The sequence below is a fragment of the Kitasatospora arboriphila genome (assembly GCF_039528095.1).
Taxonomy (GTDB): Bacteria; Actinomycetota; Actinomycetes; order Streptomycetales; family Streptomycetaceae; genus Kitasatospora; species Kitasatospora arboriphila.
The window spans coordinates 1-57,671 of the sequence record NZ_BAAALD010000047.1 but is presented as its reverse complement, the minus strand read 5'-3'; the positions used below and the strand labels follow the sequence as shown (position 1 = coordinate 57,671).

At 74.5% G+C, this 57,671-nt stretch carries 47 protein-coding genes and 1 tRNA gene (1 of these 48 running past the window's edge); 31 read left to right on the top strand and 17 right to left on the bottom strand.

Annotated elements, in window-relative coordinates:
* On the top strand, positions 1-244 hold the end of the coding sequence (gene moeZ, locus ABD353_RS23270) for an adenylyltransferase/sulfurtransferase MoeZ (protein WP_344625588.1). Its footprint begins 935 nt before the window's first position; 244 of the gene's 1,179 nt are visible here — the last part of the coding sequence; its start codon lies off the left edge, out of view; its stop codon occupies positions 242-244.
* 65 nt (positions 245-309) lie between these two features.
* Here moeZ and ABD353_RS23265 read toward each other — a convergent pair whose 3' ends face one another.
* Positions 310-2,973: a flippase-like domain-containing protein gene (locus ABD353_RS23265; protein WP_344625587.1), complete on the bottom strand. Its 2,664-nt coding sequence runs from the start codon at positions 2,971-2,973 to the stop codon at positions 310-312.
* A gap of 134 nt (positions 2,974-3,107) precedes the next feature.
* Here ABD353_RS23265 and ABD353_RS23260 point away from each other — a divergent pair, with 134 nt between their 5' ends.
* From ABD353_RS23260 to ABD353_RS23245, 4 genes are all read left to right on the top strand, one after another.
* Entirely contained in the window at positions 3,108-3,446 is a 339-nt protein-coding gene (locus tag ABD353_RS23260) for an MGMT family protein (protein WP_344625586.1), read from the top strand.
* A gap of 187 nt (positions 3,447-3,633) precedes the next feature.
* Positions 3,634-6,912, top strand: a complete 3,279-nt coding sequence (locus tag ABD353_RS23255) for an ATP-dependent helicase (protein ID WP_344625585.1) — start codon at positions 3,634-3,636, stop codon at positions 6,910-6,912.
* A gap of 102 nt (positions 6,913-7,014) precedes the next feature.
* Positions 7,015-10,221 carry an ATP-dependent helicase gene (locus ABD353_RS23250; RefSeq protein WP_344625584.1) on the top strand — a complete coding sequence of 1,069 codons (3,207 nt, stop codon included), beginning with the start codon at positions 7,015-7,017 and terminating at the stop codon, positions 10,219-10,221.
* A gap of 258 nt (positions 10,222-10,479) precedes the next feature.
* On the top strand, positions 10,480-11,613 hold the full coding sequence (locus ABD353_RS23245) for a PP2C family protein-serine/threonine phosphatase (RefSeq protein WP_344625583.1): 1,134 nt from the start codon (positions 10,480-10,482) through the stop codon (positions 11,611-11,613).
* A 38-nt stretch (positions 11,614-11,651) separates the two neighbouring features.
* Here ABD353_RS23245 and ABD353_RS23240 read toward each other — a convergent pair whose 3' ends face one another.
* Positions 11,652-12,623 carry an endonuclease/exonuclease/phosphatase family protein gene (locus ABD353_RS23240; protein ID WP_344625582.1) on the bottom strand — a complete coding sequence of 324 codons (972 nt, stop codon included), beginning with the start codon at positions 12,621-12,623 and terminating at the stop codon, positions 11,652-11,654.
* Between the two features lie 92 nt (positions 12,624-12,715).
* On the opposite strand from ABD353_RS23240, the gene ABD353_RS23235 reads away from it, so the two are divergent.
* The 6 genes from ABD353_RS23235 to ABD353_RS23210 all read left to right on the top strand — a co-directional run bounded on the left by ABD353_RS23235 (position 12,716) and on the right by ABD353_RS23210 (position 20,560).
* Positions 12,716-13,315 carry a PadR family transcriptional regulator gene (locus ABD353_RS23235; RefSeq protein ID WP_344625581.1) on the top strand — a complete coding sequence of 200 codons (600 nt, stop codon included), beginning with the start codon at positions 12,716-12,718 and terminating at the stop codon, positions 13,313-13,315.
* A gap of 21 nt (positions 13,316-13,336) precedes the next feature.
* Positions 13,337-14,104 carry an ABC transporter ATP-binding protein gene (locus tag ABD353_RS23230; protein ID WP_344625580.1) on the top strand — a complete coding sequence of 256 codons (768 nt, stop codon included), beginning with the start codon at positions 13,337-13,339 and terminating at the stop codon, positions 14,102-14,104.
* Positions 14,101-16,950, top strand: a complete 2,850-nt coding sequence (locus ABD353_RS23225; RefSeq protein ID WP_344625579.1) for an FtsX-like permease family protein — start codon at positions 14,101-14,103, stop codon at positions 16,948-16,950. The genes ABD353_RS23230 and ABD353_RS23225 overlap by 4 nt, the downstream gene beginning before the upstream one ends.
* Positions 16,951-17,067: 117 nt before the next feature.
* Positions 17,068-18,462 (top strand): dipeptidase, encoded by a 1,395-nt coding sequence (locus ABD353_RS23220; RefSeq protein ID WP_344625578.1) that lies wholly within the window; start codon positions 17,068-17,070, stop codon positions 18,460-18,462.
* A 51-nt stretch (positions 18,463-18,513) separates the two neighbouring features.
* A complete protein-coding gene (nudC, locus tag ABD353_RS23215; RefSeq protein ID WP_344625577.1) occupies positions 18,514-19,446 on the top strand; it encodes an NAD(+) diphosphatase in 933 nt (310 codons plus the stop codon).
* Between the two features lie 289 nt (positions 19,447-19,735).
* Positions 19,736-20,560 carry a GntR family transcriptional regulator gene (locus tag ABD353_RS23210; RefSeq protein WP_344625576.1) on the top strand — a complete coding sequence of 275 codons (825 nt, stop codon included), beginning with the start codon at positions 19,736-19,738 and terminating at the stop codon, positions 20,558-20,560.
* A gap of 137 nt (positions 20,561-20,697) precedes the next feature.
* On the opposite strand, the gene ABD353_RS23205 is transcribed toward ABD353_RS23210, so the two are convergent.
* Positions 20,698-20,955 (bottom strand): mycoredoxin, encoded by a 258-nt coding sequence (locus ABD353_RS23205; RefSeq protein WP_030274906.1) that lies wholly within the window; start codon positions 20,953-20,955, stop codon positions 20,698-20,700.
* Positions 20,956-21,217: 262 nt separating this feature from the next.
* On the opposite strand from ABD353_RS23205, the gene ABD353_RS23200 reads away from it, so the two are divergent.
* From ABD353_RS23200 to ABD353_RS23185, 4 genes are all read left to right on the top strand, one after another.
* A complete protein-coding gene (locus tag ABD353_RS23200) occupies positions 21,218-23,449 on the top strand; it encodes an ATP-dependent DNA helicase UvrD2 (protein ID WP_344625594.1) in 2,232 nt (743 codons plus the stop codon).
* A gap of 313 nt (positions 23,450-23,762) precedes the next feature.
* Positions 23,763-24,215 (top strand): hypothetical protein, encoded by a 453-nt coding sequence (locus tag ABD353_RS23195; protein WP_344625575.1) that lies wholly within the window; start codon positions 23,763-23,765, stop codon positions 24,213-24,215.
* 163 nt (positions 24,216-24,378) lie between these two features.
* Positions 24,379-24,747: a WhiB family transcriptional regulator gene (locus ABD353_RS23190; protein ID WP_411543716.1), complete on the top strand. Its 369-nt coding sequence runs from the start codon at positions 24,379-24,381 to the stop codon at positions 24,745-24,747.
* A complete protein-coding gene (locus tag ABD353_RS23185) occupies positions 24,744-25,154 on the top strand; it encodes a hypothetical protein (protein WP_344625574.1) in 411 nt (136 codons plus the stop codon). The genes ABD353_RS23190 and ABD353_RS23185 overlap by 4 nt, the downstream gene beginning before the upstream one ends.
* 161 nt (positions 25,155-25,315) lie before the next feature.
* On the opposite strand, the gene ABD353_RS23180 is transcribed toward ABD353_RS23185, so the two are convergent.
* A complete protein-coding gene (locus tag ABD353_RS23180; RefSeq protein ID WP_344625573.1) occupies positions 25,316-26,644 on the bottom strand; it encodes an ABC1 kinase family protein in 1,329 nt (442 codons plus the stop codon).
* A 484-nt stretch (positions 26,645-27,128) separates the two neighbouring features.
* Positions 27,129-28,448: a ThiF family adenylyltransferase gene (locus ABD353_RS23175; RefSeq protein WP_344625572.1), complete on the bottom strand. Its 1,320-nt coding sequence runs from the start codon at positions 28,446-28,448 to the stop codon at positions 27,129-27,131.
* 303 nt (positions 28,449-28,751) lie between these two features.
* Between ABD353_RS23175 and ABD353_RS23170 the strand changes: the two genes are divergently transcribed.
* The 4 genes from ABD353_RS23170 to ABD353_RS23155 all read left to right on the top strand — a co-directional run bounded on the left by ABD353_RS23170 (position 28,752) and on the right by ABD353_RS23155 (position 32,391).
* Positions 28,752-29,366, top strand: coding sequence for a M48 metallopeptidase family protein (locus tag ABD353_RS23170; protein ID WP_344625593.1), 615 nt, complete (start codon positions 28,752-28,754; stop codon positions 29,364-29,366).
* Positions 29,367-29,464: 98 nt separating this feature from the next.
* Positions 29,465-30,946, top strand: coding sequence for a TerD family protein (locus tag ABD353_RS23165; RefSeq protein WP_344625571.1), 1,482 nt, complete (start codon positions 29,465-29,467; stop codon positions 30,944-30,946).
* A 15-nt stretch (positions 30,947-30,961) separates the two neighbouring features.
* Positions 30,962-31,654 carry an AIM24 family protein gene (locus ABD353_RS23160; protein WP_344625570.1) on the top strand — a complete coding sequence of 231 codons (693 nt, stop codon included), beginning with the start codon at positions 30,962-30,964 and terminating at the stop codon, positions 31,652-31,654.
* Positions 31,655-31,677: 23 nt separating this feature from the next.
* Positions 31,678-32,391 carry an AIM24 family protein gene (locus tag ABD353_RS23155; RefSeq protein WP_344625569.1) on the top strand — a complete coding sequence of 238 codons (714 nt, stop codon included), beginning with the start codon at positions 31,678-31,680 and terminating at the stop codon, positions 32,389-32,391.
* A gap of 91 nt (positions 32,392-32,482) precedes the next feature.
* On the opposite strand, the gene ABD353_RS23150 is transcribed toward ABD353_RS23155, so the two are convergent.
* Together ABD353_RS23150 and ABD353_RS23145 are read right to left on the bottom strand one after the other, a co-directional pair.
* Positions 32,483-33,052: an NUDIX hydrolase gene (locus ABD353_RS23150; protein WP_344625568.1), complete on the bottom strand. Its 570-nt coding sequence runs from the start codon at positions 33,050-33,052 to the stop codon at positions 32,483-32,485.
* The gene (locus ABD353_RS23145; protein ID WP_344625567.1) at positions 33,049-34,557 is read right to left on the bottom strand and encodes a zinc-dependent metalloprotease; all 1,509 of its coding nucleotides are present in this window, start codon (positions 34,555-34,557) and stop codon (positions 33,049-33,051) included. The genes ABD353_RS23150 and ABD353_RS23145 overlap by 4 nt, the downstream gene beginning before the upstream one ends.
* 190 nt (positions 34,558-34,747) lie before the next feature.
* Here ABD353_RS23145 and ABD353_RS23140 point away from each other — a divergent pair, with 190 nt between their 5' ends.
* From ABD353_RS23140 to ABD353_RS23125, 4 genes are all read left to right on the top strand, one after another.
* The gene (locus tag ABD353_RS23140; protein WP_425555231.1) at positions 34,748-35,899 is read left to right on the top strand and encodes an NAD-dependent epimerase/dehydratase family protein; all 1,152 of its coding nucleotides are present in this window, start codon (positions 34,748-34,750) and stop codon (positions 35,897-35,899) included.
* Between the two features lie 112 nt (positions 35,900-36,011).
* Complete coding sequence (locus tag ABD353_RS23135) at positions 36,012-36,452, top strand: molybdenum cofactor biosynthesis protein MoaE (RefSeq protein WP_425555230.1); 441 nt, start codon at positions 36,012-36,014, stop codon at positions 36,450-36,452.
* 237 nt (positions 36,453-36,689) lie between these two features.
* Positions 36,690-36,872, top strand: a complete 183-nt coding sequence (locus ABD353_RS23130) for a hypothetical protein (RefSeq protein ID WP_030274884.1) — start codon at positions 36,690-36,692, stop codon at positions 36,870-36,872.
* A 50-nt stretch (positions 36,873-36,922) separates the two neighbouring features.
* Positions 36,923-38,050, top strand: coding sequence for a YlbL family protein (locus ABD353_RS23125; protein ID WP_344625565.1), 1,128 nt, complete (start codon positions 36,923-36,925; stop codon positions 38,048-38,050).
* Positions 38,051-38,101: 51 nt separating this feature from the next.
* Here ABD353_RS23125 and ABD353_RS23120 read toward each other — a convergent pair whose 3' ends face one another.
* Positions 38,102-38,662, bottom strand: a complete 561-nt coding sequence (locus ABD353_RS23120) for a PPA1309 family protein (protein ID WP_344625564.1) — start codon at positions 38,660-38,662, stop codon at positions 38,102-38,104.
* 177 nt (positions 38,663-38,839) lie between these two features.
* Between ABD353_RS23120 and ABD353_RS23115 the strand changes: the two genes are divergently transcribed.
* From ABD353_RS23115 to ABD353_RS23105, 3 genes are all read left to right on the top strand, one after another.
* A complete protein-coding gene (locus tag ABD353_RS23115; RefSeq protein ID WP_344625591.1) occupies positions 38,840-41,761 on the top strand; it encodes a UPF0182 family membrane protein in 2,922 nt (973 codons plus the stop codon).
* Positions 41,762-41,818: 57 nt separating this feature from the next.
* A tRNA-Met gene (locus ABD353_RS23110) sits at positions 41,819-41,892 on the top strand.
* A gap of 380 nt (positions 41,893-42,272) precedes the next feature.
* The gene (locus tag ABD353_RS23105; protein ID WP_344625563.1) at positions 42,273-44,198 is read left to right on the top strand and encodes a tetratricopeptide repeat protein; all 1,926 of its coding nucleotides are present in this window, start codon (positions 42,273-42,275) and stop codon (positions 44,196-44,198) included.
* Between the two features lie 25 nt (positions 44,199-44,223).
* On the opposite strand, the gene ABD353_RS23100 is transcribed toward ABD353_RS23105, so the two are convergent.
* On the bottom strand, positions 44,224-44,640 hold the full coding sequence (locus ABD353_RS23100) for a Fur family transcriptional regulator (protein WP_344625562.1): 417 nt from the start codon (positions 44,638-44,640) through the stop codon (positions 44,224-44,226).
* Positions 44,641-44,745: 105 nt separating this feature from the next.
* Here ABD353_RS23100 and ABD353_RS23095 point away from each other — a divergent pair, with 105 nt between their 5' ends.
* Entirely contained in the window at positions 44,746-46,224 is a 1,479-nt protein-coding gene (locus ABD353_RS23095; RefSeq protein ID WP_344625561.1) for a catalase, read from the top strand.
* A gap of 80 nt (positions 46,225-46,304) precedes the next feature.
* On the opposite strand, the gene ABD353_RS23090 is transcribed toward ABD353_RS23095, so the two are convergent.
* The 7 genes from ABD353_RS23090 to ABD353_RS23060 all read right to left on the bottom strand — a co-directional run bounded on the left by ABD353_RS23090 (position 46,305) and on the right by ABD353_RS23060 (position 53,327).
* Entirely contained in the window at positions 46,305-46,646 is a 342-nt protein-coding gene (locus tag ABD353_RS23090) for a DUF742 domain-containing protein (RefSeq protein WP_344625560.1), read from the bottom strand.
* Positions 46,643-48,532, bottom strand: coding sequence for a sensor histidine kinase (locus ABD353_RS23085; RefSeq protein ID WP_344625559.1), 1,890 nt, complete (start codon positions 48,530-48,532; stop codon positions 46,643-46,645). Before ABD353_RS23085 ends, ABD353_RS23090 begins: the two co-directional genes overlap by 4 nt.
* Positions 48,533-48,793: 261 nt before the next feature.
* On the bottom strand, positions 48,794-49,591 hold the full coding sequence (hisN, locus tag ABD353_RS23080; RefSeq protein ID WP_344625558.1) for a histidinol-phosphatase: 798 nt from the start codon (positions 49,589-49,591) through the stop codon (positions 48,794-48,796).
* Positions 49,592-49,662: 71 nt separating this feature from the next.
* Complete coding sequence (locus ABD353_RS23075) at positions 49,663-49,986, bottom strand: DMT family transporter (RefSeq protein WP_263103730.1); 324 nt, start codon at positions 49,984-49,986, stop codon at positions 49,663-49,665.
* Positions 49,987-50,100: 114 nt separating this feature from the next.
* The gene (gene rsgA / locus ABD353_RS23070; protein ID WP_344625557.1) at positions 50,101-51,156 is read right to left on the bottom strand and encodes a ribosome small subunit-dependent GTPase A; all 1,056 of its coding nucleotides are present in this window, start codon (positions 51,154-51,156) and stop codon (positions 50,101-50,103) included.
* Positions 51,157-51,171: 15 nt separating this feature from the next.
* Positions 51,172-52,491 (bottom strand): 3-phosphoshikimate 1-carboxyvinyltransferase, encoded by a 1,320-nt coding sequence (gene aroA / locus ABD353_RS23065; RefSeq protein ID WP_344625556.1) that lies wholly within the window; start codon positions 52,489-52,491, stop codon positions 51,172-51,174.
* A gap of 125 nt (positions 52,492-52,616) precedes the next feature.
* A complete protein-coding gene (locus ABD353_RS23060; RefSeq protein WP_344625555.1) occupies positions 52,617-53,327 on the bottom strand; it encodes a M50 family metallopeptidase in 711 nt (236 codons plus the stop codon).
* A gap of 192 nt (positions 53,328-53,519) precedes the next feature.
* On the opposite strand from ABD353_RS23060, the gene ABD353_RS23055 reads away from it, so the two are divergent.
* From ABD353_RS23055 to rsrA, 4 genes are all read left to right on the top strand, one after another.
* A complete protein-coding gene (locus ABD353_RS23055) occupies positions 53,520-54,269 on the top strand; it encodes an SOS response-associated peptidase (RefSeq protein WP_344625554.1) in 750 nt (249 codons plus the stop codon).
* 78 nt (positions 54,270-54,347) lie between these two features.
* Positions 54,348-54,989 (top strand): alpha/beta hydrolase family protein, encoded by a 642-nt coding sequence (locus ABD353_RS23050; RefSeq protein ID WP_344625553.1) that lies wholly within the window; start codon positions 54,348-54,350, stop codon positions 54,987-54,989.
* A gap of 237 nt (positions 54,990-55,226) precedes the next feature.
* Positions 55,227-55,958 (top strand): sigma-70 family RNA polymerase sigma factor, encoded by a 732-nt coding sequence (locus tag ABD353_RS23045; protein WP_317634021.1) that lies wholly within the window; start codon positions 55,227-55,229, stop codon positions 55,956-55,958.
* Entirely contained in the window at positions 55,955-56,287 is a 333-nt protein-coding gene (gene rsrA, locus ABD353_RS23040) for a mycothiol system anti-sigma-R factor (RefSeq protein ID WP_344625551.1), read from the top strand. Before ABD353_RS23045 ends, rsrA begins: the two co-directional genes overlap by 4 nt.
* Before the next feature lie 96 nt (positions 56,288-56,383).
* Here the strand turns inward: rsrA and ABD353_RS23035 are convergent, their stop codons facing one another.
* Positions 56,384-57,634, bottom strand: coding sequence for a carbohydrate-binding protein (locus tag ABD353_RS23035; RefSeq protein ID WP_344625590.1), 1,251 nt, complete (start codon positions 57,632-57,634; stop codon positions 56,384-56,386).
* Positions 57,635-57,671 lie beyond the last annotated feature (37 nt).

The following is a 57,671-nucleotide window of genomic DNA, read 5'->3' as shown; positions in this document are numbered from 1 at the left end:
CAACGAGTACGAGATCGTCAACATCCCCGGCGCGACGCTGATCCCCAAGGGCGAGTTCCTGATGGGCACCGCGCTGGAGCGGATGCCGCAGGACAAGAAGATCGTGCTGCACTGCAAGACGGGCGTCCGCTCGGCCGAGGTGCTGGCCGTCCTCAAGTCGGCGGGCTTCTCCGACGCCGTCCACCTGGGCGGCGGCGTGATCGGCTGGGTCAACCAGATCGAGCCCGAGAAGCCGGTCTACTAGTCCGGACCGACGGAAGGGCCCGCCCGGCAGCACGCCGGGCGGGCCCTTCCGCACGTCGGGGGCCGTTACAGCGCGCCCCTGCGCTGCAGCACGTTGTACGAGATCCAGCCCGGCAGCACCGGCAGCCAGAAGGTCAGCAGGCGGTACAGGAAGACCGCGGGGGTGGCGGCCGACGGCGGCACGTTGCCGACCGTCAGCGCACCGATCAGGGCGATCTCGACCGGGCCGATGCCGCCCGGGGTGGGGATCGCCGATCCGGCCGCGTTCGCGGTCAGGAAGACCACGGCGACCGCCGAGTAGCTCATCTCACCGCCGAAGGCCCGTACCGAGGCGTACAGGCAGGCGGTGAACGACAGGGTCAGCAGCAGGATGCCGCCGAAGCCGGTGATCAGCTTGGACGGCGTCTGCATCAGGTCGAGCATCCGCGGCACCACGCCGAAGAACAGCGAGCGGACCCGGGTCACCACGAAGCGGCGCAGCGGCGCCACGGCCGCCACCACCAGGGCGAGCACCGCCGCCGACAGCACGCCGATGATCACCGCCCGGGAGGCGCCGAGGTCGCCGTTCTTCTGCGTCCCGGTGATCAGGCCGAAGCTGAACAGCAGCAGCAGGTGCCCGCCGAGGCCGGCCAGCTGGGAGGCGCCGACGCTGGCGACCGCCTGCCCGGAGCGGATCCCGGCCTTCTGCAGGTAACGGGTGTTGAGCGCGATGCCGCCGATGGCGGCGGGCGCGACCAGCTTCACGAAGGAGCCGGCGAGCTGGGCGGCGACCGTCCGCCCGAAGGGCAGCCGCTCCGGGACGAAGCCGGTGAGGCTCATCGCCGCGGCGCCGTAGGTCGCGGCGGCGGCGGCCAGCGCGAGGGCGGCCCAGCCCCAGTCCATCTGGGAGAGCTTGAGCTGGCCCGGCTGGATCGTGGTCAGCGCCAGGTAGGCGGCGAAGGTCAGCGCGATGACCATGATCAGGGTCTTCGGCTTGAGCCGTTCCAGCCTGGCCGGGGCGAGCGGGGCCTCCGGGGCGATCTGCAGGATCTGCCGGCGGATCCGGCTGAGCAGGTCCTCGCCGGCCGCCGCGATGTCCTCCTCGGCCTGCTCCTGGGTGCGCTCGCCGGCGGCCACCTGCTCCAGGGCGAGCGCCTGCGCGGCGGCCTTGCGCTCCTTGGTCATCCGCTGCAGGTCGATCCGGGTCGAGCGGCTCAGTCCGACCGGCTGCAGCAGCGGCAGCGCGGAGGCGACCCGGTCCGCGCCGAGCACCCGGTTGGCGACGTCCACCGAGCGCTCCGGGCCGACCCGCAGCGCGAAGGTGGTGAGCAGCTGGGCGATGTCGATCCGCAGCGTCAGGTCGCCGGCCGCGATGTCGCCGCCGGAGAGGTTCACCAGGCAGCCGGTCTTCTCGTCGACGACCAGCAGGGACTCGCCGGTGAGGCGGCGGTGCGCGATCCGGCGCTCGTGGAGCGCGGCGACGGACTCCCAGAGCGAGGCCATCAGGTCGTCGGTGATCTCGTCGTCGGCGAGCTCGTCGAGGGTGCGGCCGGCCACGTTCTCGTAGACCAGGATCGCGGCGTCCGGGCCGAGCTCGGAGGTGGCGACCAGCTGCGGGGCACGGGCGCCCGAGGCGGCCGCCGCGTAGGCGATCAGCGCCTCCTGCTCCAGCGCCTGGCGCAGCGACTGCGGGCTGCGGCGCACCGCCACCGAACGCAGCCTTATCCGCCGCCACGCCCGGTAGAAGAAGCCGGAGGCCTGCTGCTCGCGGTCGATGATGTGGACGTCCAGCAGCGCGCCCTCGTACTGGGTGACCAGGTAGCGGCGGGTCTCGCCCGGGGCGTCGGGGGCGCGGTGCGCGCCGGACGGGGTGAAGCCGACCTTCCGCAGGCCGATCATCAGGTGCTTGCCGGTGGGCCGGATGTTCGGCGAACCGATCGCGTACAGCGTGCCGTACGCCACCGACCAGCCGATGAGCACGGTGAGCAGCAGCGACAGCGGGGTGGTGTAGCCGCTGATCAGCTCGGTGGCGCCGCTGAGGACGACCACCACCCACAGCGCCACCCGCCAGCGCGGCCGGCTCGACATGCCGACGGCCGTCATGTAGGCGATCACCGGCGCCAGGTAGCCGTGCACCGGGTCGGTGAGCGTCTCGGTGCCGCCGGGCGGCACCTGGGTCAGGGCGTCCCGGATCGCCTGCGGCGCGCCCGCCGCGACCCACCAGTCGATGCCCAGCGAGACGCCGTAGGCCAGCACCGAGGCGAGCACGCCGTCGGCGACCCGCAGGCCGTCCCGCTTGATCAGCCGCTCGACCGCGAAGGCCAGCGGCACCGCGAGCACCGCCACGCTGGAGCCCAGCGCCGCGACGGTCGACAGCATGCCGGGCACCTTGTCGGCGTTGGACGAGATGTCCGTCTCGATGCCGGTGGTGGTCGACACGGCGACCTGGGCGAGCACGAAGACCGCGATGATGCCGAGCACGCCGGCCATGAAGCGCAGCAGGTCGGACGGGCGGTGGGCGCGGGCGGCGAGCAGCGGCTCGTCGACGGCCAGGTGTTCGCCGGTCGGCTCCTCGGACGCGGTCGTCCCACCCCCCGTCCCGTGGCCGTCCTGCGCGTCGTCGTGCCCGTCCTTGCCCGGCGCCTGCCGCTGCGGCGAGACTGTCGGCGGTTCGGGTTCGGGCCCCGCAGACCGGTCGGTGGCGGACTCGTCGGAGCCCTTGTCCACGTTCACGTCTGCCGTCCCGGTCATCTGGTCTCGTCCTCGTATCCCCACGCACTGCCCCGAAGATGCTGCCATGCCGCGGCTCCTCGCGTGGGACAGGGGCCCGATCGGGCGCGGCGGATCGCCCGCAGGGGGCCCAGGAATCGACCGGATGGGGAGAAATGCCGCAGCAGTACGACACCACCTCCGACGACGGTGCGCTGCCGCCGTTCGCCGAGGCCGTGCTCGACCTCACCGAGCGCATCCCGCCCGGCCGGGTCATGACGTACGGGGACGTCGCCGAGTACCTCGGCCAGGGCGGCCCGCGCCAGGTGGGCCGGGTCATGTCACTGTACGGCGGCGGAGTGCCCTGGTGGCGGGTGATCCGGGCGGACGGCCGGCCGCTGCCCGGCCACGAGCACCGCGCCCTGCCCGAGTACCGGGCCGAGGGCACCCCGCTGCGCGAGGTCGGCGGCGAACCCCGGGTCGACCTGCGGCGTGCCCGCTGGGACGGCGGCTGACCCGCGCCGCCGGATCCGCCGAACCGGGTGCGCGGGCGGGGCATGTCGGTGCAGGATCGTAGGCTCGGTGGGGCCGCCCCCGTCCCCGACACCCCCCGCCGGCCCGACACCCGCACGGCCGCCGGCAGGACCGCCCGTCCGACCGGCCGCAGAACCGAAGCTCCGCCGCACGACCGCCTGGACCGCAGTGACCTCCCCTTTCCGCCTGGTGCGCAGCCCGCTCGCACAGCCCGCCCCGCCCGCCCTGGACGAGTTCCAGCGGGCGGTGGCCGAGCATGCCGGCGGGCCGCTGCTGGTCCTCGCCGGACCGGGCACCGGCAAGACCACCACCCTGGTCGAGGCGGTCGCCCGGCGGATCGCCGCCGGCACCGACCCCGACCGCATCCTCGTCCTCACCTTCAGCCGCAAGGCGGCCATGGAGCTCCGCGACCGGATGACCGCCCGGATCGGCGCCGCCGGAGCCGCCCCGCAGGCCACCACCTTCCACTCCTTCTGCTATGCCCTGCTCCGCGAGCACCAGGAGCAGGAGGACGCCGCCGAACCGCTGCGCCTGCTCTCCGGCCCCGAGCAGGACGTCATGGTCCGCGAACTGCTCGCCGGCGGCGCCGAGGACGCCCGCGACGGCACCGGCCGCATCTCCTGGCCGCTCGACCTGCGCGCCTGCCTCACCACCCGCGGCTTCGCCGACGAGGTCCGCGCCGTGCTCGCCCGCAGCCGCGAGCTCGGCCTCGGCGAGGACGAACTGGCCCGCTTCGCCGAGGGCGTCCAGCGGCCCGACTGGGCCGCCGCCGCCCACTTCCTCGCCGACTACCTCGACGTCCTCGACCTGCGCGGCGTCCTCGACTACGCCGAACTCGTCCACCGCGCCGTCCTGCTCGCCGAACGCCCCGAGGCCGCCGAGCAGCTCGCCGCCCGCTACGACGTCGTCTTCGTGGACGAGTACCAGGACACCGACCCCTCCCAGGTGCGGCTGCTGCGCCGGCTCGCCGGCGGCGGCCGCGACCTCGTCGCGGTCGGCGACCCCGACCAGTCGATCTACGCCTTCCGCGGCGCCGACATCAACGGCATCCTCGACTTCCCGGGGACCTTCCGGCAGGCCGACGGCCGGCCCGCCGAGGTCAAGGTGCTGCGGGTCTCCCGCCGCTCCGGCGCCGTCCTGCTCGCCGCCACCCGCGAACTCGCCCGCCGGATGCCGATGGGCCGGCTGCCCGCCGACAAACTCGCCCAGCACCGCGCCCTGCTGCCCTCCCGCGAGGGCGGCCGGGTCGAGGTCTACACCTACCCGACCCCGGGCGCCGAACTCGACTCCGTCGCCGACCTGCTGCGCCGCGCCCACCTGGAGGACGGCGTCCCCTGGGGCGAGATGGCCGTCCTGGTCCGGGCCGGCGCCCGCTCCATCCCCGGCGTCCGGCGCGCCCTCTCCGCCGCCGGCGTGCCCCTGGAGATCGACGGCGACGACCTGCCGCTGCGCGAGGAACCCGCCGTCGCCCCGCTGCTGCTCGCCCTGCGCACCTGCGCCGACCCCCTCGACCGGCTCACCCCCGACCTCGCCCACACCCTGCTCACCGGCCCGCTCGGCGGCCTCGACGGCTCCGACCTGCGCCGGCTCGGCCGCGCCCTGCGCGAGGAGGAACGCGCCGCCCTCCGCGACAGCGGCGAGCAGGCCGCCGTCCGCCCCGCCGAGGAACTCCTCCGCGAGGCCCTCGTCGAGCCCGAGCGGCTCGTCGCCATGGAGCCGGCCGCCGCCCGCCGCGCCCGCGACCTCGGCACCCTGCTGCGCAAGGTCCGCGAACTGCTCGCCGGCGGCGGCAGCGCCGAGGAGGCCCTCTGGCTGCTCTGGGACGGCAGCCGCCGCTGGCGCGAACGCCTGGAACGGGCCGCCCTGCGCGGCGGCGCCGCCGCCCGCAACGCCGACCGCGACCTCGACGCGATCTGCGCGCTCTTCGAGACCGCCGCCCGCGCCGAGGACCAGGCCGCCGGCCACCGCAGCGCCCCCGAGTTCCTGGCCGAACTGGAGGCCCAGGACATCGCCGCCGACACCCTCACCGTGCGCACCGTCCGCCCCGAGGCCGTCCGGCTGATGACCGCCCACCGCTCCAAGGGCCTGGAGTGGCGCCTCGTCGTCGTCGCCGGCGTCCAAGAGGGCCTGTGGCCCGACCTCCGCCGCCGCGGCTCCCTGCTGGAGGCCGACCGGATCGGCCGCGACGGCCTCGCCGAACCGCTCTCCCCGGCCGCCCTCCTCGGCGAGGAACGCCGCCTCTTCTACACCGCCGCCACCCGCGCCAAGGACCGGCTGATCGTCACCGCCGTCAAGGCCCCCGCCGAGGACGGCGACGAACCCTCCCGCTTCCTGCGCGAGCTCTACCGCGAGGAGCTCGACCCGCGCACCGGCAAGGTCCGCTCCCGCACCCCGCAGGTCACCGTCGCCGACATCACCCACCGCCCGCGCCGCCCGCTGGCCGTCGCCGCACTCGTCGCCGAACTCCGGGCCGTCACCGTCGACCCGGCCCGCCCGCCCGCGCTGCGCCGCGCCGCCGCCGAACGCCTAGCCCGGCTCGCCGAGGCCACCGACGAGGACGGCGCCCCGCTCGTCCCCGCCGCCCACCCCGACCGCTGGTGGGGCCTGCACGACCAGACCGCCGCCCCCGACCCGCTGCGCTCCCCGGACACCCCCGTCCGGCTCTCCGGCAGCGGCCTCGAACAACTCGACAGCTGCGCCCTCCAGTGGTTCCTCGACAAGGACGTCCGGGCCGCCGGCACCGCCAGCGCCGCCCAGGGCTTCGGCAACGTCCTGCACGCCCTCGCCGACGAGGTCGGCTCCGGCCGCACCCCCGCCGACCTCGCCGTCCTCATGGAACGCCTCGACACCGTCTGGGACGCCCTCGCCTTCGACGCCCCCTGGAAGTCCCACCAGGAGAAGACCGAGGCCCGGGCCGCCCTCGAACGCTTCCTGCACTGGCACGTCCTCGAACGCGGCCGCACCACCGTCGCCACCGAACACGGCTTCGACCTCACCCTCACCGTCGGCGGCGTCGCCGTCCGCATCCGCGGCTCCATGGACCGCATCGAGCAGGACGCCGGCGGCCGCGCCTACGTCGTCGACTTCAAGACCGGCAAGCAGATCCCCACCGAGAAGTCCCTCCCCGAGCACAAGCAGCTCGCCGTCTACCAGCTCGCCGTCCGCAACGGCGCCCTCGACGGGCTGCCCGGCGTCCCCGAGGGGATCGCCTCCGGCGGGGCCGAACTCGTCCACCTCCGCGAGCCCGGCAAGACCGACAAGGAAGCCCCCAAGGTCCAGCAGCAGGCCCCGCCCGACGGCGAACCCTGGATCGAGAACCTGCTCGCCGACGCCGCCGGCCGCGTCCTCGCCGAACGCTTCGTCCCCACCCAGGGGGACGGCTGCGGCCGCTGCGCCTTCCGCAGCAGCTGCTCCGCCCAACGCGACGGCCGCCAACTGATCGACTGAGCCGGGGGCGGAACTGCGCAGCCCCTGGTCGGGGTGACCACTCAGGGTGCTGCTCCCCGAGCGCCGGTACGGGATGTCGGCGGGGCCGGTTAGCGTTGGGGGGTGCGTTCCGTGCTCGACGACCCCGGCCAGTTGAAGGAACTGCTCGGCATTCCGTTCAACGCCGAGCAGATGCAGGCCATCGGTGCCCCGCTGGAGCCCGCCGTGATCGTGGCCGGCGCGGGCTCCGGCAAGACGACGGTGATGGCCGCCCGGGTGGTGTGGCTGGTCGGCTCGGGGGCGGTCGCGCCGGAGCAGGTGCTCGGCCTGACCTTCACCAACAAGGCGGCCGGTGAGCTCGCGGAGCGCGTCCGCACCGCCCTCCTCCGCGCCCGCGTCCTCGACCCGGACGACACCGAGTCCCTCGGCGAGCCGGAGATCTCGACGTACCACGCCTTCGCCGGCCGGCTGCTGAAGGAGCACGGCCTGCGCCTGGGCATAGAGCCGGACGTCCGGCTGCTCGCGGACGCGACCCGCTTCCAGCTGGCGGCCAAGGTGCTGCGTTCCGCCCGAGGCCCGTTCCCGGCGCTCACCGGCACCTTCTCGGCGCTGGTCGCCGACCTGATCGCGCTGGACTCCGAACTCGCCGAGCACCTGGTGCAGCCCGAGCGGCTGCGCGCCTGGGACGAGGAGCTGCTGGACGGCCTGGCGACGGCGAAGCTGACCAACGAGGACCTGCGGGCCGTCCCGAAGGCCGCCCGGGCCCGCCAGGAGCTGCTGCACCTGGTGGAGGACTACCGGCGCCGCAAGCGGGCCGGCGGCCTGATGGACTTCGGCGACCAGATAGCCGCCTCGGCCCGGCTGGCGCAGGAGCGCCCGGAGGTGGGCCGGCTGCTGCGCGAGCAGTACCGGGTGGTGCTGCTCGACGAGTACCAGGACACCTCGGTGGCGCAGCGGCTGATGCTGGCCGGCCTGTTCGGCGCGGACGGCGGCGGCAGCGGCCACCCGGTGACCGCGGTCGGCGACCCCTGCCAGGCGATCTACGGCTGGCGCGGCGCCTCGGTGGCCAACCTGGACGACTTCCCGGTGCACTTCCCGCGCGAGGACGGCACCGCCTCGGCCCGCTACGCGCTGAGCGAGAACCGCCGCAGCGGCGGCCGGCTGCTGGCCTTCGCCAACCACCTGGCGGCCGACCTGCGGGCCATGCACGAGGGCGTGGAGGCGCTGCGCCCGGCCCCGGGGGCTGAGGCGGACGGCTTCGTGCGCTGCGCGCTGCTGCCGACGCACGCCGAGGAGATCGACTGGCTGGCCGACCGGATCGCGCACCTGGTGCGCACCGGGACGGCGCCCGGCCGGATCGCGGTGCTCTGCCGGGGCGGTGCGGCCTTCCCCGACGTGCACGCGGCGCTGGTGGCCCGGGAGGTGCCGGTCGAGGTGGTGGGCCTCGGCGGGCTGCTGCAGCTGCCCGAGGTGGCGGACCTGGTGGCGGTCTGCGAGGTGCTGCAGGACCCGACGGCGAACGCCGCGCTGGTGCGGCTGCTGATCGGTCCGCGCTGGCGGATCGGCCCCCGCGACCTGGCGCTGCTGGGCCGCCGCGCCGCCGAGCTGGTGCGCACCGAGCGGCTGCAGGGCGATGCGCTGGCCGCGGCGGTGGCGGGCACCGACCCGACCGAGGTGGTGTCGCTGGCCGACGCGCTGGAGACCTTCCTGGAGGCGGAGCAGCCCGACGAGCTGCCGTTCTCGCCGGAGGCCCGGGTGCGGTTCGCCCGGCTGGCGCGGGAGGTCCGGGAGCTGCGGCGGGCGCTGGCCGAGCCGCTGATGGACGTGCTGCACCGGGTCCTCGCGGTGACCGGCCTGGAGGTCGAGCTGTCGGCCTCGCCGCACGCGCTGGCCGCCCGCCGCCGGGAGACGCTGCATGGCTTCCTGGACATCGCGGCCGGCTTCGCCGACCTGGACGGCGACCCGGGGCTCTCCGCCTTCCTGGCCTTCCTGCGGGCGGCGCAGGAGTACGAGCGGGGGCTGGACGCCGGGCTGCCCGGCGGCGAGGACACCGTGAAGGTGCTGACCGCGCACAAGTCCAAGGGCCTGGAGTGGGACGTCGTCGCGGTGCCGGGCCTGGTGAAGGGCGGCTTCCCGTCCGGCCAGGGCCGCGAGCGCTGGACGAGCACCCGCCGGGTGCTGCCGCACGCACTGCGCGGCGACGCCGACACGCTGCCCGGCGACCCGCCGTGGACGGCCAAGGGCATGGGTCTGTTCAAGAAGGAGATGGCCCACCACTCGGCGGTGGAGGAGCTGCGGCTCGGCTACGTCGCCTTCACCCGCCCCCGGGAGCTGCTGCTCGCCTCCGGGCACTGGTGGGGGCCGAACCAGAAGCGCCGCCGCGGCCCGTCGGACTTCCTGGTCGAGCTGCGCGAGCACTGCGCGTCGCCGGGCAACGGCGAGGTCGAGGCGTGGGCGGAGGAGCCCCTGCCGGAGGCGGAGAACCCGGCGCTGGCCCGCTCGCTGGAGACGCCCTGGCCGCTGCCGCTGGACGCGGCCGCCCAGCGGGCCCGCCGCCGGGTGGCCGAGGTCGTCCGGCACCGGCTCGCCGGGGTGCCGCCGGCCGAGCCCGAGGAGATGGCCCCGGAGGACGCCCGGCTCGTCGCCTCCTGGGACCGGGACCTGGACGCACTGCTCGGCGAGCTGGCCCGGGCCAGGCGCTCCGTGCGCGAAGTGCCGCTGCCCGCCTCGCTCTCGGCCTCGCAGGTGATGCGGCTGGCCGCCGACCCGGACGGCTTCGCCAGGGAGCTCGCCCGGCCGATGCCCCGGCCGCCGCAGCCGGCCGCCCGCCGCGGCACGCGCTTCCACAGCTGGGTGCAGTCCCGCTTCGAGACCGAGGAACTGCTGCTCCTGGAGCCGGACGCGCTGCCCGGCGCCGACGAGGACGGCATCGAGGACGAGCGCGACCTCGCCGGGCTCAAGGAGGCGTTCCTGCGCAGCCCGTACGCGGACCGGGTGCCGTACCGGATCGAGGCGCCGTTCCAGCTGCTGCTGGCGGGACGCGTGGTGCGCGGCCGGATCGACGCGGTCTACCGGGAGCGTGACGGTGGCTCAGGGTCACCGCACCCCTGGCGCTACGAAGTGGTCGACTGGAAGACCCACCGCGAGGAGACCGCGGACCCCCTGCAGCTCGCCATCTACCGGCTGGCCTGGGCCGAGCGGGCGGGCGTCGAGCCGGAGCAGGTCAGTGCGGCGTTCCTGTACGTCCGCAGCGGCCGGGTCGTCAGACCCGCAGGACTTCCTGACCGAAAAGAGTTGACCAGGCTCCTGATCGGGAATAGTGAAGAATGAGTCACGCAGAGCATTCAAGCCGTCACGGGATCGTGCGAAATCTGTGCACTGTGCACTTTTCGCACCTATTGTGGGGTCGGTAACCGGTCAACCCCGTACTCCGGCCGCATACGGGGGCCACAGCCCCCTGACCCTCCGTCATCACCGCAGGTGTCCCCTGGCACCGGCCACCTTCTGCTGGAGAGACCGACGTTGAGCGCGACCGGATGGATCAGAGACCGGCTCGCGGGGCCCACCCCGGGGGCAGACCCAGGCACGGTGACGGGCACCTGGCCGAGAACCGCACTGGCGCTGCCGTTCATCGGCATGGCGCTGGTGGTCTCCCTGGACTTCTTCAGCAACACCGAGGTGACGGTCGAGCCCGCGCTCACCGCCGTCCCGGCGCTCGCCGCCGTCGTCAGCCGGCGCACCTGGTACCCGCTGCTCATCGGCGTGCTGACCGAGCTGGCCGCCTTCCTGATGGCCGGCTACAACGACGTGCTCGGCGAGTCGGTGCACAGCGCGACCGTCTTCGCGATCGCCCTGGTCGCCGGCATCGGCTGGGTCTCCACCACGCTGAGGCTCCGCCAGGAGCTCGCCCTCGCCGAGGCCCAGCTCGTCGCCGAGATCGCCCGCCGGGTGCTGCTGCGGCCCGTCCCCGACCGGGTCGGCAGCGTCCGCGCCGCCGTGCACTACGCGGCGGCGCACGCGCACGCGTCGATCGGCGGCGACCTCTACGAGGTGGTCAACACCCGGCACGGGGTGCGCGCGGTGGTCGGCGACGTCCGCGGCAAGGGCCTCGCCGCCGTGGAGACCGCCGCCGCGGTGCTCGGCGCCTTCCGCGAGGCCGCCCACCAGGAGGCCTCGCTGGACCGGGTCGCCGGCTGGCTCGCCGTCAGCCTCGACCGCGCCCTGCACGAGAACGACCACCCCGGCATCGAGGAGGAGTTCGTCACCCTCGTGCTGATCGGGATCCGCTCCGACGGCACCGCGGAGGTCGTCAACTGCGGACACCCCGCACCCGTCCTGCTGCGCGCCGGCGAGGGCGTCGCCCTGCTGGAGCCCGCCGAACCCGTCCCGCCGCTCGGCGTGCTCGACCCGGCGGACGTCCGGCCGCCCGTGCAGCGGCTGCCGCTGCGGCCCGGCGACCGGGTGCTGCTCTACACCGACGGCGTGATCGAGGCCCGGGACGGCGGCGGAGCGTTCTACCCGCTCACCGACCGGCTGCCGCACTGCGCGACCGGGTGCCCGGTCGAGGTGCTGCGGAACGTGCACCAGGACGTGGTGCGGCACGTCGGGCACAAGCTCGGGGACGACGCGGCGATGCTCCTCCTCCAGTACGAGCCGGTCGGCCCGCACCTCCCCGTCCAGGGCGGCCGCCCCATGCTCGCCAAGGGCTCGGGGCGGGTCTAGTACCCCAGGGGGCAGCACCCCTGAGGTGCTGGTGCCTTCTACAGGTCGACCTCGACGACGAGGGGGCGGTGGTCGGAGACGGTGGTGCGGGGGGCTGCGGCGGGGCCGACGGCGGTGCGGGGGACGCCGACGGCGAGGACGTGGTCGAACTGCACGGCCGGCTTGTGGGACGGGTAGGTGGGGGTGCGCGCCAGGTCGTACCAGCCCTGCGGGCGGGGCCGCGGCTCGCGGACCCGGCGCCGCCGGCCGCCGTCCTGTTCGAGCCGGGTGCGGCGGGCGGCCCGGGCCTCGCGGACCCGTTCCCGGGCGGTGGTGCGGTCCAGTGCGGCGGCCCCGCCGAGCACCGTCCGCGGGACGGCCCCGATCAGGTTGAAGTCGCCGAGCACCAGGTAGGGCCGGGGCAGGTCGGCGATCCAGCGGCGGATCGCGGCCAGCTGCGAGACGTTCCAGCCGGGCACGAAGGACAGGTGCGCGGCGACCACGGTGAACGGCCCGTGCCGGCCCTCGAGCACGGCGGCCAGCGCGGCCCGCGGCTCGTCCGGGACGGGGGTCAGCCCGCGGCGTCCGGCGACCCGCAGCGGCAGGCCGAACGGTGCCGGGGCGAACCGGCGGGCCCGCCAGTGCCGGACCGGAAGGCGGGTCAGCAGGGCGGTGCCGTAGGAGGGCAGGCCGGTGGCGGTGTCCACCTCGGCGGGGCCGTAGACCTGCAGCGAGGTCATCGCCGGGTCGGTCAGCCAGCCGGCCAGCGGTGCGGGTCGGCCGTGCAGGGCGGCGGCGAAGCGCCAGTCGGCGGCGCCCATCGCCTTGGCGGCGACGGCGGCCTGGTCGACCAGGCCGGAGCGCTCCTGGTGGCGGTCGACCTCCTGCAGGGCGAGGACGTCCGCGTCGAGTTCGGCGATCGCGTCGCCGAGCGGGGCGCCGGGCTCGGCCGGGTAGGGCAGCGGCGCCCCGTCGACGGCGAGCGGCTGACCGTGGAGCAGGTTGAAGGTGGCGATGCGCAGCTGGCTCACATCCCCGACCGTACCCGCTGTCCGGCCCCGGACCGCCCGGTCGGGGCGGCGGGGCTTGAGGCTCCGGGGCATACCGGGTATACATACTCGGTATGTCGATCCGTCATGGTCTCCTCGCCCTCCTCGACCAGGGCCCCCGGTACGGCTACCAGCTGCGCTCCGAGTTCGAGGCCCGCACCGGTGCGACCTGGCCGCTGAACGTCGGCCAGGTGTACACCACGCTGGGGCGCCTGGAGCGCGACGGGCTCGTGGAGCCCGCCGGAGAGGACGACGAGGGCCACCTCTTCTACGCCGTCACCGAGGCAGGACGCACGGAACTGCGCCAGTGGTTCGACTCCCCGGTGCCCCGGACCAATCCGCCCCGCGACGAACTCGCGATCAAGCTGGCGATGGCCGTCGGCGTCCCCGGCGTCGACGTCCAGGCCGTGGTGCAGTCCCAGCGCCGACACAGCATGAAGGCGCTGCAGGACTACACCCGGCTCAAGGCCCAGGCGCTCACCGCGGGCGAGCAGCAGAACGACCTCGCCTGGCTGCTCGTCCTGGAGCAGCTGATCTTCCAGACCGAGGCGGAGATCCGCTGGCTGGACCACTGCGAGAGCCGTCTCGCCCAGCACGCCTCCCGATCCGTCCCGGCGCCCGCACCCGCGCCGCCCGCCACCACCACGGGCCGGTCGCGCCGGTCCCGCATCTGACCCACCACAGCAGGGGGAAGCATGAGCACCACCCACACCGAACCGCGGCCGCCCGTGCTGCACCTCGACCAGGTCAGCCGCGTGCACGGCCACGGCGCCGCCGAGGTGCACGCCCTGCGCGGCGTCGAACTGGTCGTCCACCCCGGCGAGCTGGTCGCCGTGATGGGCCCCTCCGGCTCCGGCAAGTCCACCCTGCTGACCCTGGCCGGCGGACTGGACAGCCCCACCTCCGGTCGCGTGCTGGTCGAGGGCGCCGTGCTCGGCGAGCTCTCCCGCAAGCAGCAGGCCCAGGTCCGGCGCCGTTCGGTCGGGTACGTCTTCCAGGACTACAACCTGATCCCGGCGCTCACCGCCGCCGAGAACATCTCCCTCCCGCGCGAGCTCGACGGCGTCTCCGGCCGGACGGCCCGCCGCGAGGCGCTCGCCGCACTGGAGGAGCTCGGCATCCCCGAGCTCGCCGACCGCTTCCCCGACGACATGTCCGGCGGCCAGCAGCAGCGCGTCGCCATCGCCCGCGCCCTGATCGGCGATCGCCGCCTCGTCCTCGCCGACGAGCCCACCGGCGCCCTCGACTCCACCACCGGCGAGGCCGTCCTCGCCGTGCTGCGCGCCCGCTGCGACGCCGGCGCCGCCGCCATGATGGTCACCCACGAGGCCCGGCACGCCGCCTGGGCGGACCGCGTGGTCTTCCTGCGCGACGGCCGGCTGGTCGACCAGAGCGTCAGCCGCGACGCGGCGAGCCTGCTGGTCGCCGCCGCCACCAACAGCGTGAAGGGGCCGGGCGAGTGAGCCTCCGTTCCTGGCGGGCCGCGATGCGGATAGCCCGCCGCGACGCCATGCGGGCCAAGGGCCGCAGCGCCCTCGTCCTCGCCATGATCGCCCTGCCGGTGCTCGGCGTGGCCGGTGCCGACGTGATGTACCGCAGCGGCGAGCTGGAGCCCGGCGAGCAGGCCGTCCGCGTGATGGGCACCGCCGACGGACTGCTGCACTCCTTCGGCCGCGGCACGATCGTGCTCCAGCCGCCGAACGCCGAGGAGGGCGGCTGGGGCGCCCCGGTGGAGGAGGGCAAGAAGCCCACCGCCGAGCAGGTCCGCAGCGCGAAGACCGATCCCGCGGTCCTCGCCGGGGAACTGCTGCCGCCGGGCACCGTGCTCGTCCCCTTCCCGACGGGCGAGAACGCCTCCGCCACCAGCAAGGAGGGCCGCCTCGGCGTCGACACCACCGAGGCCGACCTGACCGACCCGATCTGGCGCGGCCGGCTGAACGTCGTCGAGGGCCGGGCCCCGAGCGGCGCGCACGAGATCGCCGCCACCCGCACCTTCCTCGACAAGTCCGGGCTGCACGTCGGCGACCGCACCGTGCTGCACGGCCTGGACGGCACGCCCTTCCACATCACCGCCGTCGCCGAGTTCCCCGGCGAGCTCGGGGCCGTCACCCTGATCGGCCGCCCGGGCGAGCTCGTCGCCCCGCTGCACGCCGCCAACCGCGGTGCCGACCGGAGCGACCGCTTCGGCGGCGACCGCTGGCTCGTCAAGCTGCCGCACGGCGCCGTCCTCGACTGGCCGAAGGTCCTGGAGCTCAACAAGTACGGCCTCGGGCTGACGTCGCGCACCGTGCTCATGGACCCGCCGCCGCGCGCCCAGGTGCCCTACTACGTCGACATGGACCAGCACGGCTTCGGGGGCGTCGACACGGTCGGCCTGGTCGTCGTCGGCACCGTCGTCGGCATGGCGCTGCTGGAGATCGTGCTGCTCGCCGGCCCCGCCTTCGCGGTCGGCGCCCGCCGCTCGCGCCGCCAGCTCGGCCTGCTCGCCGCCGGCGGCGGAGACCGCTCGCACATCCGGGCCGTGGTGCTCGGCGGCGGCCTGGTGCTCGGCCTGGCCGGCGCCGTGGTCGGTGTCGTCCTCGCCGTCGCCACCGTCGCGGTGCTCCGCCCGTGGGCGGAGGAGGCCGCCGGACAGCGCTTCGGCCACCTCGACCTGCAGCCGCTGGACCTGCTCTGCATCGCCCTGATCGGCCTGGTCACCGGCCTGCTCGCGGCGGTCGTCCCGGCCTTCCAGGCCGCCCGGACGGACGTCGTCGAGGCGCTCACCGGCCGCGGCTCCGTCCGGCCCCCGAGCCGCAAGCTCGCCGTCGTCGGCCTGGTGGTGGTCGGCATCGGTGCCGCGCTCGCCCTGCTCGGCACCTTCACCGGCGCCGCCGGCCGCACCCTCGGCACCCTCGGCGGATCGGCGCTCGCCGAACTCGGCATGATCGCCTGCACCCCGATGCTGGTCGGCCTGTTCGGCCGGCTCGGCCGCCACCTGCCGCTCAGCCCCCGCCTCGCGCTGCGCGACGCCGTCCGCCACCGCGGCCGCACCGCCCCCGCCGTCGCCGCCGTGATGGCCGCGGTCGCCGGCTCCGTCGCGGTCGGCATCTACACCGCCAGCTCCGACCTGGAGCAGCGGCAGCAGTACCGGGCCGAACTGCCCGCCGGGTCCGTCCGGCTGATGGCGGACCAGGGTCCGGGCACCGTCACGGCCGACCTGACCGCCCTGCGCTCCGCCGTCGAGCGGTCCATCCCCGACATCGGCCCGCGCGCCGACCCGCTGTCCACCCAGTACGGCAGCAACTGCCAGCAGCGGTCCTGCGGCTGGGTCGAGGTGTCCGTCCCCAAGGAACTGCGCTGCCCGGTCCGGGACCCGGACGTCGAAGGCGGCAGCATGTCGACCGACGAGGTCCAGCGGATCCTCCGCGAGGACCGGCGCTGCGCCGACGAGCCGACCTACGGCAGCATGGCCGGCTACGTCCCGGCCGGCGACGCGACCGTGCTGCACAACATGTTCGGCGTGCGGGACACGGCCGCCGAGCAGGCGCTCGCCGAGGGCAGGGCGGTGGTCTTCGACCGGAAGCTGATCAAGGACGGGAAGATCACCCTCGACCTGACGGTGGAGCCGACGGAGACCAAGGAGGACGTCCTCAGCCCCGCGCCGAGCGGCAAGCCCACCGTGCACCACGTCACCGTCGACGCCGTCTACACCGCGCCGGAGACGCCGGCCGCCCAGGCGCTGGTCAGCCCGGAGACCGCCAAGCGGCTCGGCCTGAGCACCCGTCCGGCCGGCAGCGTCTGGCGGCCGGCCGCGGCGCCCTCCGACGGCGCGGAGCAGAAGGCGTCCGCCGCGGTGGCCAAGCTGGACGACGGCGTCGCCGTCACGGTCGAGCGCGGCTACCGCTCGCAGCAGACCCTCACCGGGCTCGCCCTGACCGGCTTCGCCGGCGTGGTCGCCCTCGGCGCCGCCGGCATCGCGACCGGCCTCGCCGCCGCCGACTCGCAGCGCGACCTGGCCACCCTGGCCGCGGTCGGTGCCACCGGCGGCATCCGGCGCCGGCTGTCCGGCTTCCAGTGCGGGGTGATCGCCGCGATGGGCACCGTGCTCGGCACGGTCTGCGGCGTGATCCCGGCGGTCGCCCTGCGCAAGATGGAGGCGTCCGCGGTCTACAGCTCGCAGTACGGGATGATCAAGCCCGCCCACGCCGTGATCGCCTTCCCGTGGACGGACCTCGCGGTCACCCTGGTCGGCCTGCCGCTGCTGGCCGTGGGGCTGGCGATGCTGTTCACCCGCTCCCGGCTGGTGCTCGGCCGCCGCACCGCCTGACCCGCCCCCACCCCGGTCACCTCCCGCCCCGTCCGGCGCGGGAGGTGACCGAGGTTACGGGCGGCTGCTGCACCGGGGCGGGGCGCGCACCCGTCCGGGCGAACTAAAGTCGTCCGTATGACGAAAACCCCGGACAGCGTCGTCCGCTCCTACATCGACGAGCACGAGCCCGCATTCCTGCGGGAACTCTCCGACTGGCTGAGCATCCCCTCCGTCTCCGCCGACCCGGACCGGGCCGGCGACGTCCGCCGCTCGGCCGAGTGGCTGGCCGGGGCGCTGCGCAGCACCGGCTTCCCGGTGGCCGAGGTGTGGGAGACCGACGGGCTGCCCGCGGTGTTCGCCGAGTGGCCCTCCGGGGACGCGTCCGCGCCGACCGTGCTGATCTACGGGCACCACGACGTGCAGCCGGCCACGAAGGAGGACGGCTGGGAGACCGAGCCGTTCACCCCGACCGTGGTCGGCCGGCGGCTGTTCGCCCGCGGCGCGGCCGACGACAAGGGCCAGGTCTTCTTCCACACCCTCGGGGTGCGCGCCCACCTCGCCGCCACCGGCCGCACCGCCCCCGCGGTCAACCTCAAGCTGCTGATCGAGGGCGAGGAGGAGTCCGGCTCGCCGAACTTCGCCGCCCTGGTGCGCCGCGAGGCCGAGCGGCTCGCCGCCGACGTGGTGGTCATCTCGGACACCGGCATGTGGTCCGAGACCCAGCCGACCGTCTGCACCGGCATGCGCGGCCTGGCCGACTGTCAGATCGACTTCTTCGGCCCGGACACCGACATCCACTCCGGCTCGTTCGGCGGCGCCGTGCCCAACCCGGCCGAGGTGGCCGCCTCGCTGGCCGCCGCCCTGCACGACGCGGACCGCAGGGTCGCCGTCCCCGGCTTCTACGACGGCGTGGTCGAGCTGACCGACCGCGAGCGCGAGCTCTTCGCCGAGCTGCCCTTCGACGAGGCGCAGTGGCTGCGGGTCGCCAAGTCGTACGGCACCCAGGGCGAGGCCGGCTACTCCACCCTGGAGCGGATCTGGGCCCGTCCGACGGCCGAGGTCAACGGCGTCTGGGGCGGCTACACCGGGCCCGGCGGCAAGACGATCGTGCCGTCCGAGGCCCACCTCAAGCTCTCCTTCCGGCTGGTCGCCGGCCAGGAGGTGGAGAAGGTCCGGGAGGCCGTGCGCGCCTGGGTGGCCGAGCAGGTGCCGGAGGGCATCCGCTACGAGATCGCGTTCCCCGGCGCGACCCGGCCCTGCCTGACGCCGCTGGACCACCCGGCGCTGCAGGCGGTCGTCCGGGCCATGGGCCGGGCCTTCGAGCAGAAGGTCCTGTTCACCCGGGAGGGCGGCTCCGGCCCCGCCGCGGACCTGCAGGACGTGCTCGGGGCGCCGGTGCTGTTCCTGGGCATCTCGGTGCCCTCGGACGGCTGGCACTCCGTCAACGAGAAGGTGGAGCTGGACCTGCTGCGCAAGGGCGTCGAGACCTCGGCGTACCTGTGGGGCGAGCTGGCCGGGACCCGGCCGTGAGCCGGGTGACGACGATCCGGAAGATGCGACTTCGAACGGGGATGGACCGAGTTGAGCAGCGCGTCTGACACCAGGCACCTCGCCCTGGCCCGCGCCGGGGTGGACCGTGCCGCGCACCACCGGTTCGACGAGCCGTGGCTGGCCGCGGCCTGGAGCCACCCGACCACCAAGGTGCTGCCGATCGCCGGCGGCGAGGCCTTCGTGGTCGACACCGAGCTCGGCAGCGAGCTCGTCCTGATGCCCTCGTTCGAGGCGCCGGACACCGGGGACCGCTTCTACCTCGGCACCGACGAGGACGGCGTCTCCTACTTCGCGCTGGCCGGCGAGAGCCTGCCGGGCCGGCTGGACGGCGACGCCCGCCCGGCCGGGCTGCGCGAGGTCGGCGCCTCGCTCTCGGACCGGGACGCCGGGCTGCTGGTGCACGCCGTCGCCCTGGAGCACTGGCACCGGCTGCACAGCTTCTGCTCGCGCTGCGGCCACCGCACCGAGAAGGCCGGCGCCGGGCACGTCCGCCGGTGCACCTCCTGCGCGGCCGAGCACTACCCGCGCACCGACCCGGCGGTGATCATGCTGATCACCGACGAGCAGGACCGCTGCCTGCTGGGGCGTCAGGCGATCTGGCCGGAGGGCCGCTGGTCCACGCTGGCCGGCTTCGTCGAGCCGGGCGAGTCGATCGAGCAGGCGGTCGCCCGCGAGGTCTTCGAGGAGGCCGGCGTGCGGGTGTCCGACGTCGAGTACGTGGCGAGCCAGCCCTGGCCGTTCCCGTCCAGCCTGATGCTGGGCTTCGTCGGCCGGGCCGACCCGGCCGGCACCGCGATCACCGTGGACGGCGAGGAACTCGCCGAGGCCCGTTGGTTCTCCCGCGAGGAGCTGGCGGCGGGCATGGCGGCGGGCGAGATCCTGCCGCCGTCCGGGATCTCGATCGCCCGGCACCTGGTCGAGCTCTGGTACGGCGAGCCGCTGCCGGCGGCGGCCCGCTGGTAGGGCGAGGGCCCGGGTGACGTGCCCGGGTGACGTGCCGGGGTCACTGCCCGGAAAGGGGCGTGCGGACATTGTTCGCGCGCCCCTTTCTGCTTCGGAATCCATTTTCTTTCATCCGGCTTCCGTTCCGGCGGCAATATCCGTACGGAGTTCGACCGAAGCCGTTCGGACCAGCGCCCACCTGCGGCGGAGTGCGCCCGTGTGCGCGGTTCGCGCCCGGCCGAAACCTCCGGATGGCGTTCTTGGCCCGTTTTCCTGAAATGCAGGAACCCGGCTGACTACATTCACCGGTGTGACGATCCCCCGAGCCGGTGTGCCCGCCCCCAAGTACCAGCGCCTCGCCGCCGACCTGCGCCGCCGGATCGAGGCCGGCGAATGGCAGGGCGGGGCGCAGCTGCCCGTCGAGACCGAGTTGGAGCACCACTACGGCGTCGCCCGCAACACCGTGCGCCTCGCGGTCGACGTCCTGGTCAACGAGGGGCGGCTGGTCCGTCTCCAGGGCAAGGGCACCTACCTGAAGCAGCAGCCGATGCTGGACCACCGGGCCTTCGGGCCGCCGCGGCAGGCCGCCGGCCCCCAGGACTGCCTGGCCGCCCCCTCCGAGGTCTACGCCGAGGAGGCCCTGGCCGCCGGCCGCCGGCTCACCTGCGACTTCGAGATGCTCGTGGTGCGCGCCCGCGCCGACATCGCCGAACTGCTCGGCATGCTGCCCGGGGAGGCCGTGGTCGTCCGCCGGCAGCTGCGGCTCACCGACCGCGAGCCGTACTCGATCGAGGAGAGCCACTACCGGGCGGGCCTCGCCGCCGGGACGCCGCTGATGGAGCCGGAGCCGGTGCCCGGCGGGGACGAGACGGTGCTCACCGCGATCGGGCGCTGCGAGTCCGCCGCCGCCGACCGGCTGGTGGCCCGGATGCCGGGGCCGGAGGAGGCCGCCTGGTTCGAGGTCGGCCCCGGGGTGCCGCTGCTGGTGCAGACCCGCGTCACCAGCGACACCCGCGGGCCCGTCCGGGTGGTCGAGACCCGCTACGCGGCCGACCGCTGCCGGCTGCTCTACGGACTCGGCACGGCGCAGGCCGGCTCGGTGGCGCCCGCCCGCACGGCGGCCGGCGTCTCCTGACCGGCCCGGACGTCCGGACGGAACGCGGCCCGACAGGCCCGGACGTCCGGCCGGCCCGGAACGCGGGCCCAGGCAGCAGGTCGCCGCCGGGGCCGGGCCGGGGCGTGTGCGGTGCGCCCGTGCGTTCCGGTGCGCCGTCAGCCGGCCAGCGCCGCCTGGACCTGGCGCAGGCTCGGGTTGGTCATCACGACCTGCTCGCCGCCGCTCTTCGGCTCGACCAGCACGGTCGGCACGGTCTGGTTGCCGTTGTTCACCGACTCCACGAAGCTCGCCGAGGCCGGGTCCAGCTCGATGTTGATCTCGGTGTAGGAAATGCCCTCGCGCTCAAGCTGGCTCTTGAGGCGGTTGCAGTACCCGCACCAGGTCGTGCTGTACATCGTGACGGTGCCGGACATGGCGGAGTGCTCCTTCGGAGAGGGGGCGTACGGTCGAGGATCCCAACGCCCGACGTGCATCCGTCATTCCGCACGCGCCCGGCGCGTGCGGAAGGCCACACGCCGGGCGGCGGACCGATCGTCGCACCGCGGCGGCCGGCCGCCGCGGTGCGGCCTGTGGAGAACCCGGCCGCTGTCACCGCCGGCTGCCAGGATGTGCGGTCCGGTCCGCACCGCCCGCCGGGCTGAGAGGATGGTAGCCATGCAGGAAGAGCTCTCGGGCATGTCCGGCCCGTACGACCCGTACGACTCCTACGGCGCCGCCCCCGCCGGCGCCGACGCGGTGCTCGCCGGACTCGACCCCGAGCAGCGCGCCGTCGCCACCGCCCTCACCGGGCCCGTCTGCGTGCTCGCGGGCGCCGGCACCGGCAAGACCCGGGCGATCACCCACCGGATCGCCTACGGCGTGCGCAGCGGCGTCTACCAGCCCCAGCAGGTCCTCGCCGTCACCTTCACCGCCCGCGCCGCGGGCGAGATGCGCGGGCGGCTGCGCCAGCTCGGCGCGGACGGCGTGCAGGCCCGCACCTTCCACTCGGCGGCGCTGCGCCAGCTCCAGTACTTCTGGCCGCGGGCGGTCGGCGGCGAGGTGCCGCGGCTGCTGGAGCGCAAGGTCCAGCTGGTCGCCGAGGCCGCCGCCCGCACCGGCCTGCGGGTGCAGCGCACCGAGCTGCGCGACCTCACCGGCGAGATCGAGTGGTGCAAGGTCACCCAGATCGTGCCGGACGACTACCCGGCCGCCGTCGCCAAGACCGGCCGCGAGGCCCCGCGCGACCCGGCCGAGATCGCCCGGGTCTACGCGACCTACGAGCAGACCAAGCGCGACCGCGGGGTGATCGACTTCGAGGACGTGCTGCTGCTGACCGCCGCGATCCTGGAGGACCGGCCGGAGATCGCCGAGCGGGTCCGCGCCCAGTACCGGCACTTCACCGTCGACGAGTACCAGGACGTCTCCCCGCTCCAGCAGCGCCTGCTGGACCAGTGGACGGCCGGCGGCGCCAGCCTCTGCGTGGTCGGCGACGCCAGCCAGACCATCTACTCCTTCACCGGCGCGACCCCCGAGTACCTGCTGCACTTCCGCACCCGGCACCCGGACGCCACCGTGGTGAAGCTGGTGCGCGACTACCGCTCCAGCCCGCAGGTGGTGCACCTCGCCAACGGGCTGCTCGCCCAGGCCCGCGGACAGGCCGCCCAGCACCGGCTGGAGCTGGTCTCGCAGCGCGAGGCCGGACCCGAGCCGGAGTACACGGAGTACCCGGACGAGCCGACCGAGGCGGAGTCGACCGCGCACCGCATCCGCAAGCTGCTGGACGGCGGGGTGCGGGCCAGCGAGATCGCCGTGCTGTTCCGCACCAACGGCCAGTCCGAGGTCTACGAGCAGGCCCTCTCCGACCTCGGCCTGCCCTACCAGCTGAAGGGCGCCGAGCGGTTCTTCGAGCGGCCCGAGGTCCGCGAGGCCGGCGTGCTGCTCAAGGGCGCCGCCCGGGCCGCCTCCGACCCGCTGACCGCCGACGAGCCCGACCTGGCCGGCCAGGTCCGCGCGGTGCTCGCGACCCGCGGCTTCACCGCCACCCCGCCGGCCGGCTCCGGCGCCGTCCGCGAGCGCTGGGAGTCGCTGGCCGCGCTCGTCCGGCTCGCCGAGGAGTTCGAGGCCGGCCGCCGCCGGGCGGGGGAGAGCGCCGACCTCGCCGCCTACGTCGCCGAGCTCGACGCCCGGGCCGCGGCCCAGCACGCCCCCGCCGTCGAGGGCGTCACGCTGGCCTCGCTGCACGCCGCCAAGGGCCTGGAGTGGGACGCCGTCTTCCTCGTCGGCCTCAGCGAGGGCACCCTGCCGATCATCTACGCCAAGACCGACGAGCAGATCGAGGAGGAGCGCCGGCTGCTCTACGTGGGCGTGACCCGCGCACGGCAGCACCTGTCGCTCTCCTGGGCGCTCTCGCGTTCCCCCGGGGGGCGGGCGAGCCGCCGCCCCACCCGCTTCCTGGACGGCCTGCGGCCAGGCTCCGGCACCGCCCGGGCCGGCTCCCGCGGCGGCCGCGGCGGCGTCGAGCACGGCGAGTCCCGGGCCTCCCGCCGCGCCCCGCGCGGGCCGGTCACCTGCCGGGTCTGCGGCCGCACCCTCACCGAGGCGGTCGAGCGCAAGCTGCGCCGCTGCGAGGGCTGCCCCTCCTCGATGGACGAGGCCCTGTACGAGCGGCTGCGCGCCTGGCGGGCCGCCCAGGCGAAGAAGCAGGGCGCGCCGGCGTACGTGGTGTTCACCGACGCGACCCTGATGGCGATCGCCGAGGACGTCCCGGCGGACGAGCGCGAACTGTCCCGGATCTCCGGGGTGGGCGCCATGAAACTGGACAAGTACGGCGCCGCTGTGCTCTCGTTGTGCGCGGGGGAAGAGCTCGTGGACGTGGTCGCCGATGAGGCCGCGGACGGGCTCGTGGGGGAGCCGACCGAGCCGGCCTGAGCCGCTCGTGGAGATCACTCCGGAACTCGCCGGAAAAATAGTTTGCGCCCCGTACGCCGCGCGCAATAGCCTGCCGGAGCGGTCAAGGGGACGAGATCGCAAGGCCGTGGAAGGTCACCTTCCGCGTGCCGTTCGAGCATGGCCGGGGTCCGCAAGGATCCACCGGCCACCACAGCTCCGCACAGCAGCACCACGCATTACCGAGCATCACAGAGCTTCACCAGCAGGACCGACCAACATCCGAACACCGGGGCCCGGGGGACTGGGCACCGCGAGACGCCGAGAGGAGGCGAAGACAGTGGGAACCACGAAGATGATCACCAAACTGACTGGCCAGACCGTTTTCGCCATGCCCGCGTGCGCTCCCTCGATGTTCGGCACCCGTGGCACCTCGACCGCCGCCTCGCGTCTGCGCGGCGTGGTCGTTCTGGCCGAAAACGGGCTGGGTCTCCAGGGCACCGATGTCTCCGTTGTCAGTGGCTCCGGCTTCACTGGCCTCGGCGGCGCCGATTCCTTCGAGACGGGTCTGTCCCGTGACTGGGCGATCTTCGGCGGCGGCCTCGAGCTGCGCGACGAGCGACCGACCCAGGCACCGAAGGCAGCGGCAGTGGCAGCCATGCATGGCGGCTATGTGCGCGTCTCCGGTGCCGGAGCAGCCAAGCAGGACGAGCAGCTGATCAACCAGGCCCAGGCCGCCCACACGGGCGCCCAGGCCATCCGGATGAGGGCCTTCCGCGGCCCAGAACCCTGGAGTGAACGAACCTGAGTCAGCCTCAGGTCGGTCTCCAGGGCCGCGGAACCCGTCACCACCGGGATCCGCGGCCCTTCTGTTTTGTCCGGTACGTCAAGACGAACCCAGGTCCTCCGGGACCTCCGGTCCGGCCCACCAGCCGCCAGGACCGGAACCACTGAGAAAAGACGAGGAAGAAGTGTCCACGGTCATCACACCGCCCCTCCCGTCCGTACCGACAGACAAGTTCACCAAGGCCGACCAGGCCGACCCCCCGGAGGTTTCCCTGATGCAGCAGCTCAACTCGCTCGACGAGGCCGACGCCCTCGGCCGCACCATCCCGTGCCGCGCCTTCGACCCGGAGGTGTTCTTCGCCGAGACGCCGGCGGACGTCGAGTACGCCAAGTCCCTCTGCGGCACCTGCCCGGTGAAGGAGGCCTGCCTGGCCGGTGCGCTGGAGCGGCGCGAGCCGTGGGGCGTCTGGGGCGGCGAGCTCTTCGTGCAGGGCGTGGTCGTGGCCCGCAAGCGTCCGCGGGGCCGTCCGCGCAAGACCGAGGTCATGGCGTGATCACCGCCGACATGTCCTCCGGTCACGGAACCGCAGGAGTCCGACGGGGAGAGCAGCCCCCGCAGGACAACTCCCTGCGCCGCTCCGTACGCATCGCCGCCGCCAAGGCCGATGCCCGAGCCCACCGCCCCTTCCCGAGCACGCACCACGAGCAGGACCACCACATGACCCCCGTCGCCGATCACGCCGCCAGCTTCGAGCAGAACGCCGAACTCCAGATCCGGAACAGGAACTTCGACATGCATCTCCTCCAGGAATCCCTGGCCCGCGCCCATATGCACGAACGCATCCGCGAGGCCGAGCGCCAACGCCTCGGCGCGCGCGTCGCACGGGCCGTCCGCCTCCGGCGGAAGGCCGAGATCGCCTCGCTGCGCGCCCGCAGGGCGCTTGCCGCCGCCCTGATGTGACGGACCGCCGCCCCACCCCCGGGACCCCCGATCCCGGGAACGGCGCGGCCCGTCCATGGACCAGGCAGAACACGACGAACGACGGGCGCCCCCCTGCGGAAGGGGGCGGCCGTCGCCGTTCGCGGGTGCGGACGCGGCACGTGGGCGCGTCCTGCGGTGCGTCAGTCGGTGAAGCCCGGCAGCCAGGCGGTCAGTTCCTCGTGCATCCGCACGGTCGCGCCCAGCTGGCAGAGCACGCCGATCGTGCTCAGCGTGACCCGGTGGATCAGCAGGTACGACGGCGGCAGGTTGAGCTGCTTGCCGAGGTTGTAGGCGGGCGAGCGGGGATCGGCGATCCGGGCCGCCTGCGCGCGCATCCAGTCCCGGGTGAAGGTGAACTCCTCGACCCGGGTCGGCTCGATGATCGGCAGCAGGTAGTCCAGCACCGCGTCCGGGTCCAGCGTGATGGTGGGCCGGACGAAGCCCTCCTGGCGGAGTAGGTCGTAGACGGCGCCGGCCTCCCCGGCCAGGGCGAGCCGCAGCGAGGTGCCGATCGGCTCCGGCAGCCCGCCCGGCAGCCGGTCCACCGTGCCGAAGTCGAGGACGCCGAGCCTCCGCTCCTCCACCGGGCCGCCGTCGCCCAGCAGCCGGAAGTTGCCCGGGTGCGGGTCGGCGTGCAGCAGGCCGGTGCGGCTCGGCCCGGCGAACAGGAAACGGGCCAGCAGCTGGCCGGCCCGGTCCCGCTCCTCCGGCGAGCCCGAGGCGATCACCCGGGCCAGCGGCGTGCCGTCCATCCACTCGGTGACCAGCACCTGCCCGGACCGGTCGACCACCTGCGGCACGGCGATGTCCGGGTCGTCGGCGAACTCGACCGCGTGGGCCCGCTGGGCCTCGGCCTCCAGGCCGTAGTCCAGCTCCTCCGCGACCCGCGCCCGCATCTCGGCGATCAGCGGCTTCATGTCCATCCCGGGGATCAGCGGGCCCAGCACCCGGGCGAGCCGGGCCAGCTGGCCGAGGTCGCTGAGCAGGGCGTCCCCGGCGCCCGGGTACTGCACCTTGACGGCGACCGACCGGCCGTCGTGCCAGACCGCACGGTGCACCTGGCCGATGGACGCCGCGGCGGCCGGCCGGTCGTCGAAGCTGCGGAACCTCTCCCGCCAGTCCGCACCGATCTGCTCCGCCATCACCCGGTGCACGGTGGCCGCCGGCATCGCCGGGGCCGAGTCCTGGAGCTTCGTCAGCGCGGCCCGGTAGGGGCCCGCCACGTCCTCCGGCAGCGCCGACTCGAAGACGGACAGCGCCTGGCCGAACTTCATGGCGCCGCCCTTGAGCTGACCGAGCGTCGAGAACAGCTGCTCGGCGGTGCGCTGCTGGAGTTCGGCGGTGACCTCCTCGGCCGGTCGGCCGCCCAGCCGCTTGCCCAGCCCGAGCGTGGCACGGGTGGCGAAGCCGAGCGGCAGCGCCGCCAGCCGCGCCGTCCGTGTCACGGCCTTGCGCGGAAGATCGCTCACCCCGGGGCCTCCCAGTCGGATCGCGCCCGCCGGGGCGGCCCGGCGCGGAGCACCGGACACGGCCTGCCGCCGGGCAGTGGTCACCACGCCATTGTGCCCGCTCGGCACCCCGGATCCGGCGAATCATCCGGACTGGCATTCGGGCGCGCAACCGGAGGGGGAGGCGCGCCCGGCACGATTCACCCCCACGGCCCACCGGAGGGCCGTCGCGGGCGGGCCGGCCGCACGGGTTCACCCGCCCGGGGGAGGCCCGGCGGACGGCCCGGGCGCGACGGCCGCCCGAACGAGGGACCGGCCCGCCGGGGGAGTCGTCCGGACGGAGAGCCCCGTCCGGACGGGGAGCCGGCCGATCGGGGGAGCCGTCCGAGGTGTGCGTGGGGGATCCGGCCGCGGGTGCAGGCCCGGACGAATGCCGTCCCCGGGAGGTGCCGCCCCCGGGAGGTACCGCTCGCGGTCGGGGCCGGTCGGACGGCCGCGGGAGCGGTCATGTCCCGCCCCGGCCCGCGCCCGAGCAGGCGCCCGCGCCCGGGACGGCCAGCGGTGGCCGTCCGCCCGGCCACTGGCACCCGCAGGAGGGGTGGGCGGGCAGCCTCAGCCGCCGCACCATGCCGTCCGCCGCGGAGAGCTCGCACCAGCCGTCCACGCTCGGCGGCAGCACCCCGTCCAGGAAGAGCTGCGCGTGCAGCGCGGCCAGCCCGGCGACCGCGGTGGCCAGCGCGCTGTCGCAGGCGGGGCGGCGGGCCGGGCCCGCGCCGGTGCCCTCCAGCTGGGCCAGCAGCCCGGGCCAGCCCTCGTCCTCGTCGGCCCGGGTGAGCGCGGCGCAGCCGCCGCACGCGGACGACCCGGGCACCACCAGCGGCCCGACCACGCCCAGGTGCTCCAGCACGCCCACGTAGAGGTGCGGCACACCCGACCGGGCCAGCTCGTGCGCCTCCACGGCGCGGCCCGTCCAGGCACCGGCGCCGTCGCGGGGCGCCAGGACGACCAGGGCGGGCAGCCCGGCCGCGACCGGGGCGGGGCGGTGCCGCTCGGCCGGGGCCGCCGCGGCGGCCCGCAGCACGGCCTCCCGGGCCGCGGTACTGCGCAGCCGTCCGACGTCGGTGGGCGGGATCCCGGCGGGGGAGCAGTCCCCCGGTTCGACCCGGCCGCCGTCGGCCACCGTCACGGCGCCGATGCCGCCCGCCGACAGGACGGCGGCCAGCGCCGCCCCGACCCGTCCGGCACCGCGGACCTCCACCCGGGCCCGCCGGCGGGCGGCGATCACCTCGGCGGCCTCGCCCGGCTCGGGGTGGACGAGGGAGAGGCCCGCCGCATCCGGCCCCAGGACCTCCCGCTGCGGCTGCGGGAAGCCCTCCAGCGCCCTCGCGAGGGCCTCGGCGTCGTCCAGCAGCTCGCCGTCGGCCAGCGAGTCGAGCAGGGCCCGTCCCAGGCCGGGGTCGAGGCCGAGCCGCTCGCCGGCCGCGAGCAGCTCCGGGGTGTCGCGGGTGCCGTCCACGAGGTCGAGGAAGGCCGCGACGGCGGCGTCGGCCTGCTCGACCAGCCGGGCGTACCGGCGGACGGTGCCGAACTGGAGGGTCAGCTCGTCCCGCCTGAGGCGGGCGAGTCCGGGCTTGAGCATCGGGCGCATGGGCGTCACTCCGGTGCGGGCGTGCGGGCGGACGGTGGAGGCGAACGGGTGCGGCAGGGTGCGGGCGCGGGAGGGGCGCCGGGGCCAGGTGGGTGACCCCGCCGACGGCAGGATGCCCGAGGCGGCGCCGGCCCGTGAAACGCGTTGTCCACAGGCCCGGTCGGCTTGTACGACCATCTGTGCGTACACCCTGTGGACAACTTCCGTTCGCCCGGTGTGCGCCGACCCTGCACCCGGCCGGCGGCGTCGGCGGCACCGATCTGTCCGACCCTGCGGGTAACGTCGGGTGTCATGGCGGCCGAACCGGACACCCGATCCCCCTCGCCGCGCCGGCGTACCCGGGCCGCCTCCGGGTACGGCGCCGCGGCCGCGGGTGCGCACGGGCGCACCCGGCAGGCGGAGCCCCCCGAGCAGCACGGGACGGCCCCCGAGCCGACCCCCGAACCGTCCGCCGAGCCGTCCACGGCGCTCTCCGGGGCCCTGCCGGCGGTCGACCGGTCGACGATCGAGGTCCGCCGCAGCACCCGCCGCAGCCGCACCGTCTCCGCGTACCGCGAGGGCGACCGCACGGTCGTGCTGATCCCGGCCCGGATGTCCAAGGCCGAGGAGCAGCGCTGGGTCTCGCAGATGGTCGAGCGGCTCGCCCGCCAGGAGAGCCGCCGCACCCTCGGCGACGACGCGCTGGAGGCCCGCGCCCGGGACCTGTCGGCGGAGTACCTGGGCGGCCGGGCGGTGCCGCGCCGGGTCCGCTGGGTCACCAACCAGAACTCCCGCTGGGGCTCCTGCACCCCGGCCGAGGGCTCGATCCGGCTCTCCCACCGGCTGCAGGGCATGCCCGGCTACGTGGTCGACTACGTTCTGCTGCACGAGCTGGCGCACCTGCTGGTGGCGGACCACGGCCCGCGGTTCTGGGCGCTGCTGGAGGCCTACCCGCGCACCGAGCGGGCCCGCGGCTACCTGGAGGGGGTGGCCGCCGCCGGCCGGCTGCCGCACCTGCCGGGTGCCCGCGGGGGCACCGCCGGGGACGCCGCCGGAGGGCCGACGGCGGAGGAGCGGACCGCGGACGGAACCGCGGACCCCGACGGCTGCGACTGACGACGAGAAACCGCTGTGGTCGGGGCTGCTGCCGGGGCGGGCCGCTGGGATAGGGTCTCCGGGATCAGCAGCCGTACGGGAGGGGGCCGGTCCGCGCCATGTCCAGGGAACTCGTCAAGGCGTCCCGTGTCCGGATCAGCGAGCTGACCGCGAGCACCGAGCTCTACCTCGGGGTGCACATCGCGGCGCCGGGGCTGACCTTCGACATCAGCTGCTTCGGCCTGGACGCCGAGGAACGGCTCAGCGACGACCGCTACTTCGTCTTCTTCAACCAGCCGGCCAGCCCCGAGCAGTCGATCCGGCTGCTGGGCGCGCAGGGCGGCGACTCGGAGTCCTTCGCGGTGGCGCTGCCCGCCGTGCCGGAGGCCGTCCACAAGCTGGCGCTCACCGCCACCATCGACGGCGACGGGCAGATGTCGCAGGTGGCCTCCGGCTACGTGCGGATCGTGGCCGGCGGCACCGAGGTCGGCCGGTACAGCTTCACCGGCGCCGAGTTCTCCACCGAGCGGGCCGTGATGCTTGCGGACGTCTACCGCCGGGGCGGCGAGTGGCGGTTCGCCGCGGTCGGGCAGGGCTTCGACGGCGGGCTGCGCGCCCTGCTGGAGAACTTCGGCGGCGAGGCCCTGGAGGACGAACCGGCCGAGGCCGCCCCCACGAGTGCTGGAGCCCCGGCGGCCCCGGCCGCCTCGGTGCCGCAGCAGGCCCCGCCCCCGCCGGCCGCCGTCCCCGCGCCGCAGCAGTCCCCCGACGCGACCCTGCTCGCCGTACCCGTACCAGTACCCGTCCCCGTTCCCGCGGCGCCCGCCGCCCCGCCGGCGCCGTACCCGGACGCGACCCTGCTCGCCGTGCCCGTGCCGCCCGCGGCGGGGCCGCCCGCGCCGTCGCTGCCGCCGCAGCCCGCCGGGGTGCGGATCTCGCTGACCAAGTACGCGGAGCTGACCAAGTACAGCGACGCCGCGGCCGGCCAGGACTGGGTGAAGCAGAACGACAAGCTCGTCCGGGTCAGCCTGACCAAGGGCAGGGACGTGCTGGCCCTGCAGGGCAGCATGGTCGCCTACCAGGGCAAGGCCGACTTCGCGCACGAGGGCTCGGGCATGCTGCGCACCCTGGTCGGCAACCTGACGGGCCAGCAGCTGAAGCTGATGCGGATCACCGGCGAGGGGCAGGTCTTCCTCGCCGACGAGGCCTGCGACCTGCACGTGGTGCGCCTGGAGGGCGACTCCTTCTGCGTCGGCTCGGACCGGGTGCTGGCCTTCGAGGCCGGCCTGGAGCACGAGGTGCGCCGGATCGAGGGCGAGGGCCTGCCGAACGGCGGCTTCTTCACCCTGCAGTTCAGCGGCCACGGGACGGTGGTGGTGAAGACCAACGGCACCCCGGTGGTGCTGCCGGTCACCCCGACCCCGGAGACGTACGTCGACGTGCAGGCGCTGGTCGCCTGGTCCCGCGGCTCGCAGGTGATCACCACCGCGCCGGTGCGGATCCGCCGCTCCGCCTACGCCGGGCACGCGGCGGAGTCGTACAGCCTGCAGTTCCGCGGCGCCCCGGGGAACTTCGTCGTCGTCCAGCCGTTCGAGGTCTGAGGTCCAGGAGGAGTCATGCAGGCACAGTTCCTCTCCGGGGGCGGGCTCGACGCGTACCGGGCCGCCGACACCGGGGCGCGGATGAGCAACCACGGCACCGCGATGTGCCGGGTGGCGCTGACGTCCGCCGCCGACGTCTACGCCAAGGCCGGCGCGATGGTGGCCTACGACGGCTTCCTGCAGTACGAGCCGGTGCCGCAGTCGCTGCGCCGGGCGCTCGGCGAGTGGGCGTCCGGCGAGCGCAGCCCGCTGCTGCGCTGGACGGGGGACGGCACGCTCTACCTCGCCGACCTCGGCGCCGACGTGCTCAACGTGCAGCTCGCCGAGGAGTCCCTGTCGGTGAACGGCGCGCACCTGCTCGCCATGGACGCCACCCTGGGCTGCGCCGTGGAGAAGGTCCGCGGCCCGGCCCTGCTGGCCGGCACCGGCCTCTACAACGTCACCGTGACGGGCAGCGGCTGGGTCTCCGTCACCTCCCGCGGGGTGCCCGTGGTGCTGGACTGCTCGGAGACCGAGACCTTCGTCGACCCGGACGCGCTGGTCGCCTGGACGACCGGCCTGGAGGTGCGCACCCGCCGGACGGTCAAGGTCGGATCGCTGATCGGCCGCGGCAGCGGCGAGGCGATGCAGCTCGGCTTCCGGGGCCACGGCTTCGTCGTGGTGCAGCCCAGCGAGGACACCGGCGACCGTCTCAAGATCCGCGGCTGAGAACCGAGTTCGAGGAGCCCTTCGTGCAGAGCCCCCTCCTGGCGCACACCGCCGGCACCGGCACCGACCGCTTCGCGCTGCAGAACCCGCAGCTGCTGCGGGTCACCCTGGACGGCCGGTCCGAGGTGCTCGCCCGCACCGGCGCGATGGTCGCCCACGTCGGCAAGGTGGACTTCACCGGCTGGACGCCGCCCTCCGGCAACCGCCGCGGCAACCGCAGCGGCGGCGGCAACGCGGGCAACCGGCAGCGCGACGCCGGCGCGCTCGACCTGATGCGCTGCACCGGCACCGGCACCGTCTACCTCGCCAACCTGGCCCAGCACCTGCACGTCCTGCAGCTGAGCCAGGAGCGCCTGGTCGTCACCAACAGCTACGTGCTGGCGCTCGACACCACGCTGGACTGGCACACCGTCGCGATCGAGAACGGCGACCGGATCGCCGGCGTCGGCAGCCGCTGTCTGGAGGTCTCGGGCACCGGCGGCCTGGTGCTGATGACCTCCGGCCGACCGCTGGTGATGCCGGTCGAGCCCGGCCGCTACGTCTACGGCGACGCCGACGCGGTGGTCGGCTGGTCCTCCGGCCTGGAGGTGCAGCTGCAGGCGCAGAGCACCAACACCGAGGCCTGGCGCCGGCGCGGCACCGCGACGGAGGGCTGGGAGCTGGCCTTCACCGGCAGCGGCTTCGTGATCGTGCAGCCCAGCGAGCTGCTGCCGCCGCAGCGGGTGCCGCGCGGCTGACGCCGGGGCGGCAGGGCCGAAGGCGACAGGGACGAAGGCCGCCCCCGGTGCGCCGTCGGGCGCGGGGGCGGGCCTTCGTGTGCGGAGCGGGTCAGACCAGGGCGCGGGCGATCCCGACCAGGGTGCGCACCGAGCCGTCGCTGAGCTCGGGCAGCCCGTCGAAGCCGAACCAGCGCAGGTCCAGCGACTCCTCGCTGATCAGCTCCTGCGCCCCGGGCGGGGCGACGGCCACGTACTGCACGTCGAGGTGGGTGTTCTCCGGGCGGTCCTTGCCGGCGCAGCGCACCTGGTGGCGGTCGAGCTTCACCGGCACCGGCCGGCCGTCGACGCCGGTGAGCAGGGACAGCCCCGCGATGCCGGACTCCTCGGTGGCCTCGCGCAGCGCGGCGCCGGCGAGCGTGTCGTCGCCGGGCTCGCAGTGGCCGCCCATCTGCAGCCAGCGGCCGACCTTCGGGTGGAGCGTCAGCAGCACCCGGCCGGCGGCCGGGTCCACCACCACCGCGCTGGCGGTGATGTGGGCGGGCAGGCAGGCCCGCATCAGCCCGTCGGGGTGGCCGGCCAGGTGGTCGAGGTAGTCGAGCCGCAGCTGGTCCTGGCCGGGGTCGGCGGACTTCCAGTCCTGAAGGGTGCGGACGGCGTCCTGGTGCAGGGCGTCGCTCACTTGCCGTTGTCCTTGTCCTCGTCGGTGCCCTCGGTGCCCTCAGTGCCCTCGGCGCGCTCGGTGCCGCCGGTGCCGGGCTTGTCCTCGCCGCGGGCGGCGTCGCCGAGCAGCTTGTCGAGGGCGTCGAAGTCGATACCGCCCTCCTCGGCGCGGTGCACGAAGCCGTCGGGGTCGTCCAGGTCTGCGGCGGTCGGCAGCATGTCCGGGTGCTCCCAGAGGGCGTCGCGGCCCTCGATGCCGCGGGCGTCGGCGAGCGAGGCCCACAGCCGGGAGGCGTCCCGCAGCCGGCGCGGGCGCAGTTCCAGCCCGACCAGGGTGGCGAAGGTCTGCTCGGCCGGGCCGCCGGTGGCGCGGCGCCGGCGCAGCGTCTCGCGGAGCGCCGCGGCCTGCGGCAGGTGCGGCTGGGCGGCGGCGTGCACGACCGCGTCCACCCAGCCCTCGACGAGCGCGAGCGCCGTCTCCAGCCGGGCCAGGGCGGCCTTCTGCTCGGGGGTGTCCTCGGGCTGGAGCAGACCGCCGGCCAGCGCCTCCTGGAGGGCCTCCGGGTTGGTCGGGTCGAGCTGGCCGACCAGCTCCTCCATCCGCGAGGTGTCGACCTTGATGCCGCGCGCGTACGCCTCGACCGCGCCGAACAGGTGCGCCCGCAGCCACGGCACGTGGGCGAAGAGGCGCTGGTGGGCGGCCTCGCGCAGGGCGAGGTAGAGCCGCACCTCGTCGGCGGGCACGCTCAGGCCCTCGCCGAACTCGGCGATGTTCTGCGGCAGCAGCGCGGCCTTGCCGGACGGGGCGAGCGGCAGGCCGACGTCGGTCGAGCCGACCACCTCGGCGGCGAGCGCGCCCAGCGCCTGCCCGATCTGGGTGCCGAACATGGCGCCGCCCATCGAGCGCATCACGCCCATCAGCGGGCCGGCCATGGCCTGCATCTCCGGCGGCAGCACGCCGCCCATGGCGTTGCCGACCCGCTCGGCGACCGGGTCGACCAGGTCCTTCCAGACCGGCAGGGTCGCCTCGATCCACTCGGCGCGGCTCCACGCCACGGCGGTGGTCGAGCCGGACGGGAACTCGGTGGCCGCGTCCAGCCACAGCTCGGCGAGGCGGACGGCCTCGACGACCGCGGTGCGCTCGGCCGCACCGACCGAGCGGTCCTTGCTGCGGCCCTCGGCGGGCTCGGCGACGACCGTCTGCCGGGCGATGTTCTGCGCCAGCTCCCAGTTCACCGGGCCGCCGTCGAAGGACAGCATCTGGCCGAGCTGCTGGAACGCCGCGCCGAGGTCGTTGGGGTTGAGGTTGCCCATCATCGCGCCGAAGGGGTTGTCGCCGCCGGCGCCGCCCATGCCGAACAGCGCACCGAGCGGGTTGCCCGCGCCGAAGCCGAAGGGCTGCTGCGGGGTCTCGTCCTGGCCGCCCCCGCCCTTGGCGGCGGCGTCGCCCTGGTCGTCCTGCTTGCCCTTGCCGTCCTCGGGCTCCTCGGGCGGGACGGAGAATCCGAAGGGGAGGTCGCTCACGGGGTCCTCAGATCTGCTCGGCCGTCACGCGGGTTGTGGCGGGGAATTCGTGTGCCCGCGGAGGCGGGACGTGTCCATGGTCTCGCGGCCCGATGGCGCCGGGTGCGCCCGCCGGGCCCTTGCCTCGGGCAGGATGGACGGTACGTGACACTCGTACGTACGCACATAAGCTAACCGTGGAGGATGGCCGGTGAGTTCCCCGCCTTCGGACGTTCGCTCTGGGCTGACCGGAGGTGAGGACGACAGCGCGGCCGCCGCGGCTTCGCCGTCTCCAGCCTACGGCGGCAGGCCGCTGACCGTGGCCGTCACCGGGGCGGCCGGCGTGCTCGGCGAGCGGGTCGCGGCCCGGCTGGTCGACTCCCCGGGGGTCCGCCGGGTGCTCGCGATCGACGACCGCCGCGGCGAGGTGCCCGGTGTGCAGTGGCGGATCCTGGACGTCCGCGACCCGGCCGTGGCGGAACGGCTGGCCGGCGTCGACGTGGTCGTCCACCTGGCCATGGACCTCGGCATGGAGACCGACCCGCGGGCCCGGAGCGCGTACAACGTGCGGGGCGCGCAGACCGTGGTGACCGCCGCCGCGGCGGCCGGCGTCTCCCGGGTGGTGCTCTGCACCTCGGCGATGGTCTACGGCGCGCTGCCGGACAACGAGGTGCCGCTCGCCGAGGACTCCGAGCTGCGGGCCACCGAGGAGGCCACGCTTGTCGGCGACCTGCTGGAGATCGAACGGCTCGCCCGGCGCGCCCCGCGCGCCCACCCGGGCCTGCAGATCACCGTGCTCCGCCCGGCGGTGGTGGTCGGCCCGGGCATCGACACCGTGCTGACCCGGCACTTCGAGGCGCCGCGGCTGCTGGTGGTGGCCGGCTCGCGGCCGTGCTGGCAGTTCTGCCACGTCGACGACCTCGCCTCGGCGCTGGAGTACGCGGCGCTCGGCCTGGTCGAGGGCGAGGTCACCGTCGGCTCCGACGGCTGGCTGGAGCAGGAGGACGTCGAGGAGCTCTCCGGCATCCGCCGCATGGAGCTGCCGGCCTCGCTCGCCCTCGGCACCGCGGCCCGGCTGCACCGGCTCGGCCTGACCCCGGCCCCGGCCGGCGACCTCGCCTACACCATGTACCCGTGGGTGGTCTCCGGCAGCCGGCTGCACGAGGCGGGCTGGCGCCCGGAGCACAGCAACGAGGAGGTGCTCGCCGAGTTGCTCGCCCAGGTCTCCGGCAAGCACGCGGTGGCCGGCCGCCGGCTCGGCGGCAAGGAGGCGGCGACCAGCCTGGGCGCGGCCGGCGCCACCGTCGCGTTGGTCGGCACCGCCGCCCTGGTCCGCCGGGCCCGCAAGCGGCGGCGGTTCTGAGCCGTCGCCCGCCCTGCCCGACCCTGCTCCGGCGTTCCGCTCTGCGGAATGCTCCAATCGTGATGCGGAAGCCCTTGCCGGGCGGCATCCCTCATGGGGAATCATGGTGACCATGTCCGAGAACCACGACCCGATCCGCCTGCTCGCCATCCGCGACACCCCGCTGTCGCTGGACGAGGTGTACGAGGCGGTCGGCGACGACGCGGCCGGCGGCACCACGGTCTTCGTGGGGACGGTCCGCGACCACGACGGCGGCAAGTCCGTCTCCGCGCTGGAGTACAGCGCCCACCCGACGGCCGAGCACGAGATGCGCCGGATCGCCGAGAAGATCGTCGCGGACTTCCCGGTGAAGGCGCTGGCCGCGGTGCACCGGGTCGGCCGGCTGGAGATCACCGACAAGGCCGTCATCGTCGCCGTCTCCTGCGCGCACCGCGGCGAGGCCTTCGAGGCGGCCCGCCGCCTGATCGACGACCTCAAGCACCAGGTGCCGATCTGGAAGCACCAGGTCTTCAGCGACGGCGAGGAGGAGTGGGTCGGCGCGGGCACCTGCTGACCCCGCCGTCCCCCGTTCGCCCCATCGCCCGCCGGGGCCGCCCCCGGGCACCCGCCCCGGTGCGCGGCGGCCCGCGGCGCCCTCCCGGCCCGCTGTCCCGGCCCCGCGGCGGCCCCGCCACGGGTGTGCCACGACCCTGCCGCGGACGCACCGCGGCCGTAACCCGGCGCCCCCTGCCGCCGTTGTCTGCGCGGACGGTTAATCTGCTGATAGACACGACGAGCTGGGAGTACGGACATGGCTGCGCTCGCCTGGTTGATCATCCCCGTCGCCGCCGCACTGGCCGCCATGGTCTGGGCGGGCTGGGCGGCCCGCACCCCCCGCGCCACCGGTGATCCGGCCTCGCTCGCCGAGCACGAGCGGTTCCGCGCCGCCATGGAGCGCTCCACCGTCGGTTCCGGCGACGGCCCCCGCCGCTGAGGCCCCGGGCCGGGCAGCGCCCCACCGCCGCCTTCCCGTACTGTCGATCCATGCCACGCCGCTCCGCGACGATGCTCGCCGCCACCCTGATGCTCATAGGTCTGCTGTGCGCCTCCGTGCTGATGCGGGTGCCGTACACCGAGATGAGCCCGGGCCCGACCTACAACACGCTCGGTGAGCAGGAGAAGAAGTCGGGCGGCTCCGTCCCGGTGATCGCGATCAGCGGCCACGAGACGTACCCGACGAGCGGGCACCTCAACATGACGACGGTGCAGGTCACCGGCGCCAAGTACGAGCCGAGCCTGGTCTCGGCGGTGATCGGCTGGCTGCGCAAGGACGTCCTCGTCGTGCCGCACGACAACGTCTACCCGAAGGGCCAGACCGACAAGGAGGCCCAGCAGGAGAACGCCGAGCAGTTCGCCTCCTCCGAGGACAGCGCCAAGACGGCGGCGCTCAAGCAGCTCGGCATCCCGGTCGGCACGCAGATCGTGGTCTCCTCGGTGGTGGCCGGCGGGCCCTCCGAGGGCAAGCTGCACGCGGGCGACCGGATCGTCGCGGTGGACGGCACCCCGGTGACCGCCAAGGAGCAGGTGGCCGCGCTGGTCACCAAGCACAAGCCGGGCGAGACGGTGGAGTTCACGGTCGTCCCGCACACCGCGGCCGCGGGCGGCACGGCGGGGACGAACGGCTCGGCGGGGACGAACGGCTCGGCGACCGACAAGGCGGCCGAGAAGAAGGTCGCCGTCACCACCGGCAAGGCCTCCGACGGCCGGGCCATCGTCGGCATCCTGCCGGGCAACGACCACACCTACCCGTTCACCATCGACATCGGCCTGCAGGACGTCGGCGGCCCCAGCGCCGGCCTGATGTTCTCGCTCGGCATCGTGGACAAGCTGACGCCCGGTGACCTGACCGGCGGCAAGTTCGTCGCCGGCACCGGCACCATCAGCGACGAGGGCGAGGTCGGCCCGATCGGCGGCATCCAGATGAAGCTGATCGCGGCCCGGGACAAGGGCGCCGAGTACTTCATGACGCCGGCCGAGAACTGCTCCGAGGCGGGCAAGGGCACCCCGGACGGCCTGACCCTGGTCAAGGTGGACAGCCTCGGCGGCGCGCTGAAGGCACTGGACCAGATCCGCTCCGGCAACACCTCGGCGCTGCCGTCCTGCCCGAAGTAGGAGCCGCGGGAACGGGCCGGGGCGCCCCGCGGGCGCCCCGGCCGGCCCGGCTCAGGAGAAGGTGGCCAGCAGGGCCTCGGTGAGCCCCGGCACCAGGTCGGGGCCGGTCAGCACCTCGCGGGCGACGTCCTTCTCGCGCAGCCGCAGGGCGATCTCCCGCGAGCCGTCGCGCAGCACCGCGGCGGTGATCCGGACCTCCTGCCGCTGCGGGTGGTTCGCCACCCAGCCGGCGAGCTCCTTCTCGGTGGCGTTCTTCGGGCGGGACTGCTCGGCACCGGGGGGCAGCATCAGCCGCTCGACCACCAGCGCGCAGCCGACCACCTGGTCCGGCCAGGCGATGGTGCCGAGGAACTTGTCCAGCTCGGCGCCGGCCGGCAGCTCGTCCTGCTCGACCGGGGTCAGCCCGGTGGCCTCGTCGGCGGCCAGGCCGAGCTGGCGGGCCAGCTTCGGGTCGGCCTTGCGCAGCGCGGCGGTGTCGACCAGCGCGAACAGCCGGGCGGGGAGGTCCCAGCCGAGGGTGGCCGCGTACTCGTCGATCTCCAGGGCGGCGCGGGTCAGCGGGGACGCGGCCGGCGGCAGGCCGTCGGCGGGCGTGAGGGGTGCATCGGACATGCCCCAATCCTCACACGTCCGCGGTGCCCGGAAGCCCCGCCGGGCCCGGTAACGGTCGGGTCTCGGGAGGGCCGGCGGGCGGCCCGGCGGGAACTCAGGTGAAGACGGTCTAAGTTGCACAGGGGACCGATCCGACCACGTTCACGACACAGCAGAGGTGCCACCTTGGTTTTCCAGATGCCGGACCGCCCGGAGCCGGGCTTCCGCGCCAGAGTCGGCCCGCCCTCGCGGCGCACCAGGGTCCTGCTGCTGACGGCGGGCGTGCTCGCCGTGCTGTTCCTGCTGTTCGCGCTGGTGTCCGGCTTCTGGACGGACTGGCTGTGGTTCAAATCGGTCGACTACGCCACGGTCTTCACCACCCAGCTGCGGACGAAGGCCGGGCTGTTCGCCGTCTTCGGCCTGCTGATGGCCGTGGTGGTCGGCGCCAACGTCTGGCTGGCGCACCGGCTGCGGCCGCCGATGGCCGCGATGTCGGTCGAGCAGCAGAGCCTGGACCGCTACCGGGCGGGCGTGGCGCCGTACAAGAAGTGGCTGCTGGTCGCGGTCGCGCTGCTGGTCGGCCTGGTCGCCGGCGCCGCGGCCTCCGGGCAGTGGCGCACCTGGCTGCTGTGGACCAACCGGACGCCGTTCGGGGTGAAGGACCCCCAGTTCCACCGGGACGTCGCCTTCTACGCCTTCGACCTGCCCTGGTACGAGTTCCTGCTGGGCTTCGCGTTCAGCGCGGTGATCGTCTCGCTGATGGCCTCCGTGCTGGTGCACTACCTGTACGGCGGCCTGCGCCTGCAGGGTCCGGGCCGCCGGGCCAGCCGCGGCGCGCAGGGCCACCTCGCGGTGCTGCTGGGCGTGTTCGTGCTGCTGAAGGCCGTCGCCTACTGGCTGGACCGGTACGGCCTGGCGGTCAAGTCCGGCGCGTACAAGGGCGTCGACGGCTGGACGGGCCTGCGCTACGTGGACGCCAACGCCTTCCTGCCGGCCAAGACCATCCTGTTCTTCGTCGCCGTCATCTGCGCGCTGCTCTTCTTCCTGACGCCGATCCGCCGCACCTGGGCGCCGGCGCTGATCGGCTTCGGGCTGATGGCGCTCTCCGCGGTGCTGATCGGCGGGGTGTACCCGGCGATCGTGCAGCAGTTCCAGGTCAAGCCGAACGAGCAGGCCAAGGAGACGCCGTACATCCAGAAGAACATCGACGCGACCCGCAAGGCCTACGGCATCGCGGACACCGAGACCCAGCAGTACGACCCGAAGGACGCCGCCAAGGCGGGCGCCGCCGCGCCGGACGCGCAGACGATCGCGGACATCCGCCTGCTCGACCCGAACGTGGTCGCGCCGACGTTCCAGCAGAACGAGGCGCTGCGCAAGTACTACGCCTTCCCGCGGACGCTGGACGTCGACCGGTACGGCAACCAGGACACCGTGCTCGGTGTCCGCGAGCTGGACCTGAGCGGTGTCCAGCAGCGGAACTGGATCAACGACCACTTCAAGTACACCCACGGCTACGGCGTCGTCGCCGCCAAGGGCAACCAGGTCGACGGCAACGGCAACCCGGTCTACACCCAGTCCGGCCTGCCCACCGACGGCACCTTCGGCGACTACCGCCAGCGGGTGTACTACGGCGAGAAGACCCGGACGTACTCCATCGTCGGCGGCAGCAACCAGGAGATCGACTACACCTCCGAGAGCGGCGCCGACCAGACCTTCACCTACGACGGCGGCAGCGGCGTCTCGCTGGACAACCCGCTGACCCGGGCCGCGTACGCGATGAAGTTCTCCGAGCCGCAGATCCTCTACTCGGGGGCGATCACCGACGGCGCCCGGGTGATCTACGACCGCACGCCCAAGGAGCGGGTGGAGAAGGTCGCGCCCTGGCTGTCGATCGACGCCGACCCGTACCCGGTGGTGCAGGACGGCAAGCTGGTCTGGGTGCTGGACGGCTACACCACCTCGGACGGCTACCCGTTCTCCTCCAAGACGGCCCTGGGCGAGTCGACCAAGGACTCGCTGACCGACCAGCGCGGCCGCACCCTGACCGCCGTCAACACGGTCAACTACATCCGCAACTCGGTGAAGGCCACGGTCGACGCGTACACCGGTGACGTGACGCTGTACCAGTGGGACGAGAACGACCCGGTGCTGAAGACCTGGATGAAGGCCTTCCCCGGCACGGTCAAGGCCCGTTCGGCGATCCCGGCCGCGCTGATGCCGCACCTGCGCTACCCGCAGGACCTCTTCAAGGTGCAGCGCGACCTGCTCGGCCAGTACCACATGACCGACGCCGACGCGTTCTTCAACGGCACGGACATCTGGCAGGTGCCGCTCGACCCCACCACCAACACCGGTGAGGTCCAGCCGCCGTACTACCTGACGCTGAAGATGCCCGGCGCCCCGTCGGCCAGCTTCTCGCTGTCCAGCAGCTTCGTGCCGGGCGGCCGCGACAACCTGGCGGCGTTCATGGCCGTCGGTGCGGACCCCGGTCCGGAGTACGGCAAGATGCGCGTGCTCAAGATCCCGGCCGGATCGGGCGCGCTCGGGCCCAAGCTGACCCAGGCGAAGTTCAACTCCGAGAAGGCGGTGGCCAACCAGCTCACCCTGCTGAAGACCGGCAGTGACTCCGACATCGAGTACGGCAACCTGCTGACCCTGCCGGTCGGCGGCGGCCTGCTCAACATCGAGCCGGTCTACCTGCTGGGCCGCGGCGCCAAGGCGCCTGTGCTGCAGAAGGTGCTGGCGGTCTACGGCGACAAGGTGGCCCTGGAGGACAACCTGGCCAAGGCGCTCGCCGCCGTGCTGCCCGGCGCGTCCGGCAGCGCGACGACCACACCGACCGCCCCCGCCACACCGACCACGCCCACTCCCACCACACCCGGCACGGGCGCGAACCCGGACCTGCAGAAGGCGCTGCAGGACGCCCAGAAGGCCTTCACCGACGGTCAGACCGCGCTGAAGAACGGCGACTGGGCGGCGTACGGGCAGGCGCAGAAGGCGCTCCAGGAGGCGCTGGACCGGGCCGCCAAGGCGCAGCCGGGCAGCGCCCCGGCGAGCCCGGCGCCCTCCGCGTCGCCGTCGCCGTCGGCCTCGGCGTCGCCCTCCGCCACCCCCTGAGCTGCGAGAACCGATTTGTTGGTCCACCCTGCGTCCGTGCTATGGTTTTCTCACCGACGCGGGGTGGAGCAGCTCGGTAGCTCGCTGGGCTCATAACCCAGAGGTCGCAGGTTCAAATCCTGTCCCCGCTACTGAAGATCAGGGCCCGGAGGCCGCCAGATCAATCTGGCGCTCCGGGCCCTGTCGTTTTCCGATCAAGAGGGGGTCGGCTCCGGTAGTATCGATTCGGCCGCCCCGGCCCCGTCGTCGCTGCCGGGGTTTGTGCGGCCCGATGTCGGGAAATCGACAAAGCGCTGAAGCACTCCCGCAAGCTTCGGCCCGCCCCGCCCAGACGTGGTCCGGGGCAGGTGTACGCGGGTTCCGGGTGATGCGACGATGGACCACATGGGGGAAGCCGAACGGCTGTTGACTCCTTATCGGACCGACACCCTTTCGGACCGGCAGGGGGCGGCGGGCGCCGACACGGCGCCCCCGGCGGATGCCGCAGCACTCTGGGGGAGCGGGAGCCGGCATGAAGCTGATCGGTAGGAACGACACGGGGGCGAGGTCCGTACCGGCCGCCGCGCCGCAGACGCACGCCGAGGCCGACACCGACGCCTGGGCGCAGTCCGCCGAGGACACCCAGCAGGGCCTGCCGGCCCAGCGCAGCTACGGCCCCGAGAGCCTCGTCCGGATCTCCGCCCAGCAGCTCGTCGACGCCGTCGGCCGCTACCCGGCCGCTGCGGACGACGAGCCCGCCGCCGAACCGGAGGACGCCGCCAGCTTCGAGACCGCCCTCGCCGCCCGCGAACAGGCCGCCCTGGAGAGCCGGCACCGCTGCGCCGCGGACGCCGGCGACCCCGGCGCCGCCAGCCAGCTCGGCGCGATGCTGCTGCGCCGCGGCGACCTGGAGGACGCCGAGCCGTACCTCCGCGCCGCCGCCGCGGCCGGGCTGCGCGCCGCCGCCAACAACCTCGGCGTGCTGCTGCACCAGCGCGGCCACCGCGCCGAGGCCGCCCAGTGGTGGCGGCAGGCCGCCGTCGCCGGCTCCGCGCCCGCCGCGCACGCGCTCGGCCTCCAGCTCCGCGACCAGGGCGAGGAGGAGGCCGCCGAGTACTGGCTGCACTTCGCCGCCGAACACGGCCACCCGCTCGGGGCCTACGCCCTGGGCGACCTGATGGAGCACCGGCGCGACGTCCGGGCCGAGCGCTGGTTCAAGGTGTCCGCCGACGCCGGCCACCGCGAGGCCGCCTACCGGCTCGCCCGGATGCGCGAGGCGGCCGGCGACAAGGAGACCGCCGAGACCTGGTACCGCACCGCCGCCGCGCGCAGCCACGCCCGCGCGGCGCTGCGGCTCGGCGTGCTGCTGGAGGAGCGCCGCGAACTCGACGAGGCGGCCCGCTGGTACCGGCAGTCCGCGCAGAACGGCGAGCCCCGGGCGGCCTGCGCGCTCGGCTTCCTGCTGCGCGACGCGGGCGACCTCGCGGCCGCCGCCGAGTGGTGGCAGGAGGCCGCCGAGGCCGGCGACGGCAACGCCGCCAACGCCCTCGGCGCGCTGCACGCCGGCCGCGGCGAGGCCGCCGAGGCGGAGCGCTGGTACCGCGCCGCGCTGGACGCAGGCGACCACAACGGCGCCTTCAACCTCGGCCTGCTCTGCGCCGGAACGGGCCGCGGGACCCAGGCCGAGCAGTGGTACCGCAAGGCCGCGTACGCCGGCCACCGGGAGGCCTGCAACGCGCTGGCCGTGGTGCTGCTGCAGCGCGGCGACGAGTCCGGCGCCGAGCCGTGGTTCTCCAAGGCCGCCGAGGCCGGCAGCGTCGACGGCGCCTTCAACCTCGGCGTGCTGCACGCGGGCCGCGGCGAACTCCCGCAGGCCCACGAGTGGTACGCCCGGGCCGCCGCCGAGGGGCACGGCGAGGCCGCCCTGCAGCTCGCCGTCGTCCACGAGCAGCGCGGCAACGCCGCCGGTGCGCTGGAGCGCTACCGGCAGGCCGCGGCCGGCGGCTCCGCCGAGGGCGCCTTCCGGCTGGCCGCGGTGCTGGAGCGGCGCGGCGACGCCGACGCGGAGGTCGAGCACTGGTACACGGTGGCGGCCGAGGCCGACCACCGCAGGGCGCAGGTGCGGATGGGCGTGCGCGCCGCCGAGCGCGGCGAACTGCAGACCGCCGAGCACTGGTACCGGCGGGCCGCCGAGGCCGGCAGCCGCAGTGCCGCGTTCAACCTCGGCCTGCTGCTGGCCCGTCACGACGGCGAGAGCGAGGCCGTGCTCTGGTACACCCGGGCCGCCGACGCGGGGCACGGGCGGGCGGCGCTGCGCCTCGCGCTGCTGGCGCTGCGGCGCGGCGAGCCGGTGCAGGCGGAGAACTGGTGCCGGCGGGCCGCGGAGTCCGGCCCGGCCGAGGTGGCGGAGCGGGCGGCGCGGCTGCTCGGTGCGCTGAGCGCGGAGCTGAGCGCGTAGGACGCGCAGGGCGCACGCGGCGGGGTCAGCCGGGCGAGCAGTCCGGACAGAGCCCGCGGTAGGTGATCTCGGCGCCGGTCAGGGTGAAGCCGAAGCGTTCCGCGGAGGGGAGGGCGGCCATCGGGTCGCCCTCCGGGCGGACGTCGCGCACGGTGCCGCAGCCGGAACAGACCAGGTGCTGGTGGGCCCGGTGCGCATTGGGGTCGTACCGCTTGGCGCGGCCGTCGGTGGAGACCTCCAGGATCTCGCCGAGCGAGACCAGTTCGCCGAGCGTGTTGTACACGGTGGCCCTGGAGATCTCCGGGAGTCTCGCCACGGCGCGGGCGTGCACCTCGTCCGCCGTGAGGTGGACGTGGTCGCCTTCGAGCACCTCCGCGACCGCGCGGCGCTGCGAGGTCAGTCGCCAGCCGCGTCCTCGGAGTCGTTCCAGCAGGTCGCTCATGGACCCAGAGTAAGGCACGTTCTCGAATTGGCTCTAGTGTTGACTTGGACTGAGTCCAAGTTAGGATCGGCTCCGATACGACCGGACGACCGAAGGACCCTCCCCATGACCACCCAGGACGAGCTGCGGCCCACCCTCACCACGGAGTCCGGTGCTCCGGTGGCCGACAACCAGAACACCGAGACGGCCGGCACCGGCGGCCCGGCCCTCATCCAGGACCAGCTGCTGTTCGAGAAGCTCGCCCACTTCAACCGCGAGCGCATCCCGGAGCGCGTGGTGCACGCCCGCGGGGCCGGCGCCTACGGCACCTTCACCGTGACCGCCGACGTCACGCCCTGGACCCGGGCGGCGTTCCTCTCCGAGGTCGGCAAGCAGACCGAGACCTTCCTCCGGTTCTCCACGGTGGCCGGCAACCTCGGCGCGGCGGACGCGGTGCGCGACCCGCGCGGCTTCGCGCTGAAGTTCTACACCGAGCAGGGCAACTACGACCTGGTCGGCAACAACACCCCGGTGTTCTTCATCAAGGACGCCATCAAGTTCCCCGACTTCATCCACACCCAGAAGCGCGACCCGTACAGCGGCTCCCAGGAGGCGGACAACGTCTGGGACTTCTGGGGCCTGTCGCCCGAGTCCACCCACCAGGTGACCTGGCTGTTCGGCGACCGCGGCATCCCCGCCAGCTACCGCCACCTCGACGGCTTCGGCTCGCACACCTACCAGTGGCAGAACGAGGCCGGCGAGCACTTCTGGGTGAAGTACCACTTCAAGACCGACCAGGGCATCAAGAACCTCACCCAGGCCGAGGCCAACAAGCTCGCCGGCGAGGACCCCGACAGCCACCAGCGCGACCTGCGCGAGGCCATCGAGCGGGGCGAGTTCCCGACCTGGACGGTCAGCGTGCAGATCATGCCCGCGGCCGACGCCGCGACCTACCGCTTCAACCCGTTCGACCTGACCAAGGTCTGGCCGCACGCCGACTACCCGCTCGTCGAGTTCGGCACGCTGGAGCTCAACCGCAACCCCGACAACGTCTTCGCCGAGGTCGAGCAGTCGGTCTTCTCCCCGGCGCACTTCGTGCCCGGCATCGGCCCGTCCCCCGACAAGATGCTGCAGGGCCGCCTGTTCGCCTACGCGGACGCCCACCGCTACCGCGTCGGCATCAACGCCGACCACCTGCCGGTGAACCGCCCGCACGCCACCGAGGCCCGCACCAACGGCCGCGACGGCCACCTCTACGACGGCCGCCACGGCCGGCAGAAGAACTACGAGCCCAACAGCTTCGGCGGCCCCGTCCAGACCGGCCGCCCGCTCTGGTCCGCCGTCCCGGTCACCGGCACCACCGGCAACCACGAGGCCCCCTCGCACGCCGAGGACGACGACTTCGTGCAGGCCGGCAACCTCTACCGGCTGATGGACGACGGCGCGAAGCAGCGCCTGATCGAGAACCTCTCCGGCTTCATCGCCAAGGTCTCGGCCGACCGCGACGACATCGTCGAGCGGGCGATCGAGAACTTCCGCAAGGCCGACGCCGACTACGGCCGCCGCCTGGAGGACGCCGTCCGCGAGCTGCGCAAGCAGAAGTGACGGCCTGAGACCGCGGGCCCCGGGAGCGCAACGGCGCACCCGGGGCCCGCGACCACGTCCGGGCGGGCACCACCGCCGTCCTAGAGCCGCAGCAGGCCGTCCCGGATCCGCTCCAGCAGCGCCACGGACACGTCCTCGGCCGCCCGCTCGTGCACCCGCACGAACCGCTCCGCCGCCAGGTCGGCGACCAGCACCCGGGCCACCCCCAGCGGCACCGTCAGCAGCGCCGCCAGCTCGGCCACCGACCGCGGGTACTGGCACAGCTCCACGATCCGGTGCCGCTCGAACCCCAGCGGCGCCGCCAGCGCGGCAGGCTGCGCCGTCACCAGCGTCTCCACCCGCAGCTCGTCCCGGACCGGCCTGGTGCGGCCTGCGGTGATCACGAACGGGCGGACCACCTCGTCCGCGTCGAACCCGGTCATCCCGCCACCCCGACCGCCGGCACCGGCCGCACCCCGTCCGCCAGCAGCGCCGACGGCAGCGCCACCGTCGCCGTCACCCCGTGCACCGGTGCCGGGGAGAGCCGCACCACCGCACCCAGGCGCTCCGCCAGCCGGCCCACCACGTAGAGGCCGAGCTGTCCGCCGCCGTCCACCAGGAAGCTCTCCCGCCCCGCGAGCCGGGTGTTCGCCAGGTCCAGCGCCGACTCGTCCAGGCCCGGCCCGTGGTCCGTCACCACGACCAGGCAGCCGTCCACGCCGAGTCGCGCGAACACCTCCACGTCGGTGTCCGGCGGCGAGGCGGTCAGGGCGTTCTCGATCAGTTCGGCCAGCAGGTGCGCCACCTCCGCGACCGCACCCCCGTCGACCAGCACCCCGTCCACCCGGCGCAGCACGACCCGGCGGTAGTCCTCCACCTCGCCCAGCGCCGAGCGGACCACGTCGCCCAGGGCCACCGGCTGCGGCCAGTGGCGCGGACTCGCCTCGCCGACCAGCACCAGCAGGCTCTCCGCATTGCGCCGCATCCGGGTCGCCAGGTGGTCCAGCTCGAACAGGTTCGCCAGCGCCGCCGGGTCCTGCTCGCTCCGCTCCAGCGCCGACAGCAGGCCGAGCTGGCGCATCACCAGCGACTGGTTGCGCCGGCCCAGGCCGGCCAGCGACCGTGCGGTGTTGCGGCGCTGCACCGACTGCTCGACGGCCAGCCGGACGGCCGTCCCCGCCACCCGGTCCAGTGCCGCACCCAGCACCTCCAGCTCCGCGGTGCCCGCCGCCGCGGCCGCGCCCGGCGAGGCCGCCCCGCCGCCCGTCTGCGCCCGCTCCACCGCCTCCGGCAGCACCCGGTCGGCCAGCTCCTCCGCCTCCGCGGCGAGCGCCGCCACCGGCCGGGTGATCGACCGGGTCGCCAGCAGGCCGAGCAGAACCGCGCCGACGGCCGCGGCGAGCGCCAGCCCGGCGTCCACCAGCAGAGCCCGCAGCGCCTGCGAGCGGAGCTCCGCGGCCCGTGCCGACGCGTCGCCGGCCGCCTGGGACTGCACCACGTACAGGCCGTCGACCAGCTCCGTCGCCGCCTGCCACCAGGCGTCCGCGCGGACCGGCAGCCGGGCCGCCGCCCAGCCGTCCAGGGCCTGCTGCTCCATGCCGGCCGCGGCCACCGCGGCGGGGCTGCGGAGCGCGGCGTCCAGCGCGGCGGTCCGTTCGGGCAGGGCGGTGCGCGGCACGTCGGCGAGCGCCGCACCCCGGTCGGCGGTGATCCGCACGAACGCCGGGTAGTCGCCGCCCCGGAACGAGCCGGCCGCGAGCACGCCGCTCAGCGTGCCGCGTTCCAGCGCCGCCGCCTCGGTGGCCCGGCTCAGCGCCTCCAGCGTGGCGAGCGCATCCGCCAGCCGCCGGTCGCCGGTGGTGTCCCGGTCGGCGAAGGCCGCCGCGTTCAGCGCGGTGACCGCGCCCGTGTAGAACCTCAGCGCCTCCGCCCGGTCGGCGGCGCCGGTGTCGGCCCGGCCGCGCAGCCCGGCCAGCGTGCTCAGCCCGGCGAGCGCCGCACGCACCCGCTCCGCGCCGGGCGGGTCGGCGGCCAGGGACCGGTCGAGCGCCCGCCGGGCCGTGTCGGCGGCCTCCCGCTGCGGGCCGACCCTGGCCCGGAACGACTCCTCGCCGCCGAGCAGGCCCGCGGTCAGGCCGCGCTCGCGCTGGAGCTGATGGACGAACTCCTCGGTGGCGACCACCAGGGCCACCCGGTCGCCGGTCCGGCCGGCGTCGGCGAACCGCCCGGCCTGTGCGGCCGTGCCGATCGCGCCGAGGAGCACCAGGGCGCCGGTCGGAAGGGCGAGGAGCAGGGCGAGCCGGTGGCGGATGCTGCTGAGCGTACGCACGTGGGGAGTCCCCCTCGGCAGTGGCCCGGCGGGGTGGGCGCACGGGGAACGGAGGCGCGGTACCGGGTACCGGCCGCTGGCCCGACGAGCCTAGGGGCCTTCTGTTGCAAGGGAGTTGCCGCGACCTCAGCGTCGCCCGCAACGCGCTGCGGGTGGCCGGCAACCTCGCCGACCACCCGCCGAAACACGCCCGCCCGCCGAAACACGCCCGCCGGACGGGCCCGGCCGCTCACACGCTCAGCGGTTCACGTGCTCAGCAGCTCACACGCTCAGCCGGCGCAGCGCCTCCGCGTGCAGCAGACCGTTGGTGGCCACCGCGTCGGCGCCGTTCGGGCCGTCCACCCCGTCCAGGCCGGTGAACCGGCCGCCCGCCTCCTGCACCACGATGCACGGCGCGGCCATGTCCCACAGGCTCAGCTCCGGCTCCGCCGCGATGTCCGCCGACCCCTCGGCGACCATCATGTACGACCAGAAGTCGCCGTACGCCCGGGTGCGCCAGCAGGCCCGGGTGAGGTCCAGGAACGGGTCGAGGCGGCCGCGCTCCTCCCAGCCGGACAGCGAGGAGTACGAGAAGGAGGCGTCCTCGACCCGGGACACCTCGGAGACGTGGATCCGGGTCGCCTTGGCGAGGCTGCGCCCGGCGTACGCGCCGAGGTCGCGCGCCGCCCACCAGCGGCGGTTCAGCGCGGGCGCCGAGACGATGCCCACCACCGGCTGGAGCTCCCCGTCGATGCCCTCCTCCAGCAGGGCCACCAGGGTCGCCCACACCGGCACGCCGCGGACGTAGTTCTTGGTGCCGTCGATCGGGTCGATCACCCAGCGGCGCGGGCCCGATCCCTGCAGCCCGTACTCCTCGCCCATCACGGCGTCGCGCGGACGGGCCCGCTGCAGCACGCTGCGGACCAGCTCCTCCGCCGCCTTGTCGGCGTCGCTGACCGGGGTGAGGTCCGGCTTGGTCTCGACCTTGAGGTCCAGCGCCTTGAAGCGCTCCAGGGTGACCGAGTCGGCCGAGTCGGCGAGGACGTGGGCGAGTCGGAGGTCGTCGTGGTAATCGGCCATGCCCGAACCCTAGCGACCCGGGGCCCTCCGGGTCAGCGCGGCTCGCACAGCGGACCGAACCGGCGTGCGGATCAGTGTCCGGAGCCGCTCAGCTGGAGCCCCACCACGCCGGCGATCACCAGGGTGATCGACACCAGTTTCAGCACGCTGCTGGACTCCTCCAGGAAGACCATCCCGTACACCGCGGTGCCGGCCGCGCCGATCCCCGTCCAGACCGCGTACGCCGAACCGACCGGCAGCGACTTGAGGGAGAGCGTCAGCAGGCCGAAGCTGCCCAGCGCGAACGCGCAGAAGCTGATGGTGGGCCAGAGCCGGGTGAAGCCGTGGCTCAGTTTGAGGTTGATCGCGAAGCCGGTCTCCAGCAGACCGGCGAGGATCACCATGGCCCATGCCATCGGGCTGACTCCCTTGCCCCTCGGAGCATCCATGCGAGCGTGTCCCACGCTCCTAGGATCACCGGCCGGGAGCCGTCCGACACCTCGGACGGCCCGGAGTCCCCGCAGTGGCGGTCAGTCGCCCTCGCGGGCCTCGCGGCTCGCGAGCAGCCGGCGCAGCGAGTACAGCCGGGCGGGCTCGGCGTGCCCGTCCGCCACCCAGGCGTCCAGCGCGCAGTCCTGCTCGTCGTGGCTGCAGGCCCGCGGGCAGTCCACCGTGCCCGGTTCGAGGTCCGGGAAGGCGAGGATGACCCGGGACGGGTCGATGTGCGACAGGCCGAACGAGCGGAAGCCCGGGGTGTCGATCACCCAGCCCGGATCCAGCGCCTTCCTCGAACCCGGCTTCGCCCCGGGCGGCGGCGGCAGCCGCAGCGCCAGCGCCGACACGGTGGTGTGCCGGCCGCGGCCGGTCACCGCGTTGACGTGGCCCGTCGTCCGCTGCTGCTCCGGCACCAGCGCGTTGACCAGCGTGGTCTTGCCGACGCCGGAGTGCCCGATGAACACCGTCGACCGCCCGCGCAGGTGCTCGCGCACCGCCTCCGCGCCGGCCGTCTCCAGCTCGTCCCGCCGGGTCACCACGTAGGAGATGCCCAGCGGCGCGTACGACTCCAGCAGCGGCTCGGCCGGCGCCAGGTCGGACTTGGTGAGCACCAGCAGCGGCTCCATCCCGGCGTCGTACGCCGCCACCAGGCAGCGGTCGATCAGCCGCGGCCGCGGCTCCGGGTCGGCCAGTGCGGTGACGATGGCCAGCTGCTCGGCGTTGGCGACCACGATCCGCTCGTACGGGTCGTCGTCGTCCGCGGTGCGCCGCAGCACCGAGGTGCGCTCGGCGACCCGGACGATCCGGGCCAGCGTGTCCGGCTCCCCGGACAGGTCGCCGACCAGGCCCACCGTGTCGCCGACCACGACGCCCTTGCGGCCCAGCTCGCGGGCCTTCATGGCGACGACCTCGCGCTCCTTCTTCGTGCCCTGGTCGACCAGGCAGGTCAGCCGCCCGCGGTCGACGGTGAGGATCATCGCCTCGGCGGCGTCCTCGTGCTTGGGCCGGATCCGGGTGCGGGGCCGGGAGCCCCGGCGGGCCGGGCGGTTGCGGATGTCGTCCTCGTCGGCGTCCTTGCCGTAGCGGCGCATGCTGCTCTGCCCCCGTCAGCCCTGGCCGAGGAGGTCGGCCCACATCTGCGGGAAGTCCGGCAGGGTCTTGGCGGTGGTCGCCACGTTCTCCACCTGCACGCCCTCCACGGCGAGGCCGATCACCGCGGCGGCGGTCGCCAGCCGGTGGTCCTCGTAGGTGTGGAAGACGCCGCCGTGCAGCGGACGCGGCCGGATCCGCAGGCCGTCCTCGGTCTCCGAGACGTCGCCGCCCAGGTCGTTGATCTCCTTGGCGAGCGCGGCCAGCCGGTCGGTCTCGTGCATCCGCAGGTGGGCGATGCCGTACAGGTGGGACTCGGAGTCCGCGAGCGCGGCCACCGCGGCGATCACCGGGGTCAGCTCGCCCACGTCGTGCAGGTCGGCCTCGATGCCGTGGACCTTGCCGGTGCCGGTGAACTCCAGGCCCTCGTCGGTGAACCGGCAGGCGCCGCCCATCTGCGTGTAGATGTCGCGCAGCTGGTCGCCCGGCTGGTACGTGTGCTTCGGCCAGTCGCGGACGGTCACCCGGCCGCCGGTGACCAGCGCCGCGGCGAAGAACGGCGCCGCGTTCGAGAGGTCCGGCTCGACCACCAGGTCGCGGCCGATCAGCGCGCCGGGGGTGACCCGCCAGACGTCCTTCTCACCGCCGTCCTCGGGCGCGTCCACCTGGCCGCCGGCCTTGCGGATCATGTCGACCGTCATCCGGATGTGCGGCAGCGAGGGGACCGTCCCGCCGGTGTTCCGGATCTCGACGCCGTTGTTGTAGCGGGCGCCGGACAGCAGCAGGGCGGAGACGAACTGCGAGGACGAGGACGCGTCCACGTCGACCGCGCCGCCGTCCACCGCGCCGGTGCCGTGCACCATCAGCGGGAAGCCGCCGCGGCCGCCGTCGTCGATCCGCACGCCGAGGGCGCGCAGCGCGTCGATCACGCCGTGCTGGGGGCGCTCGTAGCAGCGCGGGTCGCCGTCGAAGTGGACGGGGCCGTCGGCGAGCGCGGCGAGCGGGGGCAGGAAGCGCATGACCGTGCCGGCGTTGCCGACGTCCACCCGGGCCGGGCCGAGCAGCCGCGGCGCGGGGATGACCCGCCAGGCCTCGCCGCCGCCGGTGCCGCCGCTGGCCTCGTTGACCGTCTCCTCGACCGTCACGCCGAGCGCCCGCAGGCCGTCCGCCATCAGCTGGGAGTCGCGGCTGCGCAGCGGCCGGCGGACCCAGCCGGGGCCGTCGGCGAGCGCGGCCAGCACCAGCGCGCGGTTGGTCGCCGACTTGGAGCCGGGGATGGTGACGGTCGCGTCCACGGCTGCGGTGGCGACGGGGGCGGGCCACAGGGCATCGGTCATGCGCCAAGTCTAGGGGGCCGCCCGGCGACGGCCCGGTGCCCGATCGCATGGCGGACGGGGGGTCTGCGGTGATTCCGTGCCCACGGTGTGCCCACCCGCCGTCGGCGGCGCGCCGGTGCCCGGGCTCAGTGCTTCCAGTGCAGCAGCCAGCTCGCCCCGCCCAGCAGGCAGGAGAGCGACACCACCAGGAACAGCGCCACCCACAGCACCGCGCTCACCCCGGTGAGCCGGGACAGCTGGTCCGCGTCCGAGTCCGGGGCCCCGCCGGAGCGCCGCTTGGCCTGCAGCTCGACCACCGGCCGCACCCCCGCCAGCAGCAGGAACCACACGCCGAGGTAGGCGAACGCGGCCTGCACCTGGCTGCCGCCGTACCAGGACACCACCAGGAAGAGCGCGCCGGTGAGCACCACCGCGAGCAGGCCGAAGGCGTTGCGGATCATCACCAGCATCCCGGCCAGCAGCAGGATGGAGATCCACAGCAGGGCGGTGATCCGGCCGTCGGCGAGCAGTGCGGCGCCGCCCAGGCCCAGCAGCGAGGGGGCCACGTAGCCGGCCGCCGCGGTGAGGATCATCCCGGGGCCGGTCGGTCGGCCGGAGGAGATGGTCAGGCCCGAGGTGTCGGAGTGCAGCCGGATCCCGGAGAGCCGCCGGCGGGTCATCAGGGCCGCCACGCCGTGGCCGCCCTCGTGGGCGATGGTCACCACGGTGCGGGTGACCCGCCAGACCGGCGCCGGCAGGATCGCCAGCAGGGCGAGCGCGGCGGTGGTGAGCACCAGCCAGCCCGGCGGTTCGGGCTGGACGCCCGCCACCCGCTGCCAGACGTCCGCGATCTCCATGCTCGTCCTGCCTCCCGTGGTGCTGCCGGTCCGGCAGCCTCCCATGCCAGGACGCCGCGGCGGTAGCGGTCGGTTCGCTCCGGTTCGTCCCCGGCCGGTCCCGGGCCCCTCCCCGGGCGCCTCCCGGGAGCGGCCGTCCGGCTGCCGGAACCGCCCCCGGGCCGTCCGGCCGGCATGGCAGGCTTGGCCCCCATGTGCGGTCGTTTCGCCTCCAGCAGCAGGCCCGAGGACATCGTCGAGGTGTTCGGCGTCGAGCAGTGGGACCCGGCCGAGACGATCGCGCCCAACTGGAACGTGGCCCCGACCTCACCGGTCTACGCGGTGCTGGACCGGCCGCCCAAGGGGCAGCACCGGCCGGTGCGGCAGCTGCGGGTGCTGCGCTGGGGCCTGATCCCGTCCTGGGCGAGGTCGCCGGAGACCGCGGTGAAGATGATCAACGCCCGGGCCGACACCGTGCACGAGAAGCCGGCCTACCGCCAGCCCTTCGCCTCCCGCCGCTGCCTGCTCCCGGTCGACGGCTACTACGAGTGGCAGACCGCACCGGCCGGCCCCGACCGGCCGCCGCGCCAGCCGTACTTCGTCTCCCGGGCGGACGGCAGCCCGCTCGCGCTCGCCGGCCTGTACGAGTTCTGGCGGGACCGCACCCTCCCCGCGGACCACCCGCAGGCCTGGCGGGTCACCTGCACCGTGGTCACCACCGAGGCCGAGCCGATGCTCGCCCCGATCCACGAGCGGATGCCGCTCTTCCTCGACCCCGGCTCCTTCGACGCCTGGCTCGACCCGGGCCTGGACGACCCGGAGGCGCTGCGGGCCCTGCTGGTGCCGCCGCCGCCCGGTGCGCTCACCGTGCACCCGGTGGGCGCCGCGGTCGGCAGCATCCGCAACAACGGCCCCGAACTCGTCCGGGAGCTGACCGAGGACGACCGCACGACGCTCTTCTGACGCGCGGCCCCGGTCCGACGGCGCCGGTCCGGGGGCGGCTGCCCGGCGCGGGCCGCCCCACGGCCTAGGCTCGGCCCCATGCAGAAGCTGGTGCCGACGCCGGTCGGCGATGCCCGGGTGACGACGTTCGCGGCCGAGCGGCCCCGGGTGCTGCTGGCGCTCGGGCACGGGGCCGGCGGCGGCGTGGAGGCGCGTGACCTGCAGGCGCTGGCCGCCGCGCTGCCGGCCCGGGGCGTGTCGGTGGCACTGGTCGAGCAGCCGTGGCGGGTGGCCGGCAAGAAGCTGGGCCCGGCGCCGAAGACCCTCGACGAGGCGTGGCTGCCGGTCGTGGCCGGGCTCGCCGCTGAGGGACCGCCCCTGGTGGTGGGCGGCCGCAGCGCCGGCGCCCGGGTGGCCTGCCGGACGGGCCTCGCCTCGGGGGCGGCCGCGGTGCTGGCGCTGGCGTTCCCGCTGCACCCGCCGGGCAAGCCGGAGAAGAGCCGGGCCGAGGAGCTGCTGAACAGCGGCCTGCCCACCCTGGTGGTGCAGGGCGGCGCGGACACCTTCGGCACCCCGGAGGAGTTCCCCGTGCTGCCGGAGGGCCACCGGCTGGTCGAGGTGCCGTACGGCAGCCACGGGTTCGTGGTGCCCAAGCGGGCGCCGGTCGGTCAGGAGGAGACCCTGGAGGCGCTGGTCGCGGCGGTCGGGGACTGGCTGGGATCGGTTCCGTCGATCGGGTGAGGGGCGGCGGGAATGCGCGGCGGCGCCGCGCGGTTGTGAGGACCGTCAGCAAGTCCCGGGTGAAAGGCAGCGTCCATGGGTTCGATCGCGTGCCCCGAGCGGCCGGAGGAGCGCGCGGCGCAAGGCGCCTTCGTGCCCGACTGGTCGGAATGGATTGTCGCGGGCGAGAAGCCGGTGGGCCGGATATCCTCCATTTCGGGTCGGCCCGCGGTGGGCGGGCCCCGAAGCTCCGAGGAGGTGGGTCCGGTCGTCGGGACCGAGGACGAGGCCGTGCCGGGCGAGGGACTGCCGGAGGGCGGGACGCTCACCGGTGACGAGCTTGCCGAGGCGATCGGTGAGGACACCTTCCGGGTGTCCGCGGACGAGAGCGAGGACGCGCGCCGCGAGCGCTTCGAGCGCGACGCGCTGGCCTTCCTCGACCCGATGTACTCGGCCGCCCTGCGGATGACCCGCAATCCCGCGGACGCGGAGGACCTGCTGCAGGAGGCGTTCGCGAAGGCGTACGCGTCGTTCCACCAGTTCCGCGAGGGCACCAACCTCAAGGCGTGGCTGTACCGCATCCTCACCAACACCTTCATCAACTCGTACCGCAAGAAGCAGCGCGAGCCCCAGCGCACCGCGGCCGAGGAGATCGAGGACTGGCAGCTCGCCCGGGCCGAGTCGCACATGTCGACCGGCCTGCGGTCGGCGGAGGCCCAGGCGCTGGACCACCTGCCGGACAGCGACGTCAAGGACGCCCTGCAGGCGATCCCGGAGGAATTCCGGATCGCCGTGTATCTGGCGGACGTCGAGGGCTTTGCCTACAAGGAGATCGCGGACATCATGGGTACACCCATCGGTACGGTGATGTCCCGGCTGCACCGTGGCCGCCGCCAGTTGCGCGGCATGCTGGAGGACTACGCCCGTGAGCGCGGACTCGTCCCGGCGGGCAGCGGTGCAGGGCAGGAAGCGAAGGGCGCGGGCTCATGAGCTGCGGCGATCCGCACGACACCGAGTGCGGCGAGGTGCTCGACCACCTCTACGAATTCCTCGACAACGAGATGGCCGAGGGCGACTGCGTCAAGCTGCGCGTGCACTTCGAGGAGTGCTCGCCCTGCCTGGAGAAGTACGGGCTCGAACAGGCCATCAAGGCGCTGATCAAGCGCTCCTGCGGCTGTGACGACACCCCGGCGGACCTGCGCACCAAGGTGCTCGCCCGGATCGACTCGATCCGGGCCGGCCAGCGCACCGCCCAGGCACAGGCCGAGGAGGGCGCCGGGCACGGCGCCACCGCGGCCACCGCGGCGGCGGCCGAGTAGCGTCCGCCCGCGCGGCGGCCGTACCCCGACAGCACCGGCGAGGGCCGGCGACCGGTCGTGCCCGGTCGCCGGCCCTCGCCGCACTCGTCGTGGGCGTCAGCAGGGGCCGTCGTCGGCCCAGACGCCCCACTGGCCGCTGTTGGTCGGGATCTCGTTCTGGGTCCACCACTTCGCGTGGTAGTTGTGGCCCTGGTACGAGACCTTGTTGCCGTTGGTGTAGACGGTCGACGCGTTCCACGCGGGCAGCGTGCAGGTGCCCGGCTTGCCGGTCGGCGAGGCCGAGGAGGTGGGCGAGCTCGACGAGGTCGGCGAGGCCGTCGCGGTCGGGGTGCTGGTGGGCGGGGTCGCCCCGGCGAACTTCACGGTGAACTTGGTGAAGTCCCAGTCGTTCTGGGCCACGCTGGAGCAGGAGCCGGACAGGCCCGGGTCCACCGTGCCGGCGCACTGGCGGTCCCGGTTGACGGACCAGTAGGTGTAGCGGGCCAGCTTGTGCGCGGTCGCGAAGTCCAGCACCGTCTGGAAGTCGGCCTGCTTGAAGTACTCGGCGGCGTCGGTCCGACCGTTCATCAGCGAGACGCCCTCGTGGGCGTAGGCGGTCGCCTCGTCCCAGCCGAAGGTGGTCTGCAGGATCTTGTTGAACTTCACCAGCGCGTCGGTCTGGGCCGCCGCGCCGTTGAAGCCGCCGTCGAACGGCATGATCGAGTAGTTGTTCGGCGTGAAGCCCTGAGACTTGGCCTCGTTCAACATCTGCGTGCCGAACCAGCCGGTGCCCGCGTTGGTGCCGGCGGTGGTGATCGAGACGTAGAGGCCGGGGTTGTTCTGCTGGAGGATCTTCGCCGCGCCGATCTCGTTGTGGATCGCCGCCGCGTTCTCGTACTCCGGCTCCTCCAGGTCGAAGTCGATCGCCTTCAGCTGGTACTTGGTGATCACCTTCTGGTAGCCGGCCGCGGTCGCCTCCGGGGTGCCGCAGCCCTGGCCGAGCTTGTTGCCGCCGTAGCCGCCGACCGAGATCGAGACGTCGCCGCCCTTCGCCCGGATCTTCTGGATCACCGCCGGCATGGCGGTGTCGGTGTCGATCGAGGAGGTGCCGCCCCAGGCCGGGGTGCAGCCGCCGGAGTCGAGGATGAAGGCCAACTGGAAGGCCTTCTGACCGGTCGCGTCCATCACCGCGGCGACGTCCGGCGGCGAGTTGTCCTCCGGCATCAGGTACGGGGCCGAGGCGTACCAGTTGCTTCCGAGCGGCGCGGCCGCGGTTGTGGAGGCCAGGGCGTCGCCACCGCTCAGGGCGGCGGCGGCCCGGGCGGCGGCGAGGCTGGTGGCGGCGAGCGCCGCGGCGGCGGCGATCAGGCGGCGGCGGCGGTGCCGGCCGGGTGCGGGGGAGTGG

Coding starts and splice junctions, on each gene's coding strand:
- ABD353_RS23235 (WP_344625581.1), top strand. CDS start 12,716: ATGTCGATCCGTCATGGTCTCCTCGCCCTCCTCGACCAGGGCCCCCGG.
- ABD353_RS23195 (WP_344625575.1), top strand. CDS start 23,763: ATGATCACCAAACTGACTGGCCAGACCGTTTTCGCCATGCCCGCGTGC.
- ABD353_RS23230 (WP_344625580.1), top strand. CDS start 13,337: ATGAGCACCACCCACACCGAACCGCGGCCGCCCGTGCTGCACCTCGAC.
- ABD353_RS23265 (WP_344625587.1), bottom strand. CDS start 2,973: ATGACCGGGACGGCAGACGTGAACGTGGACAAGGGCTCCGACGAGTCC.
- ABD353_RS23095 (WP_344625561.1), top strand. CDS start 44,746: ATGACCACCCAGGACGAGCTGCGGCCCACCCTCACCACGGAGTCCGGT.
- ABD353_RS23060 (WP_344625555.1), bottom strand. CDS start 53,327: ATGGAGATCGCGGACGTCTGGCAGCGGGTGGCGGGCGTCCAGCCCGAA.
- ABD353_RS23055 (WP_344625554.1), top strand. CDS start 53,520: ATGTGCGGTCGTTTCGCCTCCAGCAGCAGGCCCGAGGACATCGTCGAG.
- ABD353_RS23100 (WP_344625562.1), bottom strand. CDS start 44,640: ATGAGCGACCTGCTGGAACGACTCCGAGGACGCGGCTGGCGACTGACC.
- ABD353_RS23115 (WP_344625591.1), top strand. CDS start 38,840: ATGCCGGACCGCCCGGAGCCGGGCTTCCGCGCCAGAGTCGGCCCGCCC.
- ABD353_RS23105 (WP_344625563.1), top strand. CDS start 42,273: ATGAAGCTGATCGGTAGGAACGACACGGGGGCGAGGTCCGTACCGGCC.
- ABD353_RS23135 (WP_425555230.1), top strand. CDS start 36,012: ATGTCCGAGAACCACGACCCGATCCGCCTGCTCGCCATCCGCGACACC.
- hisN (WP_344625558.1), bottom strand. CDS start 49,591: ATGGCCGATTACCACGACGACCTCCGACTCGCCCACGTCCTCGCCGAC.
- ABD353_RS23125 (WP_344625565.1), top strand. CDS start 36,923: ATGCCACGCCGCTCCGCGACGATGCTCGCCGCCACCCTGATGCTCATA.
- rsgA (WP_344625557.1), bottom strand. CDS start 51,156: ATGCGCCGCTACGGCAAGGACGCCGACGAGGACGACATCCGCAACCGC.
- ABD353_RS23050 (WP_344625553.1), top strand. CDS start 54,348: ATGCAGAAGCTGGTGCCGACGCCGGTCGGCGATGCCCGGGTGACGACG.
- ABD353_RS23220 (WP_344625578.1), top strand. CDS start 17,068: ATGACGAAAACCCCGGACAGCGTCGTCCGCTCCTACATCGACGAGCAC.
- ABD353_RS23175 (WP_344625572.1), bottom strand. CDS start 28,448: ATGGTCGTACAAGCCGACCGGGCCTGTGGACAACGCGTTTCACGGGCC.
- ABD353_RS23205 (WP_030274906.1), bottom strand. CDS start 20,955: ATGTCCGGCACCGTCACGATGTACAGCACGACCTGGTGCGGGTACTGC.
- ABD353_RS23160 (WP_344625570.1), top strand. CDS start 30,962: ATGCAGGCACAGTTCCTCTCCGGGGGCGGGCTCGACGCGTACCGGGCC.
- ABD353_RS23090 (WP_344625560.1), bottom strand. CDS start 46,646: ATGACCGGGTTCGACGCGGACGAGGTGGTCCGCCCGTTCGTGATCACC.
- ABD353_RS23165 (WP_344625571.1), top strand. CDS start 29,465: ATGTCCAGGGAACTCGTCAAGGCGTCCCGTGTCCGGATCAGCGAGCTG.
- ABD353_RS23120 (WP_344625564.1), bottom strand. CDS start 38,662: ATGTCCGATGCACCCCTCACGCCCGCCGACGGCCTGCCGCCGGCCGCG.
- aroA (WP_344625556.1), bottom strand. CDS start 52,491: ATGACCGATGCCCTGTGGCCCGCCCCCGTCGCCACCGCAGCCGTGGAC.
- ABD353_RS23075 (WP_263103730.1), bottom strand. CDS start 49,986: ATGGCATGGGCCATGGTGATCCTCGCCGGTCTGCTGGAGACCGGCTTC.
- rsrA (WP_344625551.1), top strand. CDS start 55,955: ATGAGCTGCGGCGATCCGCACGACACCGAGTGCGGCGAGGTGCTCGAC.
- ABD353_RS23130 (WP_030274884.1), top strand. CDS start 36,690: ATGGCTGCGCTCGCCTGGTTGATCATCCCCGTCGCCGCCGCACTGGCC.
- ABD353_RS23260 (WP_344625586.1), top strand. CDS start 3,108: ATGCCGCAGCAGTACGACACCACCTCCGACGACGGTGCGCTGCCGCCG.
- ABD353_RS23200 (WP_344625594.1), top strand. CDS start 21,218: ATGTCCGGCCCGTACGACCCGTACGACTCCTACGGCGCCGCCCCCGCC.